54 protein-coding genes, 1 tRNA gene, 1 other RNA gene and 2 pseudogenes (1 of these 58 running past the window's edge) are annotated in these 57,671 nt (G+C 45.6%); 41 read left to right on the forward strand and 17 right to left on the reverse strand.

Translation table 11 applies throughout. The features are described 5' to 3' along the window. Positions 1-82, forward strand: an 82-nt coding sequence (locus AAC854_RS03575) for an IS1 family transposase (RefSeq protein WP_340615970.1), incomplete at its 5' end; no start/stop codon positions are given. Positions 83-94: 12 nt separating this feature from the next. Here the strand turns inward: AAC854_RS03575 and AAC854_RS03580 are convergent. From AAC854_RS03580 to AAC854_RS03595, 4 genes are all read right to left on the reverse strand, one after another. Next, positions 95-508, reverse strand: coding sequence for a hypothetical protein (locus tag AAC854_RS03580; protein WP_340615917.1), 414 nt, complete (start codon positions 506-508; stop codon positions 95-97). 199 nt (positions 509-707) lie between these two features. Next, complete coding sequence (gene hldE, locus AAC854_RS03585) at positions 708-2,132, reverse strand: bifunctional D-glycero-beta-D-manno-heptose-7-phosphate kinase/D-glycero-beta-D-manno-heptose 1-phosphate adenylyltransferase HldE (RefSeq protein WP_340615918.1); 1,425 nt, start codon at positions 2,130-2,132, stop codon at positions 708-710. An 88-nt stretch (positions 2,133-2,220) separates the two neighbouring features. Beyond that, positions 2,221-5,067: a bifunctional [glutamate--ammonia ligase]-adenylyl-L-tyrosine phosphorylase/[glutamate--ammonia-ligase] adenylyltransferase gene (gene glnE / locus AAC854_RS03590; protein WP_340615919.1), complete on the reverse strand. Its 2,847-nt coding sequence runs from the start codon at positions 5,065-5,067 to the stop codon at positions 2,221-2,223. 79 nt (positions 5,068-5,146) lie between these two features. After that, positions 5,147-6,115: a CYTH domain-containing protein gene (locus AAC854_RS03595; protein ID WP_340615920.1), complete on the reverse strand. Its 969-nt coding sequence runs from the start codon at positions 6,113-6,115 to the stop codon at positions 5,147-5,149. Positions 6,116-6,385: 270 nt separating this feature from the next. Between AAC854_RS03595 and AAC854_RS03600 the strand changes: the two genes are divergently transcribed. Next, the gene (locus AAC854_RS03600; protein ID WP_340615921.1) at positions 6,386-7,006 is read left to right on the forward strand and encodes a TIGR04211 family SH3 domain-containing protein; all 621 of its coding nucleotides are present in this window, start codon (positions 6,386-6,388) and stop codon (positions 7,004-7,006) included. A gap of 15 nt (positions 7,007-7,021) precedes the next feature. Beyond that, on the forward strand, positions 7,022-8,212 hold the full coding sequence (locus tag AAC854_RS03605) for a multifunctional CCA addition/repair protein (protein ID WP_340615922.1): 1,191 nt from the start codon (positions 7,022-7,024) through the stop codon (positions 8,210-8,212). Positions 8,213-8,294: 82 nt separating this feature from the next. Here AAC854_RS03605 and folB read toward each other — a convergent pair whose 3' ends face one another. Then, on the reverse strand, positions 8,295-8,648 hold the full coding sequence (gene folB / locus AAC854_RS03610; RefSeq protein ID WP_340615971.1) for a bifunctional dihydroneopterin aldolase/7,8-dihydroneopterin epimerase: 354 nt from the start codon (positions 8,646-8,648) through the stop codon (positions 8,295-8,297). A 107-nt stretch (positions 8,649-8,755) separates the two neighbouring features. Here folB and plsY point away from each other — a divergent pair, with 107 nt between their 5' ends. Then, entirely contained in the window at positions 8,756-9,415 is a 660-nt protein-coding gene (gene plsY / locus AAC854_RS03615) for a glycerol-3-phosphate 1-O-acyltransferase PlsY (protein WP_340615923.1), read from the forward strand. Positions 9,416-9,502: 87 nt separating this feature from the next. On the opposite strand, the gene tsaD is transcribed toward plsY, so the two are convergent. Continuing rightward, positions 9,503-10,540: a tRNA (adenosine(37)-N6)-threonylcarbamoyltransferase complex transferase subunit TsaD gene (gene tsaD / locus AAC854_RS03620; protein WP_340615924.1), complete on the reverse strand. Its 1,038-nt coding sequence runs from the start codon at positions 10,538-10,540 to the stop codon at positions 9,503-9,505. A gap of 349 nt (positions 10,541-10,889) precedes the next feature. Here tsaD and rpsU point away from each other — a divergent pair, with 349 nt between their 5' ends. The 3 genes from rpsU (at position 10,890) to rpoD (ending at position 15,170) form a co-directional block, all read left to right on the forward strand. Beyond that, positions 10,890-11,105, forward strand: coding sequence for a 30S ribosomal protein S21 (gene rpsU, locus AAC854_RS03625; protein ID WP_001144069.1), 216 nt, complete (start codon positions 10,890-10,892; stop codon positions 11,103-11,105). A gap of 114 nt (positions 11,106-11,219) precedes the next feature. Beyond that, positions 11,220-12,968 (forward strand): DNA primase, encoded by a 1,749-nt coding sequence (gene dnaG, locus AAC854_RS03630; protein WP_340615925.1) that lies wholly within the window; start codon positions 11,220-11,222, stop codon positions 12,966-12,968. Positions 12,969-13,319: 351 nt separating this feature from the next. After that, positions 13,320-15,170, forward strand: a complete 1,851-nt coding sequence (gene rpoD / locus AAC854_RS03635) for an RNA polymerase sigma factor RpoD (protein WP_340615926.1) — start codon at positions 13,320-13,322, stop codon at positions 15,168-15,170. Positions 15,171-15,225: 55 nt separating this feature from the next. On the opposite strand, the gene AAC854_RS03640 is transcribed toward rpoD, so the two are convergent. Further along, on the reverse strand, positions 15,226-16,005 hold the full coding sequence (locus AAC854_RS03640) for a GNAT family N-acetyltransferase (RefSeq protein WP_340615927.1): 780 nt from the start codon (positions 16,003-16,005) through the stop codon (positions 15,226-15,228). Between the two features lie 227 nt (positions 16,006-16,232). Between AAC854_RS03640 and AAC854_RS03645 the strand changes: the two genes are divergently transcribed. The 19 genes and pseudogenes from AAC854_RS03645 (at position 16,233) to AAC854_RS03735 (ending at position 31,516) form a co-directional block, all read left to right on the forward strand. Further along, positions 16,233-16,308 (forward strand) — tRNA-Ile (locus AAC854_RS03645). A gap of 504 nt (positions 16,309-16,812) precedes the next feature. Then, positions 16,813-17,208: a hypothetical protein gene (locus AAC854_RS03650; protein ID WP_340615928.1), complete on the forward strand. Its 396-nt coding sequence runs from the start codon at positions 16,813-16,815 to the stop codon at positions 17,206-17,208. 51 nt (positions 17,209-17,259) lie between these two features. After that, a pseudogene (locus tag AAC854_RS03655) lies at positions 17,260-17,856 on the forward strand (methyltransferase); the annotation flags it as partial. Between the two features lie 13 nt (positions 17,857-17,869). Next, a complete protein-coding gene (locus AAC854_RS03660; protein WP_340615929.1) occupies positions 17,870-18,604 on the forward strand; it encodes a beta-ketoacyl synthase chain length factor in 735 nt (244 codons plus the stop codon). Between the two features lies 1 nt (position 18,605). Next, entirely contained in the window at positions 18,606-19,391 is a 786-nt protein-coding gene (locus AAC854_RS03665; protein ID WP_273549322.1) for a lysophospholipid acyltransferase family protein, read from the forward strand. Positions 19,392-19,415: 24 nt separating this feature from the next. Then, complete coding sequence (locus tag AAC854_RS03670) at positions 19,416-19,685, forward strand: phosphopantetheine-binding protein (protein WP_047963953.1); 270 nt, start codon at positions 19,416-19,418, stop codon at positions 19,683-19,685. A gap of 11 nt (positions 19,686-19,696) precedes the next feature. Beyond that, positions 19,697-19,948, forward strand: a complete 252-nt coding sequence (locus tag AAC854_RS03675) for an acyl carrier protein (RefSeq protein WP_074020222.1) — start codon at positions 19,697-19,699, stop codon at positions 19,946-19,948. A gap of 34 nt (positions 19,949-19,982) precedes the next feature. Continuing rightward, positions 19,983-20,561, forward strand: coding sequence for a COG4648 family protein (locus tag AAC854_RS03680; RefSeq protein WP_340615930.1), 579 nt, complete (start codon positions 19,983-19,985; stop codon positions 20,559-20,561). Next, positions 20,558-21,946 (forward strand): AMP-binding protein, encoded by a 1,389-nt coding sequence (locus tag AAC854_RS03685; RefSeq protein ID WP_340615931.1) that lies wholly within the window; start codon positions 20,558-20,560, stop codon positions 21,944-21,946. The genes AAC854_RS03680 and AAC854_RS03685 overlap by 4 nt, the downstream gene beginning before the upstream one ends. Beyond that, positions 21,933-22,292 (forward strand): ApeI family dehydratase, encoded by a 360-nt coding sequence (locus AAC854_RS03690; protein WP_273549312.1) that lies wholly within the window; start codon positions 21,933-21,935, stop codon positions 22,290-22,292. Before AAC854_RS03685 ends, AAC854_RS03690 begins: the two co-directional genes overlap by 14 nt. Beyond that, positions 22,289-23,998, forward strand: a complete 1,710-nt coding sequence (locus AAC854_RS03695) for a glycosyltransferase family 2 protein (RefSeq protein ID WP_340615972.1) — start codon at positions 22,289-22,291, stop codon at positions 23,996-23,998. The genes AAC854_RS03690 and AAC854_RS03695 overlap by 4 nt, the downstream gene beginning before the upstream one ends. A gap of 4 nt (positions 23,999-24,002) precedes the next feature. Further along, positions 24,003-24,425, forward strand: coding sequence for an acyl-CoA thioesterase (locus tag AAC854_RS03700; protein WP_340615932.1), 423 nt, complete (start codon positions 24,003-24,005; stop codon positions 24,423-24,425). 14 nt (positions 24,426-24,439) lie between these two features. Continuing rightward, the gene (locus AAC854_RS03705) at positions 24,440-25,045 is read left to right on the forward strand and encodes a LolA family protein (RefSeq protein ID WP_340615973.1); all 606 of its coding nucleotides are present in this window, start codon (positions 24,440-24,442) and stop codon (positions 25,043-25,045) included. After that, entirely contained in the window at positions 25,017-27,341 is a 2,325-nt protein-coding gene (locus AAC854_RS03710; protein ID WP_340615933.1) for an MMPL family transporter, read from the forward strand. Before AAC854_RS03705 ends, AAC854_RS03710 begins: the two co-directional genes overlap by 29 nt. Further along, positions 27,338-27,901, forward strand: coding sequence for a DUF3261 domain-containing protein (locus tag AAC854_RS03715; RefSeq protein WP_340615934.1), 564 nt, complete (start codon positions 27,338-27,340; stop codon positions 27,899-27,901). The genes AAC854_RS03710 and AAC854_RS03715 overlap by 4 nt, the downstream gene beginning before the upstream one ends. A gap of 3 nt (positions 27,902-27,904) precedes the next feature. Beyond that, a complete protein-coding gene (locus AAC854_RS03720) occupies positions 27,905-29,071 on the forward strand; it encodes a beta-ketoacyl-[acyl-carrier-protein] synthase family protein (protein WP_340615935.1) in 1,167 nt (388 codons plus the stop codon). Continuing rightward, a complete protein-coding gene (locus tag AAC854_RS03725; protein WP_340615936.1) occupies positions 29,071-29,547 on the forward strand; it encodes a hotdog family protein in 477 nt (158 codons plus the stop codon). The genes AAC854_RS03720 and AAC854_RS03725 overlap by 1 nt, the downstream gene beginning before the upstream one ends. Beyond that, a complete protein-coding gene (locus tag AAC854_RS03730) occupies positions 29,544-30,275 on the forward strand; it encodes a 3-ketoacyl-ACP reductase FabG2 (protein WP_340615974.1) in 732 nt (243 codons plus the stop codon). Before AAC854_RS03725 ends, AAC854_RS03730 begins: the two co-directional genes overlap by 4 nt. Continuing rightward, a complete protein-coding gene (locus AAC854_RS03735; protein WP_340615937.1) occupies positions 30,272-31,516 on the forward strand; it encodes a beta-ketoacyl-ACP synthase in 1,245 nt (414 codons plus the stop codon). The genes AAC854_RS03730 and AAC854_RS03735 overlap by 4 nt, the downstream gene beginning before the upstream one ends. Positions 31,517-31,774: 258 nt before the next feature. Here the strand turns inward: AAC854_RS03735 and AAC854_RS03740 are convergent, their stop codons facing one another. Further along, on the reverse strand, positions 31,775-32,038 hold the full coding sequence (locus tag AAC854_RS03740; protein WP_340615938.1) for a hypothetical protein: 264 nt from the start codon (positions 32,036-32,038) through the stop codon (positions 31,775-31,777). 1 nt (position 32,039) lies between these two features. Next, positions 32,040-32,108 (reverse strand): annotated as a pseudogene (locus AAC854_RS24195) (hypothetical protein); the annotation flags it as partial. Positions 32,109-32,280: 172 nt separating this feature from the next. On the opposite strand from AAC854_RS24195, the gene AAC854_RS03745 reads away from it, so the two are divergent. From AAC854_RS03745 to AAC854_RS03755, 3 genes are all read left to right on the forward strand, one after another. Beyond that, complete coding sequence (locus tag AAC854_RS03745; RefSeq protein WP_340615939.1) at positions 32,281-33,477, forward strand: MFS transporter; 1,197 nt, start codon at positions 32,281-32,283, stop codon at positions 33,475-33,477. 283 nt (positions 33,478-33,760) lie between these two features. Continuing rightward, positions 33,761-34,195: an acetyltransferase gene (locus tag AAC854_RS03750; RefSeq protein ID WP_340615940.1), complete on the forward strand. Its 435-nt coding sequence runs from the start codon at positions 33,761-33,763 to the stop codon at positions 34,193-34,195. Positions 34,196-34,588: 393 nt separating this feature from the next. Beyond that, positions 34,589-35,524, forward strand: coding sequence for a VirK/YbjX family protein (locus tag AAC854_RS03755; RefSeq protein ID WP_340615941.1), 936 nt, complete (start codon positions 34,589-34,591; stop codon positions 35,522-35,524). Positions 35,525-35,556: 32 nt separating this feature from the next. Here AAC854_RS03755 and AAC854_RS03760 read toward each other — a convergent pair whose 3' ends face one another. Next, on the reverse strand, positions 35,557-36,153 hold the full coding sequence (locus AAC854_RS03760; protein WP_340615942.1) for a GNAT family N-acetyltransferase: 597 nt from the start codon (positions 36,151-36,153) through the stop codon (positions 35,557-35,559). Positions 36,154-36,458: 305 nt separating this feature from the next. Between AAC854_RS03760 and AAC854_RS03765 the strand changes: the two genes are divergently transcribed. Then, a complete protein-coding gene (locus AAC854_RS03765; protein WP_340615943.1) occupies positions 36,459-38,480 on the forward strand; it encodes an oxidoreductase in 2,022 nt (673 codons plus the stop codon). 106 nt (positions 38,481-38,586) lie between these two features. On the opposite strand, the gene sstT is transcribed toward AAC854_RS03765, so the two are convergent. Next, the gene (gene sstT, locus AAC854_RS03770; protein WP_340615944.1) at positions 38,587-39,831 is read right to left on the reverse strand and encodes a serine/threonine transporter SstT; all 1,245 of its coding nucleotides are present in this window, start codon (positions 39,829-39,831) and stop codon (positions 38,587-38,589) included. Positions 39,832-40,512: 681 nt separating this feature from the next. On the opposite strand from sstT, the gene AAC854_RS03775 reads away from it, so the two are divergent. From AAC854_RS03775 to AAC854_RS03795, 5 genes are all read left to right on the forward strand, one after another. Continuing rightward, positions 40,513-41,181: a DedA family protein gene (locus tag AAC854_RS03775; RefSeq protein ID WP_273548812.1), complete on the forward strand. Its 669-nt coding sequence runs from the start codon at positions 40,513-40,515 to the stop codon at positions 41,179-41,181. Positions 41,182-41,422: 241 nt separating this feature from the next. Next, positions 41,423-41,728, forward strand: a complete 306-nt coding sequence (locus tag AAC854_RS03780; protein WP_273548813.1) for an ElaB/YgaM/YqjD family protein — start codon at positions 41,423-41,425, stop codon at positions 41,726-41,728. Position 41,729: 1 nt separating this feature from the next. After that, on the forward strand, positions 41,730-42,131 hold the full coding sequence (locus tag AAC854_RS03785; protein WP_340615945.1) for a phage holin family protein: 402 nt from the start codon (positions 41,730-41,732) through the stop codon (positions 42,129-42,131). After that, positions 42,124-42,420 carry a YqjK-like family protein gene (locus AAC854_RS03790; protein ID WP_340615946.1) on the forward strand — a complete coding sequence of 99 codons (297 nt, stop codon included), beginning with the start codon at positions 42,124-42,126 and terminating at the stop codon, positions 42,418-42,420. The genes AAC854_RS03785 and AAC854_RS03790 overlap by 8 nt, the downstream gene beginning before the upstream one ends. Positions 42,421-42,634: 214 nt before the next feature. Next, on the forward strand, positions 42,635-43,030 hold the full coding sequence (locus AAC854_RS03795; RefSeq protein ID WP_340615947.1) for a DoxX family protein: 396 nt from the start codon (positions 42,635-42,637) through the stop codon (positions 43,028-43,030). 49 nt (positions 43,031-43,079) lie between these two features. On the opposite strand, the gene AAC854_RS03800 is transcribed toward AAC854_RS03795, so the two are convergent. Further along, a complete protein-coding gene (locus AAC854_RS03800; protein ID WP_340615948.1) occupies positions 43,080-43,976 on the reverse strand; it encodes a LysR family transcriptional regulator in 897 nt (298 codons plus the stop codon). Between the two features lie 114 nt (positions 43,977-44,090). On the opposite strand from AAC854_RS03800, the gene AAC854_RS03805 reads away from it, so the two are divergent. After that, positions 44,091-44,792, forward strand: a complete 702-nt coding sequence (locus tag AAC854_RS03805; protein ID WP_340615975.1) for a pirin family protein — start codon at positions 44,091-44,093, stop codon at positions 44,790-44,792. A 69-nt stretch (positions 44,793-44,861) separates the two neighbouring features. On the opposite strand, the gene rnpB is transcribed toward AAC854_RS03805, so the two are convergent. Together rnpB and rsmI are read right to left on the reverse strand one after the other, a co-directional pair. Further along, positions 44,862-45,265: RNase P RNA component class A (rnpB, locus tag AAC854_RS03810), an RNA gene on the reverse strand. A gap of 43 nt (positions 45,266-45,308) precedes the next feature. Then, entirely contained in the window at positions 45,309-46,181 is an 873-nt protein-coding gene (gene rsmI, locus AAC854_RS03815) for a 16S rRNA (cytidine(1402)-2'-O)-methyltransferase (protein WP_340615949.1), read from the reverse strand. Positions 46,182-46,244: 63 nt separating this feature from the next. On the opposite strand from rsmI, the gene AAC854_RS03820 reads away from it, so the two are divergent. The 4 genes from AAC854_RS03820 to dolP all read left to right on the forward strand — a co-directional run bounded on the left by AAC854_RS03820 (position 46,245) and on the right by dolP (position 49,861). Further along, positions 46,245-48,122: a penicillin-binding protein activator gene (locus AAC854_RS03820; RefSeq protein ID WP_340615950.1), complete on the forward strand. Its 1,878-nt coding sequence runs from the start codon at positions 46,245-46,247 to the stop codon at positions 48,120-48,122. A gap of 126 nt (positions 48,123-48,248) precedes the next feature. Continuing rightward, complete coding sequence (locus AAC854_RS03825; protein ID WP_340615951.1) at positions 48,249-48,632, forward strand: YraN family protein; 384 nt, start codon at positions 48,249-48,251, stop codon at positions 48,630-48,632. A gap of 51 nt (positions 48,633-48,683) precedes the next feature. After that, the gene (gene diaA, locus AAC854_RS03830; RefSeq protein ID WP_047964279.1) at positions 48,684-49,274 is read left to right on the forward strand and encodes a DnaA initiator-associating protein DiaA; all 591 of its coding nucleotides are present in this window, start codon (positions 48,684-48,686) and stop codon (positions 49,272-49,274) included. Between the two features lie 11 nt (positions 49,275-49,285). Further along, positions 49,286-49,861, forward strand: coding sequence for a division/outer membrane stress-associated lipid-binding lipoprotein (dolP, locus tag AAC854_RS03835; RefSeq protein ID WP_340615952.1), 576 nt, complete (start codon positions 49,286-49,288; stop codon positions 49,859-49,861). A gap of 93 nt (positions 49,862-49,954) precedes the next feature. On the opposite strand, the gene mtgA is transcribed toward dolP, so the two are convergent. The 3 genes from mtgA to arcB all read right to left on the reverse strand — a co-directional run bounded on the left by mtgA (position 49,955) and on the right by arcB (position 53,905). Continuing rightward, positions 49,955-50,671, reverse strand: a complete 717-nt coding sequence (gene mtgA, locus AAC854_RS03840; RefSeq protein ID WP_340615953.1) for a monofunctional biosynthetic peptidoglycan transglycosylase — start codon at positions 50,669-50,671, stop codon at positions 49,955-49,957. 4 nt (positions 50,672-50,675) lie between these two features. Next, positions 50,676-51,329: an isoprenoid biosynthesis glyoxalase ElbB gene (gene elbB / locus AAC854_RS03845; protein ID WP_340615954.1), complete on the reverse strand. Its 654-nt coding sequence runs from the start codon at positions 51,327-51,329 to the stop codon at positions 50,676-50,678. A 236-nt stretch (positions 51,330-51,565) separates the two neighbouring features. Beyond that, on the reverse strand, positions 51,566-53,905 hold the full coding sequence (arcB, locus tag AAC854_RS03850) for an aerobic respiration two-component sensor histidine kinase ArcB (RefSeq protein WP_340615955.1): 2,340 nt from the start codon (positions 53,903-53,905) through the stop codon (positions 51,566-51,568). 672 nt (positions 53,906-54,577) lie between these two features. Here arcB and gltB point away from each other — a divergent pair. Beyond that, positions 54,578-57,671, forward strand: the 5' portion of a protein-coding gene (gene gltB / locus AAC854_RS03855) for a glutamate synthase large subunit (RefSeq protein ID WP_340615956.1). It continues 1,364 nt past the right edge of the window; only the first 3,094 of its 4,458 coding nucleotides appear in the window; its start codon is at positions 54,578-54,580; its stop codon lies off the right edge, out of view.

The raw sequence follows: 57,671 nt of genomic DNA on the forward strand, positions 1-57,671 counted from the left end.
AAAGACGATTGGCTATTCCAAATCCGAAGAGATGCATGACAAGGTGATAGGGACGTTCATTGAGCGTGAAAACTACGTTTAATGAATGATCTAACTATTCAATACATGACCCATGTTTTGACCATGATGAAGCCCCTGTTATTTTTCTTCCATTAAATGCCGATGAATTATTATCGCGCATTGAGGCCTGATCATCACCATTATAGTGTTCCACTGGTAATGCCTTATGTATCGGGAAATTGGCTAACAGCAATTCGTTAAAAATATTCTCAACCTGTAGTGAAAATATATCAAGCACCACCATTTCACCCGTACTTTCATTTCCGGAAAGATCAATATATTTGAAATTAACGACATTCAATCGATGGCAGGGAACGGGGTTGTTTTCTGTTATCACACCGGATAATGCCATCTCCTGGCAATCTTTCTGGGAGATTGAAGATACTTTCGCTGAAACATAAACAGGAAATAACATCAAAAATAAGAAAGCAGATTTAAATAGACTCATAAATCCATCACGAATAATAAATCAAACAATTTATTATCATAATTATTATCTTATCCAAGTAAATTATTCATTTTTGTATTATCGAAAGAAAAAATGATATGACCGGGGTGAGTGAGTGCAACCAACAAAGAGGCAACTTGGAAGACCGGGGGATATGCCGCTATGCTCACAAAGAAGCATAACGGACACAATGCCAAACTTACTGGCGTTTAATGGTTTTGATGATATTGGTTGTTGAAATACCATCTTCGAAGTTCAATACCTTAACTTCGCCACCCGCCGCCCAAACCTCTTCGCTACCGGCGATCTCTTCTGGTTTGTAATCACCGCCTTTGACCAAAATATCCGGCAGGATACCCGCAATTAAACGCTGAGGCGTGTCTTCTTCGAATTCTACAACCCAATCCACGGATTCCAGTGCCGATAACACAATCATACGCTGTTCCAGTGGGTTGACCGGGCGAGTTTCCCCTTTCAGTCGCTTGGTGGAAGCATCACTATTGACGGCAACAATCAAACGATCACCTAATTTGCGCGCATTGGACAGGTAAGAAACATGCCCGGCATGAAGGATATCAAAACAGCCGTTAGTCATCACAATACGTTCACCGCGCTGACGAGCCTGTGCTACAACCTCTTTCAGTTGCGCTTCGCTCATTACGCCAAACCCGGTTTCTGCACGTCCACGCACTGCGTTTTCCAGTTCGACAGGCGAAACAGTAGAAGTTCCCAGTTTACCAACCACAACACCTGCCGCCGCATTGGCAAGGTAACAAGCTTCGTTCAGTGGCTTGCCGGCAGCAAGAGCCGTTGCCAATACACCAATTACGGTATCGCCCGCACCCGTGACATCAAAAACTTCCTGTGCCTGAGTTGGCAAATGCAGAGGCGGCTGCCCGACTCGCAGCAAGCTCATGCCACGCTCAGAACGCGTTATCAGCAATGCGTTCAGTTCCAAATCCTGTACCAGTTGCGTGCCTTTCTGTACCAGATCGTCATCGTCTTTACAGTGCCCTACAACCGCTTCAAATTCTGACATATTTGGCGTGAGCAATGTTGCGCCACGATAACGCTCAAAATCGCTGCCTTTTGGATCGATAAGCACAGGAACATCAGCTTCGTTGGCAAGCTTAATCATTGCCTGAACTTGGTTCAGCGCTCCCTTTGCATAATCCGACAGAACCAGCGCCCCAATATGTGGCAAAGATTGTCGAATTTTCTCCAGCATCGGCTGAGCATCAACATTCTGGAAACCTTCTTCAAAATCCAGACGAAGCAATTGCTGGTTACGTGATAAAACACGCAATTTCGTGATCGTTGGATGGGTTGGAACAGGAACAAAATCGCATTGGACTTTCACACTACTGAGTTTTTCGTTCAATGCCCTTGCTGCATCATCAACCCCCGTCAACCCGACCAGACGTGAATTTGCCCCCAGTGACGCAATATTCATGGCGACGTTCGCCGCGCCACCAGGACGCTCTTCAATCGTTTCCACCTTAACCACGGGAACCGGCGCTTCCGGTGAAATGCGGCTGGTAGGGCCGTACCAATAGCGGTCTAACATGACATCACCAACAACTAAAACACCTGCGCAGTGAAAATCAGGGAGTGTTACTTTCATCCCATGCTCCAAATATCAAAATAAACTGTGGTGGATATTACCATAACCCATCTGAATGCCAGTAAGATCAACAGCGAAACCGACAATTTCAGCGATTATCTGCTAACCACTTCTGCCAGCTATCACGCACCAATGTCTGCTGCTGGCTAAAATGGTCAGATGAAACCCGGCTGGGTAGTGTCTGCAAGGCAAGGTGGTGGAGTTCATCACGCATGGTGATATAAGCCTGCGTCAATGCCATCGCTTCCTGCTCATCCATAATATTATGATTCGCCATTAATTCGAAAATTCGCACATTATCAGACCAACGGGTCAATTTGGCATTTTCCGGCGCATAGCGCAGTACCTGATACTGGGCAATAAACTCAATATCTGTGATCCCGCCCGGATCAGCCTTGATATCAAATTGATCCTGTTGCTGACTGCCTAAATGTCGGTGCATTTTTTCGCGCATTTCACGCACTTGCTGGCGCAAAAATTCAGGGTCGCGAGGAATACATAATGTTTCACGGCGAATGTGCTCAAAGTCACTACGCATTTTCTCATCGCCAAACACCATACGCGCCCGAATCAACGCCTGATGTTCCCAAGTCCACGCTTCATTTTTCTGGTAGTCATCAAAAGCCTCAAGCGTGCTGACCAACATTCCTGATTCACCGGATGGACGCAATCGGGCATCAACGTCATATAATATTCCCGACGCTGTTCGAGTACTGAACAGGTGAATGATGCGTTGAGCAAGGCGCAAATAAAACTGACGGGCATCAATGGCGCGGTCACCGTCGGTCACTACCCCCATTGGGCAATCCAACAGGAAAACCAGATCCAAATCGGAACCATAACCCAGCTCCCAGCCCCCTAATTTGCCATAACCGATAATGGCAAACCCCAGCCCCCCTCGCTGGGATAAATGAGCAGGAGTGCCATAGCGTTTGACCATCTGGTTCCACGCCTGCTGCACAACAGCACCAATAATGGCTTCCGCCAGATAAGTCAGATGATCACTCACTTTCATCACCGGCAAAGCACCTACAATATCTTCTGCTGCAATCCGCAATAACTGGGCTTGCTTAAATTGACGTAAGGCTTCCAGCAATTGCTCCTCATCATCTTCAGGGATACGCAGCAAATATTGATAAAGCTCATCGCGATAGGCTTCCATCGGCAACGGCTGATACAACGATTTTGGATCGAGCAACTCATCCAGCAGCAAGGGATGGCGGGTAAGCTGGCTGGCAATCATCGGGGAAGCGGCACACAGGCGAATCACGTGAATCATGACTTGCTCTGATTCCAGCATCAGTTCCAGATAAGTCGTTCGGCTGACGATACTGAGTAACAGCGGGATAATCCGCTCCAAAACGGCATTAGCATCCTCCCGCACACTAATTTTTGCCAACAAGCGAGGCATCAGTTGGTCAAGTACATCTCGTCCCCGTGGGCCGATCGTGCGTTTACTGACGTCCTGACGAAAAAGTGCGATCACATCCAGCATTTTCTGGGCTTCTGCTTCATCAAGATGAGGAACCAATGTGATGAGTTCGTCCCTGTTCAACGCTTCCTGCCATAAACTTTTAAATGGCACATGGTTAGCTTCCTCGCCATTCTCTTCGCTTTCATCGCCAATCAACAGCTGGAAAATACCTCGGACAGCATGCATTTTGCGTTCTGTTTCTGCCATCAACGCATCCCAATCCGGAAAACCCATTCCCCAAGATAAACGAGCACGATCCAATACATTATCTGGCAAGGTTTGTGTTTGCTGATCGCGAATCGATTGCAGCAGGTTTTCAAGCCGACGCAGGAACAAATAACTTTCTTCGAGCTGCCTTACCTGTTCCGGTGGCAGTAAGGCCAGGTTTTCGATGGACTTCAAGGTTGGCAATAATGAGCGGGATTGCAGACTCGGTTCCCTTCCGCCACGAATAAGCTGAAAAACCTGAGTGATAAATTCGATTTCCCGAATCCCGCCCGCGCCTAATTTAATATTGTCTTTTAATCCACGACGGCGAACTTCCCGCTCAATCATGCCCTTCATATTCCGCAAGGACTGGATCACGCTAAAATCGATATAGCGACGGAAGACAAAAGGACGCAACATCTGGCGCAATTCCTGTGAATAAGCCTGCTCGTCATGCCCTAAAATACGCGCTTTCACCAACGCGTAACGCTCCCAGTCACGCCCTTGTTCCTGATAATAGTCTTCCAGAGCAGGGAAACTGAATACCAAAGGCCCACTGTCACCAAACGGACGCAGCCTCATGTCCACACGATAAACAAATCCATCTACGGTTTGTTGATCCAACACCTTAATTAATTTCTGTCCCAAGCGAGTAAAAAACTGGGAGTTATCCATTTCACGGCGCCCGCCTTGGGTGACGCCATTTGCCGGATAAGCAAAAATGAGGTCAATGTCAGAGGAAAAATTGAGTTCTCCGCCGCCCAATTTACCCATTCCCAGAATTAACAACGGTTGTGCCACGCCATCACTGTTGGTCGGCGTTCCCCAATCCTGACAGCAACGCAGGTAAAGCCAATCACGAGCAGAGACGATCAGGGTTTCAGCCAGCATACTTAACTGCTGTAAGGTCTGTTCTGTCGTGCTGCCTTGCAAAGCCTGTGACCATGCAATCCTGACCAACATTCGATGACGGAACAGGCGCAAAACCCGCATCAGTCCATTTTCATCATTTGCTGTAGACAATGCGTGTTCTAACCAGCGGGAATAACATTGCCATTCATCCGATTGCGGCGGATTCCGGCGGATATCCTCCAGCCATGCGGGGTGAGAAAGTAAATTTTCTGCCGCAAAATCACTTAATGACAGGACCGCCTGTTCATGAAGTGAAAAAGGCGCGACAGTTCCCTCTAATGGCTGGAAATTCGCGATGACACGCTGTAATTGCTGAGCTAAAGGTGATGAAAATGGCAACATGACTGGGTTTCCCTTGATTACCGTTTATTACCGCTTATTACTATAAAAATGCTAATCATTAATGGTAATAGCGCTGAACTTATCGAGACTGAGCCATCAAACATTGGGTTAACGCTAGCTTATATTGCAGCCATGCAGCGCTGTAACACAACATTTTAGCTTCTGCATCGGCAGCAGATAAACTCTGCCTTAATCCGGAGAGTAAATCAGGCAATCGCTCCAGTGCTGGTAAATATCCGGCCTGCTTTTCAATTAGCTGTATCACCAAATGTATAACCCGAATCAATCCCGTTTTACCTTCGTTCAATCCCGCCAACCATCCTTCTTCCTGTTCCTGCCATTGCATCAAAATTTCAGGCAGAAGCACAGACAATGGCTGCTGCCATTCCAATTCATCAGGGACACATGATAGCGCCTTATGCGACAAACCATGAGCAAGTGCATATCCCCGTGCTGCTTTGCTTTTATTCGCCAAACGCAGCCCATCCTGTGATGCCAGTTTATCCGCCAGTAACAGAATATCGGTGACATTGCCGTTTATCAGCTCCAACTCAAACTCACAAATGGGTGACGTCTGCTTTCCAGAACCTGTCTTTCCAGAGAAAATACTGCCTTGATCCAACACCACTTCAATTTCACTTTGCCCATAAGCCACAAGCCATTTTTCACGAGTGAAATCGGTACTGAATAATGCGGTTAATTCAGCTTGCAGATGTGCAAGATCAGTATCTTCAGGCCAGATATGCGGGGGAAACTGTGCTAAATCCAGCTCAGGATGATGCAGAGGTACATTGAATTCGGGACGCTGATGTAACCCACCAATCACTTTACCTGCGGTTTTGATTGTCATCTCATAGTGCCCGTCAAAACCACGGATACGCAATCCCATATCCCAGCGCCGCAACTTATTATCCGGCGTCTCAAAATAAATATTTGTCAGATGCTTTGGTGAAGTGTGTTGATGAGGAAGCTGAAATAACTGCTGGCGGACTGCTGATATCGCATCAGGCTTTACAGACAGTTTCAACTCTATCTCTACAGAACTCATATTTTTTTATTCCTCAATTCATATAACAGAATTTTTTATATACTGTTCACACTTGCGTTAACAAAAGAGAAAAATAAACCACAATAGGGTGTTATCTCAACAATCATCATGCTCACCTTGTTAAAAAACCCTTAACAAGGTCTGTATTCGGTCAGTTGAGAGAGGATTGATTCTGGTTTACTGATTGCACCCACAAACTTAACTCTTTACTATCATTTAAGTAGTTTGAATCACGATTGGCCCATACACAAAGAGACAGTTGAATACAGAATGAAAAAACTACATCGATTATTTATCTTATTATTGGGTTTCACGCTGCCATTATCCGTACATGCTGAAGAAACACGTTATGTTTCTGATGAATTATCAGCCTACATTCGTAGCGGCCCAAGCATTCAAAACCGTATCATTGGCTCACTGAATTCCGGTGAGGAAGTCATCCTGCTCAGCGCAAAATCAGAAAATGGTTTCTTTCAGGTAAAAGACCATAAAGGACGTACAAGCTGGATCCTCGCAAGTGAACTCAGTGCCATTCCAAGCCTGCGTGAACGTCTGCCGGCTATGGAGCAAAAAATCAGAACGCTGACCGAGAATTTGGCAAATATTGATGATACGTGGAATAAACGCACCGCAGAGTTACAAAACAAGGTAGCGACCAGCGATAAGATCATCAATGATCTGAAAAAAGAAAATGCACAGATCCAGAGTAAATTAACCATCGCTGAGAAAAAGGTAGAAGCTGCTAATTTACAACTGGATGATAAACAAAGAGAAATTATCTTACAGTGGTTTACCTATGGCGGTGGCGTGGCCGGAGTCGGCCTGATTTTGGGGTTGGTATTGCCGCACATTATTCCACGCCGCAAAAAGAAAGATCGCTGGATGAGCTGATTTAAGGAAGCAAGAGTGAAAGTCTATTTGGTTGGCGGCGCAGTTCGCGATCAATTATTGGGGCTGCCCGTTACTGAAAGGGACTGGGTGATCGTTGGCGGGAATCCAGAGACACTTCTATCAGAAGGATATCAACAGGTTGGGAAAGACTTCCCCGTCTTCCTGCACCCTAAAACCTATGAAGAGTATGCTCTGGCACGCACAGAAAGAAAATCTGGTCAGGGGTATACCGGTTTTACCTGTTATGCCGCTCCCGATGTGACACTGGAAGAAGATCTGCTGCGCCGTGATTTAACAATTAACGCCATGGCCCAAACACCTGAAGGTGAATTGTTCGATCCTTATCATGGTGCCGATGATCTCAAAAACCGTATTTTGCGGCATGTTTCCGCCGCGTTTTCAGAAGATCCCTTACGTGTACTGCGCTTGGCTCGTTTTGCCGCCCGCTTTGCCCATTTAGGCTTTTCGATTGCACCGGAAACCCAATCACTGATTGCAGAGATGGTCGCAAGCGGTGAATTGTCATCATTGACCGCTGAACGAGTTTGGCGGGAAACTGAAAAAGCACTTACCTCACAATCACCGCAGGTCTATTTTCAGGTGTTACGCGATTGTGGCGCATTAGCCGTTCTTTTTCCTGAGATTGATAACTTGTTTGGCGTTCTTCTGCCATTACGGGATGAAATACAGGAAAAAACGCCTCTCAGACTTGATGCCGGGCTTCACTCACTGCAAGTTTTGCGCATGTCTACCCAATTGAGCGAAGAGGCAGATATTCGTTTCGCTTCACTATGCAGCCATATCGGCATTATGTCAGTGAAGCAAATGTGCGAACGGCTTCGCATTCCCAACTCAGCACGCGATTTAGCCGCAATTGTGACGCAATATCACGGTTGGGTACATACCGCAGGGCAATTACTCCCCGAAACCCTGTTGGCCTTGTTTAATGCCATAGACGCCTGGCGTAAACCACAACGAATCGAACAATTGATTATCTGTAGTGAAGCAGACAATCGTGGATACACAGGATCGGAAACCTTGTCCTATCCACAAGGTAATTATTTGCGCGAAGTGTTTGCAATTGCCAGCCAAGTCAACGTTCAGGAGGTTATTGCCCGTGGATTCCAAGGCGCTGAAATTCGCACAGAATTAGAACGTCAGCGACGCATTGCCATTGAAAACTGGAAGCTACGTTCAGGGGATTAATTTTCAATAATCAGTAAAAGCGTCCCTGCTTATTCATCAAATTGGGACGCTTTTTTAACATAACGAGCGCAGATCCCGTCAATTAACCCGCATTCCGTTCAATGACCACACCGACACTTTTTGCCTGTGCAACCGCCCCCGGTTTACTGACTTTGATCCTTACCCAAGGTGAATGAAATTGGGTCAATAAAATATCAGCGACTTCTTCCGCCACCCGCTCAACCAAAGCAAAACGTTGGTTTTCCACATGGTTAATCACAGCTTGGCTGACCTTGGCATAATCCAGACAGTACTCAACATTATCACTGGAAGAAGCTCGTTTGTTATCCCATCCCATTTCGATATCGAACACTAATTTTTGCTTAATTGTTTGTTCCCAGTCATAAACACCGATCGTGGTAATGACTGTTAATTCTTCAATAAATACGATATCCATCACGCCCTTTCCCCGTTTTTTGGTTCGCCAGATACCACTTCCGACGAAATATGCGTATTATCCACTGTTAGACTTAAGAAAACGACTCTTATCATTGGAGATATCTTATGAGTGCAATCGCGCTTGGCATGATCATCTTCGCGTACTTATGTGGCTCTATATCCAGCGCGATATTGATTTGCCGTTTGGCAAGGCTTCCAGATCCCCGTCAGCATGGTTCAGGCAATCCCGGGGCAACGAATGTACTGCGCATCGGCGGTAAATGGGCCGCATTAGCAGTGTTGATTTGTGACGTCCTCAAAGGGATGGTTCCGGTTTGGCTGGCGTACAAACTGAATATTCCCCCATTTTATTTAGGTGTTATCGCCATTGCCGCCTGTCTGGGACATATCTACCCTATCTTCTTCCATTTCAAGGGAGGAAAAGGCGTTGCAACCGCTTTCGGGGCCATTGCCGCCATTGGGTGGGATCTGATGGGATTAATCGCCGGCACGTGGCTGATGACTGTGCTGTTAAGCGGCTACTCCTCATTGGGTGCCATCGTCAGCGCATTAATCGCTCCTTTCTATGTTTGGTGGTTCAAACCTGAGCTTACCTTTCCCGTTGCAATGTTGTCATGCCTGGTTCTGGTGCGTCATCACGATAATATTCAGCGCCTTTGGCGAGGGCAGGAAAGCCGTATCTGGCAGAAGTTGAAAAAGAAAAAAGAAATGACGGATAAAGAGAAAATTCAAGCCACTAAAGAACAGGAACAGCAAGACGATTGAAGCGGATAGCCTCAGCAAGGGTAATAAGACATTTAAAAGGCTGAACGCCAAATGACGTTCAGCCCATATCAAACTACGTGTTTTTTATCATTTTTGCAGAGCAGGAAGATCTGCCAACGGCCAACGTGCTTTCACCGTTACGCCCAATTCCCCCGCAGTTCCGCCTTGCAGACGGATCATGCCAGCCAATGCGATCATTGCGCCATTATCAGTACAGAATTCAGGACGGGCATAGAAAACTTCTCCCCCCAATTTTCCCATTAATTCCTGCATTTTGGTACGCAATGTCTGGTTTGCGCTCACCCCGCCCGCCATCACCAGACGTTTAAATCCCGTCTGCTCCAGCGCTCGTTTACATTTAATCGCCAGCGTATCCACAACCGCATCTTCAAATGCGCGGGCAATATCCGCTTTGGTTTGTTCATCCTCAACCGTATCATGGCCGTGAATATTATTGCGGATTGTATTGGCAGCGAATGTTTTCAGACCGGAGAAGCTAAAATCCAATCCCGGACGATCCGTCATTGGACGCGGGAAGACAAAACGCCCTGCTTTGCCCTGTTGCGCCATACGGGAAAGTACAGGGCCGCCCGGATAATCTAATCCGAGCAGTTTTGCGGTCTTATCGAACGCTTCACCGGCGGCATCATCAATGGATTCCCCCAACAGTTTGTACTCACCAATACCCGTGACACTGATAAGTTGGGTATGTCCGCCAGAAACCAGTAAAGCGACAAAAGGGAACTCCGGGCTATTTTCTTCCAGCATCGGTGCCAATAAATGGCCTTCCATATGATGCACCGGAATAGCAGGCACATCCCACGCAAATGCCAATGAACGACCAATGGTTGCCCCAACCAGCAACGCACCAACCAAACCCGGCCCGGCGGTGTAAGCAACGGCATCAATATCTTTATTTGTCAGGCCCGCTTCCTGCAAAGCCGCCTGAATCAAGGGAACCGTTTTACGAATGTGGTCACGGGACGCCAGTTCAGGCACAACACCGCCATAATCAGCATGCAGCTTGACCTGACTGTACAATTGATTGGCTAGCAGACCGGCTTTGTCATCATAAATTGCGATTCCGGTTTCATCGCAGGACGTTTCTATACCTAAAACTCGCATTGCACTATTCGTCTCGTTGTTTTCGTCTCGTCACTATACATTCGTATTCCTCTGAACGGGCGTCAGTGTAACATTATCTATGAACCATTACATGCTGGCTATTTTTCCTGTTTAGTCTATAATCAGTACCCTACTTGAATACCCTGTGTGGTTAATGTTAATAACGCCAACGTCAGACTGCTTGTTTTATAGATAAAAAAGCATCCTGTAACCCGTAGCGTTATAGGTTTCAATTTTCCTCGGCACTTTACAAAGCCGTGTTCATTGAAGTAAAATTCCGCACCATTTTAGAGACGGCTGGCACTATCACGCCAGCGACAAACCCGATTTCCATTGAGGTGAGAGGCACATGCCAGTAATTAAAGTACGTGAAAACGAGCCATTTGACGTAGCACTGCGTCGCTTTAAGCGTTCTTGCGAGAAAGCAGGCGTATTAGCAGAAGTTCGTCGTCGTGAATTCTATGAAAAACCAACGACTGAGCGCAAACGCGCTAAAGCTTCTGCTGTTAAGCGTCATGCTAAGAAGCTGGCTCGTGAAAACGCACGCCGCACTCGTTTGTACTAATCCTTGCGGTCAATCCGCTTAGTGGTTGTATTAACAAACTACTGCAGTTAAAGGCCGTGCTTTCCAATAGGAAGCGCGGCTTATTCTCGTTCATCAACAGGCGTAAAAGGGCTTATGGCTGGACGAATTCCACGCGCATTTATCAATGACTTATTAGCAAGAACCGATATCATTGATTTGATCGATGTAAGGGTGCCTCTCAAAAAGAAAGGCAAAAACCATCAGGCGTGCTGTCCTTTTCATAACGAAAAAACCCCTTCATTCACCGTTAATGGCGATAAACAGTTTTACCATTGTTTTGGTTGTGGTGCACATGGCAATGCCATTGATTTTCTGATGAATTATGACAGGTTAGATTTTGTCGAATCCATCGAAGAACTGGCTGCGATGCACGGGCTGGAAGTTCCCTACGAAGCAGGCTCCGGCGGTGGTCATATTGAACGCCACCAAAGACAAAATCTTTATCAACTGATGGATAAGCTCAGCGGTTTCTATCAGCATTCACTGACAACCCCCGGTGCTCAGCCTGCCCGGCAGTATCTGGCTCAACGCGGGCTCAGTGAAGAGATAACTCACCGCTTTGCCATTGGCTTTGCACCGGCTGGGTGGGACAACGCGCTAAAACGCTTTGCCCATAATGTGGAAGATCGCAAACAGCTAAACGACGCGGGAATGCTGGTCACTAACGACAATGGCCGCACTTATGATCGTTTCCGCGAACGTGTGATGTTCCCGATTCGCGATCGTCGTGGTCGTGTCATTGCATTCGGTGGCCGAGTGCTGGGAGATGCACTTCCCAAGTACCTGAACTCACCGGAAACAGAAATATTTCATAAAGGCCGCCAATTATATGGTCTTTATGAAGCGCAACAGAGCCACAATACGCTTTCAAAGCTATTGGTGGTTGAAGGTTATATGGATGTGGTCGCGCTGGCCCAATTTGGTATTGATTATGCCGTGGCTTCGTTGGGAACATCGACGACAGCCGAACACATTCAGTTACTTTTCCGCACCACGGATACTGTTATCTGTTGTTACGACGGTGACCGTGCAGGCCGTGATGCTGCCTGGCGGGCACTGGAGACAGCGTTACCCTATCTGAATGATGGTCGGCAGTTACGTTTTATGTTCTTGCCTGATGGCGAAGATCCAGATTCACTGGTTCGTAAAGAAGGACGGGCAACATTCGAACAAAGAATGCAGAAAGCATTAACCTTATCTGAATTCTTGTTTGAATCGCTATTGCCACAGGTAGATTTGAGTACCCCAGAAGGTGCGACCAAACTCAGTTCGCTTGCCATGCCGCTGATTAGTCAGGTTCCTGGGGAAGCACTGCGGCTCTACTTGCTTCTGGAAATTGGAAAACTGCTTGGCATACCTGATACAACACAATTGGAACGATCTTTGGCAAAACTTGTCAAAAAAGATACCAATACATATCAGGCGCTAAAACTGAAACCAACAACAATGCGTATTCTTATCGCATTGCTGGTGCAGAATCCGCATTTAGCGACATTAGTTCCTTCATTACAGGGAATGTTTTCTGCTCAGATAGCGGGGTTACCGTTATTTATAGAGCTTGTCGACACATGCCTTGCCCAACCGGGTTTAACAACCGGGCAACTTTTGGAGCAGTATCGCGATAATAAATATGCAACACAGCTTGAAAAACTCGCTGCATGGAACGATATACAGATAGAAGAAATTGCTGAGAAAACTTTCAGCGATGCGCTGAATCATCTTTTCGCGTCAGCCCTTGATGAACGTTTTAACTTTCTGATAGCCAAAGAGAGGACAGAAGGACTGACACCAGAAGAACGTGAAGAAGTCCGCTTAATTACGGAATCCGGTGCTAGGAAATAAGAATCTGTCTCAACAAGCTATATTATATGAAGACTATATTACTTGGCTGACTTACTCAATACGTTTATGTTCGTAACATCACTGGATGAAAATATATTTTAAAAAAACATAAATTTTTGAAAATATATTTTTTTAAAGAAATATAGCTTGATGAAACAGATTCTATACCAAGTGTAAAATCACTGATACAGAATTCACGGCTTAAATGCCGCATTAGGTAGGGAGACAGCCCTACGATTGCCGCTATTGAGGGCAGCGGCAATACAATGAAAACGCCCCCAAATGTTATTGTTGGCATATTTGTTTCGCCGACCGACACCAACCAATACTCTGAAGTGTGGATACCGTCTTATGGAGCAAAACCCGCAGTCACAGCTAAAGCTACTTGTCACCCGAGGTAAGGAGCAAGGCTATCTGACCTATGCTGAGGTCAATGACCATCTGCCGGAAGATATCGTCGATTCTGATCAGATAGAAGATATCATCCAAATGATCAATGACATGGGCATCCAGGTAATGGAAGAAGCACCTGATGCTGATGATCTCATGTTGGCAGAAAACACAAACGACACCGATGAAGACGCGGCGGAAGCGGCTGCGCAAGTGTTATCCAGTGTCGAGTCAGAAATCGGTCGTACCACCGATCCTGTTCGCATGTATATGCGCGAAATGGGTACGGTGGAGTTACTGACTCGCGAAGGTGAGATTGACATTGCAAAGCGCATTGAAGATGGCATCAACCAAGTGCAGTGCTCCGTTGCCGAATACCCTGAAGCGATTACTTATCTGCTGGAGCAGTATGATCGCGTTGAAGCCGGCGAAAGCCGTCTGTCTGATTTAATCACGGGTTTCGTCGATCCTAATGCAGAAGAAGATCTCGCACCAACCGCGACTCACGTTGGCTCAGAACTTCCTCAGGAAGAGCTTGACGACGACGAAGAGGATGACGATGAAGAGCGCGAGGATGATACTGACAGCGAAGATGATAACAGCATTGATCCAGAACTGGCGCGCCAGAAGTTTCTGGAACTACGTGAACAATATGAACTGACCCGTCAGTCAATCAAGAAGCACGGGCGCAGTCATCCAAGTACCGCAGCAGAAATATTGACCTTATCTGAGGTATTCAAACAGTTCCGTCTGGTACCGAAACAGTTTGATTATCTGGTCAGCAACATGCGTTCCATGATGGATCGTGTTCGTCTTCAAGAACGTCAAATCATGAAGATGTGTGTTGAACAGTGCAAAATGCCGAAGAAAAACTTCATCACGCTGTTCTCTGGCAATGAAACCACTGACACATGGTTCACCGCTGCAAAAGCAATGAACAAACCATGGTCTGATAAATTGCTGGAAGTTGAAGAAGAAATCATGCGTAGCCTGCAAAAGTTACGCCAAATCGAAGAAGAAACCGGCCTGACCATTGAGCAGGTCAAAGATATCAACCGTCGTATGTCCATCGGTGAAGCGAAAGCCCGCCGTGCGAAAAAAGAGATGGTTGAAGCTAACTTGCGTCTGGTTATTTCGATTGCGAAGAAATATACCAACCGCGGTCTGCAATTCCTCGATTTGATTCAGGAAGGTAATATCGGCCTGATGAAAGCAGTTGATAAATTTGAATACCGTCGTGGTTACAAATTCTCAACTTACGCGACATGGTGGATCCGTCAGGCAATCACGCGTTCTATCGCTGATCAGGCGCGTACCATCCGTATCCCGGTACATATGATTGAGACCATCAACAAACTTAATCGTATTTCCCGCCAGATGTTGCAGGAAATGGGTCGTGAGCCTTCACCAGAAGAGCTGGCGGAACGCATGTTGATGCCTGAAGACAAGATCCGCAAGGTACTGAAAATTGCCAAAGAGCCAATCTCCATGGAAACACCTGTAGGTGATGATGAAGATTCACATCTGGGCGATTTCATCGAGGATACTACCCTTGAACTGCCTCTGGATTCTGCCACTTCAGAAAGTCTGCGCTCTGCAACTCACGATGTGCTGGCTGGCCTGACTGCACGTGAAGCGAAAGTTCTGCGTATGCGTTTTGGTATTGATATGAACACTGACCATACACTGGAAGAAGTGGGTAAACAATTTGATGTAACCCGCGAACGTATTCGTCAGATCGAAGCCAAGGCCTTGCGTAAACTGCGCCACCCAAGCCGTTCTGAAGTACTGCGCAGCTTCCTTGATGACTAATCAACGAATTTGCTGATCAATCTGAAAAGCGTCTGTTCCGGCAGACGCTTTTTTATTATTCACGGATAAATCCCTGATATTCAAATAATGGCTTAAACCCGACACGTCGATACAACCCATTACCATCACGAGAAGCCTCTAAATAGCACTCAGTCACGCCTTGCTGTTTGGCTTCGTGCAATACCTGATTAATCAAGACAGAAGCATATCTCCTGCCCTGCATTTCCACCACTGTGCCGATATCATCAAAACGAGCAATATCGCCTTGCCTTGATAAAGTTAAAGCGCATACCGGTTGCCCTTCAACATATAACGCATAATGTTGCAAATCTTTTCCTGCCTCCAATGCCGCCTGATGGCATTTTCGATATTGCCCGGAAGTAGGGCCTTCTGTCTCAAATGCGCTTTCTACCGGAATTGCCCAATCATCCAGGCAGTGGTCAACACGCCTTATTTCATATTCCATCGCTGATGCGTCACTCATCTGCCAACCCATCAAATCAAGCTGCATGGCTGTAGTGGCACTATCAGGATCGGAGGAAAATCCTGCCTGCTGGATAACTGCCAGAATCTGACTATCTGGATCGATGGCAGCAATCATAAAAGGCACGCTAACGTGTTCATCCAGTAGCCTAATAGCCGTTTTAAGCTCTTCTGCGATTTTGACAGAGCTGCCTGTTACCAGTAGCAAATTTAATGCTAGGGTTTCAACGCCTGTCACATAAATCCGGACATCTTCGCTGATATGTTGATACATCTGGCTGATAGATGAGAAAAAGTGATCTTCTATTTGATGATAAGCCAGGATAGATGCAGATAAAGGATGTTTTTTCATATTAATTTACAAAGGTATTTTTTGTTGACTAAAGTCTAAACAAAGAACAGAAAATAATCAGAAAGACTTATTAAAAAAGCAATCAACATCACTAAGAATGATTTTGAACCACTCCCAGTGACTGTAAACATGTTAAAAAATACTAATTATTGTATATAAAACACGCATATGAATTTTGGGGACTAGACCTAATACCAAAGTGTGCCGTATAATCGTCTCACTTCAACGGCCCCTTAGCTCAGTGGTTAGAGCAGGCGACTCATAATCGCTTGGTCGCTGGTTCAAGTCCAGCAGGGGCCACCAGAATTATCAAGGGGTTGCATCAAAAATGCGACCCCTTAGTTTTTTTCAGGATACCTTCTGGCAGTAGCGTAAGGGATATAACCGATTAACGTCGCTACAGTAATGAACTGTTGTCGTATTTTTCTTTGTGATATTTATCACAAAAAATAATTGAAATACTAACTATAGTAATTAGTTGATTATAAATAGTCACTATTCGGGATTAGTCGGAAAATTATCAGGTTCAGCTATAGGCATTCCTTTCTGTTTGGTTAGGCAAGAATAAGCAAACTCATTAATATATTCTTCTTACCTTCTTTGACGTGATTTTTGCCAATTAACTAAGTTATATAAAATATAATTATTTATATGTTCAGCATGGATAAAATATAGCTGAAAATATCTTGATTGATTCCATTAATTTCAATCTCCCAATCATCACTATACCTTGCAACTTGCCTTAGCTATTCTGCACAACGTAACTATTTCACAATCTATTTTGTCTTATTTAACACGAGAGAAATAATGAAAACTTCACATAAGCTATTAATCAGTCTGGCTTGCGTCGTCGCCCTTGCAGGTTGCGCGCGTACCGCCCCCATATTAACGCCACAAACCACCTTCATGACGCAGAATTCACTGCCTTTGACTTCCGTAAAAAAAGCCATTTTGGAAGCAGGTAGGGAACACAAATGGGTAATGACCGTAGTTTCTCCTGGGCTTATTGATGGTTTCCTGAAGAATCGTAAGTATGACGTGCAAATACGCATCAACTATACCGCCAAAAACTACGTAATCAATTATGTTAATAGTCATAAATTAAGAGAGAGTGATGGAAAAATTCACCGTAACTATAATCGTTGGGTCGATGACCTGGATAAAGACATTCAGTTCAACTTAGCTCTGCTGGATAATCAATAAACACCGACTTTAAAGCCTATCCCAATTGATGTAATTATCTGATGCGATAGGTTTTCATTTAACCATTTTTATTCTGATTCCGCCTTTAATGCAGCGTTGAAAACAGTTTTCTCCTTGGCTCCTAAAGTGATTTATGATGTCGGTGGCAATACAGGAAAATGGGCATTGCGCTGCTGCCGATATGACAGTAAAGTCAGCGTCACTATTCTGGATTTACCCCAGCAAATAAAACTGGCTGAAGAAAATATACGCAGCCAAGGCATGGCTGACCGTATTTTCGGCTATCCTGTTGACATGTTATCGGATAACAACTTACCCACAGAAGCAGATATCTGGTGGATGAGCCAATTCTTGGATTGTTTTTCCGAAACACAAATTATAGGCATCTTACGCAAGATCTCAGCAGCAATGAAACCTGATGCACGAATCTGCATTATGGAGCTGTTCTGGGACTGCCAGCCTTTTGAAGCAGCGGCTTATAGTCTTAATGCGACCTCGCTTTATTTTACTTGTATGGCAAATGGCAATAGTCGTTTTTACAGCATTGATGACTTTACCCAATTCCTGAATAAAGCAGGGTTGGTAATAGAAAGCCAAATTGATCAGTTAGGGCTTGGACACACATTACTGATCTGCAAAAAGCAGTAACGAACGGTATTTCATGAAATTGACATTGGATATTACAGATTGGCAAGCCATCGCACCGGGACTTTCCATGGATGAAGAATGGAAAGAATGGTCTGCGGCATCACCCGCCGTTATTGATGGTTCATGCCCATTAGCAAAATGCTCCCAGTTACCCATGATGACGGCTCGTCGTCTCAGTTCAGGTAGCCGCCTTGCCGTAGACTGTGGTTTGACTATCCTTCGTCGCAATCAAGTCGATGCTATTGTTTATAGCAGTCGTCATGGTGAGTTGGAGCGCAATTACCAGATATTGCAGAATCTGGCACAGACAGAGAGCGTTTCGCCAACCAATTTTGCCATGTCAGTTCATAACTCTTCAGTCGGCAATCTGACCATTGTGGCTAAAGCGCCTCTGGTTTCCTCTTCCATTTCGGCAGGCATTGACAGTTTTCAGCAAGGTCTGTTTGAAGCCCTGACACTGCTCCATGCCGGTCATCGTAAAATCCTGCTCGTTGATTTTGATGGCGAGATCCCGGGCTTTTATCACAATGTTATTGATGCCAATACCCCAACCTATCCGTTTGCGGTAGCGCTGCTACTGGAGCAAGGCACTGGCCTGCGCTGTACAAAACGGTCTTCCACAAGGCCATCTTCTTCGGAAACCGAACCTAATCTTCCCCAAAGCTTACAGTTTCTCCATGGCTGGCTGCGAGGTGAGCAAAGTTTCACGGTTACCGGAGATCGTTGTCAATGGAATTGGAACCGATAAGATGGTGAAAAGAATTACAGTCAATATCGCTGAACGAATTAACTGGCTCTGGCGTCTGCTCATGACAGGGTTCTGTTTCGTCCTGTTTGGCGTAGGCGGGCTACTGCTTTCCCTTATCTGGTTTAATTTATTGCTGTTTTTTCAACGCAATGAAGACAAGCGATGCCGTCTTGCGCGCCACAGCATTTCGTTCAGCTTCCGTCTGTTCCTCTTTTTAACCAGAAAATTGGGCGTACTGGATTACCATTTTAGTGGTCTGGAAAAAATTCGCACAGACAAAGGCTGTTTGATCGTTGCAAATCATCCTACTTTGCTGGATTACGTCATACTGGCCTCAACTTTGCCGGATGTGGATTGCATCGTAAAATCAGCGCTGCTGCGCAATCCGTTTGTCAGTGGTGCAATCCGTTCTGCCCGTTATCTCATCAACAGCGATGCAGAAACTTTGCTTCCTGTTTGCCGCGAACGGTTAGCTTCCGGGCACAATATTCTGATTTTCCCGGAAGGAACGCGCACGACGCCGGGGCACCCTATTTCGCTTCAACGTGGGGCGGCCAATATCGCCGTGCGATGTGAGTGCGATTTACGGATCATACATATTACTTGCAGCCAGAAAATGTTAGATAAGAAAAGCAAGTGGTATCAAATTCCACCCCAAAAACCCATTTATACGATCACCATTGGTGAACAACTCACCAATGAAAATTTTGCTGTCGATACAGAGAACGGACACGCCATCGCTGCCCGTCAGCTCAATCGCCAGCTTACTCATTTATTAACACCATAAAATTAATCGATATCGGATACGATGATGCAAGAACTACACCCAAAACTACACAATGAAATAAAACAATTAATCATAGATACCCTGAATCTGGAAGAGCTCACACCTGCTGATATTGAAACCGATGCTCCCTTATTTGGTGATGGTTTAGGGCTAGACTCTATTGATGCGTTGGAACTGGGTTTGGCAGTCAAAAACCGTTATGGCATCGTCTTATCTTCCGAAAGTGAAGAGATGCGCCAGCACTTTTCTTCTGTCGCCGCACTGGCAACTTATATCCAGTCACAACAAGTATAAGAACAGGTGCCATCATGGAAAAACAAGCTATTTTTCAGGAAGTGTCACAACTCTTGGTTCAATTGTTTGAACTGTCCCCTGAAGACATTACGCCTGAATCACGTCTTTACGAAGATCTGGAACTCGACAGCATTGATGCGGTTGATATGGTCGTCCATTTGCAGAAAAAAACCGGCCGCAAGATCAAACCAGAAGCATTCAAATCTGTCCGCACGGTTCAGGACGTTGTGGATGCCGTGGAACAATTACTGAAAGAACAATAATCAGTACAACAGCAACAAGTATCTGGGTAGTTAATTGAAGCCATTGATTTTATTGTTCCGTATTGCCAATACCGTGATGTTGATCGCCTGGCCTTTTCTGGTGTGGGCGATGGTCAACTACGGGCAATTTCATGCAATATTAGTTGTCATTATTCTGTTTTTTGTTTTGCGATTACTGTTAAGCAAACACCAAACGCAAAATCAGCAAAAAGCGGGTTGGAATGCCGGATGGATATTATCCATAGCCGGAATAATTCTGGGGCTAGCCAGTTTATTCCTGCGCAACCATCAATTGCTGATGTACTACCCAGTGGTCGTTAATACCGTTCTGCTGATCCTGTTCGGTGGTTCATTGCATTATGGGCCTCCCATCATTGAAAGAATGGCCCGTTACAAAGAGCCGGATTTACCTCCAGAGGGCGTTATCTATACACGTAAAGTCACTTATATCTGGTGCCTGTTCTTTATGTTCAATGGCGCTGTAGCACTTGGGACTTGCCTGTATAACGATATGGCTTTATGGACATTGTGGAACGGAATGGTGAGTTATCTATTAATCGGGTTACTCATCACCGTTGAATGGCTGATACGCCAACGGGTAAAGAAAAGATGAAAGTACAACCCATATCCCAATGGCTATCAGAAGATAATTGCCCCAATAGAATCATCAGTTGGGGCAATCATGCTATCAGCCTGAATACACTCCGGCAGGATGTCATCGCCCTGTATTGGCGTCTCAAAGAGCGGAGTTTGCAAGACCAAGAACAGAAAACTCTCCGCTGGGCGCTGTGTTTTGAAGATAGTTACCATTTCTGTGTCGCACTACTGGCAACACTTCATGCCGGCCAGACTCCCGTTATTCCGGGGCACTGCCGTGAGGCTCAGTTGCAGGAACAACTGCCTCTGTTTGATGGTGTATTAACCGATTTGCCTCTGACTTTATCCTGTCCTTGCTGGCAAATCCTGCTGTCTAACCCAGAAGTTGATGTTATGGAAAAAGCCTCACCTGACATCACATTACCGGCTATCCCGGCTGATGCCGCTTTGGTGATGTTCACTTCCGGTTCAACGGGTAAACCTCAGCAAGTGATCAAACCTGTCGCAGTCATGGATCTTGAATCCCAATGGCTGGCGGCTTTATGGGGAAATCAACTGCAATCTTGTATTGTCAGAGCGTCGGTCAGTCATCAACATCTGTATGGTTTGACCTTCCGCATCTGGTTGCCTATGTCATTGGGTCTGCCATTCGACCGCAAAATGGTGGAGTTTCCCGAGCAACTCATCGGTAGCCCACGTTGCGTTCTGATCAGTAGCCCCGCCTTTTTACAAAGGCTTGATGACAAGCTTCCCGCACCAGAATGCGCTTTTGTGGTTTCGGCGGGCGGCCCTTTGCATTTTGCCCGTGCAGAACGGGTGCAACAATGGCTCAATATTCTCCCCAATGAAATTTATGGCTGTACCGAAACGGGCATCATGGCCTGGCGCGAGCGTAAAACAGACAATGCCGTTTGGACAACATTTGAGGATGTTTCATTCCGCGAGGATGAGGAAGGAAATCTACGCGTCTATTCTCCGCTGGTGACTGAACCCAAGGGCTTAATTTTGGATGATCGGTTTGCCTTCGATGACCGGGGCAATTTCACTTTATTGGGACGTCGTGACCGGCTGGTAAAAATTGAAGAAAAGCGCATTTCACTGTCTGAAATTGAGCGCCGTTTGTGTGACATTCATGGCATCGCTGATGCTGCGGCACTGCTCATCAATCGGGGAAAACGCAACTACATTGGCGCAGTCGTGGTGTTAGAGCATGAAGACTACGAACGCTATCAGCAACAAGGTGTTAATCAGTTTTCCCGACATTGGCGTTGCCAATTGAAGCCTTGGCTGGAACCCGTCGCATTACCCCGTTACTGGCGAGTGATCGAATCCATCCCCTTGAATGCCCAAAGCAAACGCTCATGGCCTGCGTTACAGGAGCTATTTAATGAAACCCATTGAAATTCACCGCGAGCGACCTGCTCAAAATGAGGCCATTATACAACTGTATTTAGATCCAGATTTGGCTTGGTTTCGTGGGCATTTTCCCATTCAACCGCTCTTGCCGGGTGTGGCCCAAATCGATTGGGTTATGCACTATGCTGAGACTTTACTCGCGCCAGACTGGTCTTTCTCTTCGATTGAAATGGTGAAATTCCAGTTTCCCCTGCAACCCCGTGACAAACTTCTGTTAAAAATGACGTGGGCAGAAGAAAAACAGCTTCTGGCCTTCAGCTATGAAGTGGAAGTTTCAAACGGCAGCGAACATCAGACTGCAAGCCAAGGAAAGATAAAGTTATGTCGCTGAGCGTGAACACCATTACGCCCTGCGTGGTTATTCCTTGTTATAACCACGGCGCAACCATGCCTGCTGTATTGGAAAGGTTATCGCCTTATCAACTTCACTGCTTTATCGTCGATGACGGAAGTGAAGCTGATACTCAACGTCGCCTTGAAGATTTGGCAAAATCGGTTCCCAGTGTGACGCTTATCCGCCTTGCACATAATCAGGGCAAAGGGGGGGCTGTTATGGCAGGAATGCGGGCTGCCGCAGATTCAGGATATAGCCACTCCCTACAGGTTGATGCAGATGGGCAACACTGTCTTGACGATATTCCCGCGTTTTTGGCAAAGGCGCAGCAGCATCCTAATAGCTTAATTTCCGGCAACCCGATATATGATGTTTCCGTGCCAAAATCCCGCCTTTATGGACGCTATATCACTCATTTCTGGGTTTGGGTGGAGACGCTTTCTTTTTCCATCAAAGACAGCATGTGTGGCTTCCGGGTTTATCCGTTGGCGCCTACACTGCAACTGTTGGCTAAAAAAGACATTGGCCGCAGGATGGATTTTGATATCGAAATCATGGTGCGGCTTTACTGGCAAGGAACAGAAAGTGAGTTTTTGCCGACAAAAGTGATTTATCCTGAAAATGGCTTGTCCCATTTCGATGCACTGCGGGATAACCTCAGCATTTCATGGATGCATACCCGTCTGTTTTTCAGCATGTTACCACGCATTCCCTCGCTGTTATGGCGTAAACGATTATGGCGCAACCACCGTCACTGGTCTGATATTAAAGAGCGCAAGGGGCTGCTGGGCATGAAGTTTATGCTGGCGGTTTATCGATGGCTCGGACGCAAACCCTTTGAGTGGCTGCTTTATCCTGTTGTTGGTTATTTCTGGGCCACTGGCGGCTCACAACGTCAGGCATCCCGCCAGTATCTTGCGCGTCTGAAACAGACCATGCAACGCAAAGGGGTCCCCATTCCACAACGCCTTGATAGTTACCGTCATTACCTGCGTTTCGGCGGAGCCATGTTGGATAAAATCGCAAGCTGGCGCGGTGATTTAAAATGGGGAAAAGATATCGAATTTGCACCAGACGCAGAACAGACGCTTTTGGATGGAAATTCAGGTGGCAAGCTGCTTCTGGTTTCGCATCTGGGCGACATTGAAGTTTGTCGGGCACTGGCACAAAAGGCAGGGAAACAAACCATCAATGCACTGGTGTTTACTGAACATGCCCAACGTTTCAAACAAATTATTGAAGAAGTCTCACCACAGGCAGGCATCAATTTATTGCCGGTGACGGATGTGGGAGCCGATACCGCCATCATGCTGAAAGAAAAAATTGATGCCGGTGAATGGGTCGCTATTGTCGGTGATCGGATTGCTGTTAATCCTTCCCGAGCCAATACCCAGCGTGTGGTTTGGAGCCAATTCCTTGGTCATCCTGCTCCCTTTCCGCAAGGGCCGTTTATCCTTGCATCGGTGTTGCGCTGCCCAGTACTGTTAATGTTCGCTCTCCGACAAAATAACCAATTCAGAATTTATTGTGAGCACTTCGCCAATCCGCTGGAACTGCCGCGTAAACAAAGAGAACAGGCATTGCAGCAGGCAGTGGATCACTACGCTTCCCGTCTGGAACATTACGCTCTGCAATCTCCCCTTGATTGGTTCAATTTTTTCGATTTCTGGCAATTGCCGGCTGATCGGACAAATAAGGAATAAAAAAATGCTGACTGATCCCCGTTTTACCGCCGAGGTCGAATTGACCGTGCCATTTCATGACGCAGATCCCATGGGCGTCGTTTGGCACGGAAATTACTTCCGCTATTTTGAAATTGCCCGTGAAGCGCTGATGAACCAATTCAATTATGGTTATAGCGAAATGCGCGAATCCGGCTATGTCTGGCCCGTCGTTGATGCCCGAATCAAATACCGTGCATCAGTGCGCTTCGAACAAAAAATACGCGTCAGGGCTACCATTGAAGAATTTGAAAACCGCCTGAAAATTGCTTACCAGATTTTTGATGCAGCAAGCGGCCAAAAAACAACAATGGGCTACACCATTCAGGTTGCCGTTTCCGAAGAAAAACAGGAGATGAGTTTTGTCAGCCCGGATATTCTATTCGAACGCATGGGAGTTAGACCGTGAAAAAATGGCGCTGGATGCTGCTATTCCTGACAGCGAATTTCCTGATAATCAATAACGTGGCACATGCCGTTACCCTTGAAGAGTTACAACAGCGCTTTACACACCAGCCTGTTGTTCGGGCGCACTTTACACAGGAGCGTCAAATTCAGGGTATGCCTCAACCTCTGCGTTCCAGCGGTGATATGTTGGTTTCACAGCATAAGGGGCTGTGGTGGCATCAGCAGAAACCTTTCCCGCTGACACTGGTATTGGATGACAGCCATATGGTGCAAATCATGCCGGATCAAGCGCCTCAGGTGATTACCGCTGACTCCAATCCACAACTGTTTCAGTTCAATCATTTGATGCGGGCCTTATTTCAGGCCGATCGTGCCGTGCTGGAAGAAAATTTCAAAATCGAGTTCAGTGACTTAGGGCAGGAACAGTGGCGTTTGGTACTAACTCCAAAGACGTCTCCTTTAGACAAACTGTTCACGGCAATTACCCTGAACGGTCAAACTAATCTTGATGCTATTTTACTCACCGATCGCCAGGGTGATCGCACAGAATTATCGTTTACTCAACACCGACTGACTCCTGAGACGCTAAGCCATGAAGAAGAGCAACACTTCAAATTCTGAGCCGCGTCTGCTGGCATTATTCTGGCTGCTCATGTGCACTATCTTACTGATATCACTGACAGCCTTGTTACCTCAATCCCGCTTGTCCACCAGCGTACTGGCTTTACTGCCTGCACAAAGTGCCGGAGAGATGCCGCCCGCGTTGCAAGAAGAGTTCATACAACGTCTTGATCGCCAATTGGTCTGGATGGTCAGTCCGGGGAAGAAAGAAGATTCTGCACCTGCGCAATATTGGCTGGAACATCTGCAAAAAAACTCATTTCTGACCCATGTTAAAGGGCCAATGACCGCAGAACAGCAACAAGCATGGGGACGCTTTTACTATGAGCACCGTAATGCGATGCTCGATCCTGTTACCCGTGACAGGCTGAAAGACGATGGCAGTCAGCAGGCAAACTGGATACTGTCTCAGGTTTACTCCGCCTTTTCCGGTGTCAGTGGGCAAGAGCTCAGCAATGATCCCTTGATGCTGGTCAGGGGTTCACAACTGGCGCTTCAACAAACATCCAGCCAATTACGCCTTCAGAATGGCTGGCTGGTTGCTAAAGATGAGTCAGGAAGAAACTGGTATCTGCTCCACGGAGAGCTGAACAGTTCCTCTTTTGATATGCAGCAAGGGCATCATGCTGTCACTGAACTTGATAAATTGCAGCAAACCTTGAAAACGCAATTTCCTGATGCCGAAGTCATTTCACGGGGAACCCTGTTTTACAGCGATTACGCGACACAACAGGCAAAACACGATATTTCGACATTAGGCAGCGCTACTGTGCTTGGTGTACTGCTACTCATTTATGGAGTGTTCCGCTCTTTAAAGCCATTGTTGTTGTGTGTTCTGTCCATCAGTATCGGCGCTCTGGCCGGAACCGTGGCAACTTTGGGTGTTTTTGGCGAATTGCATTTTATGACGCTGGTGATGAGCATCAGCATCATCGGTATTTCTGCTGACTACGCCATTTATTATCTGACAGAGCGCATGGTGCACGGGCAGGAAGTCACACCGTGGCAAAGCATGCGAAAAGTGTTGCCTGCTTTATTAATGGCGTTGGCGACCACTGTTATTGCTTATCTCATCATGATGTTTGCCCCCTTCCCCGGCCTGCGCCAATTGGCTGTATTTGCCGCTGCGGGGCTGACCGCTTCCTGCTTAACCGTCGTCTGCTGGTATCCCCGACTGGCTAAAAATCTGCCTGTTCGCCCAATTCCTGCCATGATTATGCTAATGCGCTGGCTGGCTTTATGGAGACGTAATCGTCTGTTTTATACCGGGTTGCCCGCTATGCTGGCAGTTTTTGCTTTATTGGGGATCTCTCGTTTGCACGTCAATGATGACATTGCCCAATTGCAGGCTCTGCCACAGGATATCCATCAACAGGAAAAACACATTGCCGCACTGACCGGGCAGCGAAGTGACCAAAAATGGTTCGTGGTTTACGGCGATAATGCAGAACAAACATTACAGCGACTGGAGTCTTTTATCCCCAAACTGGATGCAGAAAAACAGCAAGGTAATATCAGTCAGTACCAGCGTCTGCCCCTTTCCTCTCTGGCACAACAGCAGCGGGATCTTGGGCTTATCAAGGCCGCCATTCCCAATATCATGGCCCGTTTGGCAGACGCGGGACTGACAATCAAACAGCCAGATATCCACCCTATGACGGTCATGCCGAATGACTGGCTCGACAGTGTGGTCAGTGAAGGCTGGCGCCTGATGTGGATAACCCTGCCAAACGGTCAAAGCGGCGTCCTGCTACCCGTCAACGGTGTTAAGGACAGTGTGCTGATGCGCCAATTAGCGGAGAAACAGGCAGGTGTCAGTTGGATCGACCGCAAACTGGCTTTTGATGAAATGTTTCAGTTTTACCGCACCATGCTTGGCTGGTTGCTGGTGGGTTCAATCATCTTGATCGCCGTCAGTTATATTATCCGGCTGGGCCTGCGCCGGGGTGTCATCAGTATATTGCCATCATTGCTGTCATTAGGGTGTGGATTGGCTGTTCTCGGTTTTAGCGGCTATAGCCTTAACTTATTCTCAATCTTGGCGCTGGTTTTGGTGCTGGGTATTGGTATCAACTACACCCTGTTTTTCAGCAATCCCCGTGGTACACCACTCACCTCGTTGCTGGCAATCAGTGTAGCAATGTGTACTTCATTGCTCACGCTGGGCATGTTGGTATTCAGTAGTACCCAAGCAATCAGTAGCTTTGGCATTGTGTTATGCAGCGGGATCTTTAGCGCATTCCTGCTCTCTCCACTGGCAATGCCTGAGCGCCCAAAAAGGAAAAAGACATCATGATACGGATAGTTATTTTATCTCTGGTTTGCCTGTTGGCAGCATGTACGAATTTCCCACAGGATAGCTCGCCCAGTGCGTGGCTAAAGCCGGGTATACGTGTTTCTCTGCCAGAACCGAGTATTACGCCTGCGATTAATGAACAACAATTGTTAACAGCCACAGTCAAAGGCAAACAACAATCACTGATTGTGTTGCTTAGTGCCAATGAACAGCACTTGTCACTTGCCGGGTTATCTTCGTTAGGCATTCGGTTATTCAAACTGGATTACGACAAAAACGGCATCCAGGCCGAGCAATCTATTGTTTTGCCGGAACTTCCACCAGCCAATCAAGTATTGGCTGATATCATGCTGAGTTATTGGCCTGTTTCCGCCTGGCAGACCCGGCTTCCTTCTGGCTGGACACTCAAGGACAGCGGCAATTTCCGCCAACTACACGACAAAGATGGGAAATTAATCACAGAAATTCAATATGATACTGCGAATGGCAAACGATACCCGATTCGCGTCCAGCAGTTCATTTTTGGCTATAACATCGCCATTCAGCATCTGGAAGAGTAAAACATGATTTATATTTCTGCCGTGGGTATGCTCAATGCCTTGGGTAATAATATGGATGAAATCGCCCAGAACCTCGTGCTCGGCCAAGCCCCCGGCATGTATAAGCGTTCTGGCTGGTTGCAGCCTGATAAAACCTGCTGTCTGGGCAGTGTTGACGGTGAATTACCCACCATTCCTGATGCTCTGTATAAGCACAACAGCCGTAATAACCGCTTACTACTGGCTGCCTTGATGCAAATAAAACCACAAGTGGATGAAGCTATCGCCCGTTTCGGACGGGAACGTATCGCAATCATCATGGGAACCAGTACATCTGGCCTTGACGAAGGTGATCAGCATGTTAGCCGAACAGTTAACCAACAACCTGATGAAGAGTACCATTATTATCAGCAGGAACTGGGCGACCCTTCCCGCTTCCTTGCCAATTACCTTGATACTGACGGGCCGGCATTCACCATCTCCACGGCCTGTTCATCCAGTTCACGGGCGGTTATCACGGGTCAGCGCCTGATTGAAATGGGAATGGTCGATGTGGCAATTGTCGGTGGCGCAGACACACTAAGCCGCATGCCAATCAATGGCTTCGATAGCCTTGAATCCCTCTCTTCAACACGGTGTGAACCATTCTGTGAAAACCGTGAAGGCATTACCATTGGGGAAGCCTCAACATTACTGCTGCTGACACGGGAACCCCAGCCTATTGCACTGCTCGGTGCTGGAGAATCCAGTGATGCATGGCATATGTCAGCCCCTCATCCTGAAGGAAAAGGGGCGATTGAAGCTATCAACATGGCATTGGACAGCGCAGGGTTATCTCCCGCCGAAATAGGTTATATCAACCTGCATGGCACTGGCACAAAATTAAATGACCAAATGGAATCCCTCGTCATCAATCAGATTTTCGGCGAAAACACCCCGTGCAGTTCAACCAAATATTTAACCGGTCATACTCTGGGTGCGGCTGGCGCATGTGAAGCCGGTCTTTGCTGGTTATTGCTTACCCGCAACTTACCTCTGCCTGTACAAGATTTTTCGCGTTCAGGTATTGATACTTCACTGGTTGCCTGTGGCCTTCTGACTCAGCCCGAACCACTGGAAAAACCGATCATCATGTCGAACTCTTTTGCCTTTGGTGGAAACAATACCAGCCTGATATTGGGAGCCGTATAATGCCTGACTATTTACCGGTAGATTGTTACCTCCCCCATGAAGCACCGATGGTGTTACTGGAAAAAGTGATCAACGTTTCCAGTGACCATGTCCATTGCCAAGTTACCGTCAGCAAAGAAGGTGTTCTGTCTCCTTTTCTTAACGAGGAAGGCCACCTGCCGGGATGGTTTGCCATTGAAATCATGGCGCAAACCATTGGCGTTTGGTCTGGCTGGCATCGCAGGGAAGGAAAAGAAGAAGATTCCGCATTGGGCATGTTACTCGGTGGGCGTGCAGTACGATGTCATGTCCCTGCTTTCACACAGGGCAGTGTGCTGGATATCCAGATGAATCTATTACTGCAAGATGGAAAAGTTGGCAGCTTTGAAGGTTCGATCAGTTGTAACGGCACGGTGCTGGCAACTGGCCGCCTGAATACCTACCAACCAGATAAAACAGAACTTAAACAATTATTTCAAAGGGATGGAGTAGCATAATGCGTTCAGTTCTAGTGACCGGTGCCAGCAAAGGGATCGGCAGAGCAATTGCCTGCCGACTGGCAGCAGACGGATTCAACGTCATCGTTCATTATCACAGTGATGCTAAAGGCGCAGAAAAAACACTGGAACACATTCAGGCAAACGGCGGCCACGGCCGTGTACTGAAATTTGATGTTTCAGATCGCACCATTTGCCGTGAAGTACTGGAAAAAGATATCGAAAACCACGGTGCTTATTATGGCATTGTCTGCAACGCCGGCATCGCCAAAGACGGGGCTTTTCCTGCTTTAGAAGGCAGTGACTGGGATAGCGTCATTCATACCAATTTGGATGGTTTCTACAATGTTATTCATCCCTGTGTAATGCCAATGATCGGTTTACGTCAGGGAGGACGCATCATCACTTTGTCATCCGTGTCTGGCTTGATGGGCAACCGCGGACAGGTCAATTACAGTGCAGCCAAAGCGGGCATTATCGGGGCCACCAAAGCGCTGGCAATCGAACTGGCGAAAAGAAAAATCACGGTGAACTGCATTGCGCCGGGATTAATTGGCACGGATATGATCCAAATGGAAGAAGCAGCCTTGAAAGAGGCCATGAATATGATCCCGATGAAACGCATGGGGCAAGCCGATGAAGTCGCCGGCCTCGCCAGCTATCTGATGTCTGATATCGCAGGCTATGTGACCCGTCAGGTCATTTCAATCAACGGAGGAATGCTATGAGCCATAATGGAACAACACGCCGGGTAGTTATTACGGGAATGGGCGGCATTACCGCTCTGGGACACGACTGGCAATCCGTTTCCGCAGGCTTGAAAGCGGGTATCAACACCGTCCGACAAATGCCGGCATGGGCAGAATATGACGGGCTTAATACCCACCTCGGTGCGCCGGTCACGGACTTCATTTTGCCCGAACACTATACCCGTAAACGCATTCGCTCCATGGGGCGTGTTTCTCTGATGTCTACGCGCGCTACAGAGCTGGCTTTAGGGATGGCAGGTTTATTGGATGATCCCATCCTGACCAATGGGGAAACAGGCATTGCTTATGGTTCTTCGACGGGCAGTACCAAGCCGGTCAGTGAATTTGCGACCATGCTGACGGAAAAGCACACCAATAACATCACAGGTACAACTTATGTACAGATGATGCCACATACCACTGCCGTCAACACCGGGCTGTTCTTTGGCCTGCGTGGCAGAGTGATCCCAACCTCAAGTGCCTGCACATCAGGTAGTCAGGCGATCGGTTATGCGTGGGAAGCTATCCGTCATGGCTATCAAACCGTAATGGTCGCGGGTGGCGCGGAAGAGCTGTGTCCATCCGAAGCAGCGGTATTTGATACCCTGTTCGCCACCAGCCAGAAAAATGAAGCCCCAAAAACCACACCTTCCCCATTTGATGTTAACCGCGACGGGCTGGTGATTGGTGAAGGCGCTGGCACGCTGATCCTTGAAGAATTGGAACACGCCAAAGCACGTGGTGCCAAAATTTATGGTGAAATCATCGGATTTGCGACTAACTGTGATGCTTCCCATATCACTCAGCCAAAATCCGAAACCATGCAGATATGTATTGAAATGGCGCTGAAATCAGCAGGCTTACAGCCAGCCGATATCGGTTACCTCAGCGCTCACGGAACGGCAACCGATCGGGGAGATGTGGCAGAGAGTCAAGCCACTGCCAATATCTTTGGCAACCAAACGGCTATCTCTTCACTGAAAAGCTATTTCGGCCATACACTGGGGGCCTGTGGCGCGCTTGAAGCCTGGTTAGCGCTGGAAATGATGAATGAAGGCTGGTTTGCACCCACCATCAATCTCAACGAGGTTGACCCCGCTTGTGGTGAGTTGGATTACATCATGCACCAACCGCGTCAAATCCAGACCGAGTTTATCCAAAGTAATAACTTTGCCTTCGGTGGTATTAATACTTCAATAGTGATCCAACGCTGGGCATAAACATTAAAGGCCATCGGATGGTTAACCCGATGGCATTTAATCTCTTCCGTTCAACTCAGATACATTATTACGAATCTAATCTATCACTGCGGATAGTTTAATTCTGCTAAATTCGGATAGCATTCCATAACCGAATCAGTCCGAAATTTAGATTATTTATCAATGCCAAGGATTTAATTTTTAGGATTAAATATAATCAAATAGAAATACACTTGATAAATTCATCAGAGAAATAGAATAAGTGTTTTGATTACAAAACTATTCCCAATAACCACCACCGAAGATTGTGGCAGATATCGTTCCTATTCCAGTTCCTTCAAATTGTGCGATTTTATTTAAAGGTGAATCTGTAAAAGCCGTAGCCGCAGTAATAGGTGTCATAACTGCAACAAAAGCTGTTCCTTTCTCATAAAGGTTATTAATATCATCATCATAAACGAACAAATGGCCGGAAAACTCTCCTTTTCCCGGTGATCCTAATCCCCCCAGCTTTTCCGTAAAAAGTTTTCGCACCTTCAACATATAGAGTACATGTATAGTAAAAAAAGTAACTTGTTAAGACAAATTTACCTTCATAAATCTTTTCACTCATGAGTATCAGTTTTTCTCGTTGTATCTCTGTGTAAGAAACAGCTATAGTCCGCACCACTCAAGGTCATTGGGTGACTTACCTACTGCTTAAATCACCAAGATATATCCCAGTCCTTGGCATATATCGTGATCGCCATTCGGCAAAATCTTGATGAGAAGCAGCGCATTTCTGGATGATTTTTTATGTGGAGACGACAGTAGTGAAACTGCTGCGCAACAATGACAGTGCATTTGTACCTGTTACGGGTTTGACTGTTTTTGCAATTGCTTCTGGTTACCTAATGAGCTTAATTCCATTGTCGATGGCAAGTTTCAACATCGATACGATTTATGCCAGTTGGTTAGCCAGTGCTTATTATACCGGTCTATTAATAGGCTCAATGATGATTGAACCTGTTATTGCGAAAATAGGTCACCGTCTTTCCTTTATTGTTTTTTTGTTGCTTCTGGCTGCAACAGTGGTTGTATTGCCTTTTTTTCCAAATAAAGAAATCTGGTTGCTTATTCGTTGTATGGCCGGCATCGCTGTTGCCGGGGTTTTTGTCGTGGTCGAATCCTGGCTATTGATTGGAGATAATCCCAAAGAGCGTGCAAAACGCTTAAGCTTCTACATGACATCACTCTACGGCGGAACAACTTTGGGTCAGTTGTTGATTGGGCCTATCGGGACTCAGGGAATGCTCCCTTTTATGATCGTTTCCGCTCTACTTCTGCTAGCGATTTTGCCGCCATTATTCGTGCGTCATGGGCAACCGCCTCCGCTTCACCATCAGAGTTTTTCACTGAAAAAAATCACCCAATTCAGTAAGCCAGCTATCGTTGGTTGTATAACATCCGGCATTGTCATGGGCACTATCTACGGGTTGATGCCTTTGTCATTAAGCCAAAGTCATTTTAATGCCGATCAGGTTGGTGTGTTGATGGCCGCAGTTATTCTGGGTGGAATGGTTATACAGCCAATTATCAGTAAGCTATCTGTTATCATGAGCAAAACTTTCCTACTGGCCCTGGTTTCATTACTGGGTGTGTTTGCCGTAGGAGTGACGTATCTTTTTGAACATTATATTGTGACGATAGTGGCGCTGGCTCTGTTGGGAATGTCTTCTTTTGCCCTGTATCCCGTTGCTATCACCCTGGCCTGTGACAAGCTGGATTCATCCTATATCGTAGCTGCAAGTCAGGTCATGCTGTTAAGTTACAGCATCGGTTCTGCTATCGGGCCTCTGGGCGCGGGGCATCTTATGCTGCAACACTATTTCAATGGTCAGCATAACGGGTTAATGAGCTTCTTTTTTATTGTTTTGTTAGCTACAGCAATTTATATGCTACTGGCAAGTTTGCGTCGCAAAGACCGCGTATTGGCAAGCTAATACAAAATAATCCTGAATCTGATGAAAGCGTCGCAAACTGTGGCGCTTTTTTATTTTTAGCCCTCAAATAGCTTCTTCAAGATCAGAGCTTGTTTGTTCAGCGCTGGATTTTCACACCCTAAGCGTTAATATTTCAAATAGAGCAAACAAATGTGTTTACTGTGATGATCAAATCAAGAGTGTAAAAATGTCATCAAGGATAAATTACATTACATCATTTTTACTTTAAGATAGCCGAAAAAACATTCAACCAAAAAACGATAAAAATATGTGGAGGTATTAAATGCAAATACAACAAGCTACCGAAGCTGATTTCACAACACTTATTCAGATTTGGGAAGCCTCCGTACTTGCTACTCATGATTTTCTTCCTAAGGCCATGATTGAGACTTTGCGTCCACTAATCCTTAATGATTATTTGCCCAATCTCACTGTCTATAAGGCGTTGGATGAGCAACATAATATCGTCGGATTTATCAGTACCGCTCAACATCGCGTGGAAATGTTGTTTATTACACCACAAGCCCGGGGGACAGGGGTTGGCAAGATGTTGCTAAAATTTGCCATTGATAAGTTAAAAGTCAGTGAGTTAGATGTCAATGAGCAAAATACACAAGGTGTTGGCTTCTACCAACATATGGGATTTCAGGTTTTTTCCCGCTCAGAACTTGATGGGCAAGGAAACCCATTTCCGCTATTGCATATGAAACTGGCCTGAACGCTCAATATCCCAATAAAACCCAATAAAAATAGAATCATTCCCTGAAAACCTCAAAATATTAAACCTCGTTCTGAGGTTTTCTGGATAATCGATAATAACCATCCTGTAGAAAAACCATGACTTATCCAATACTTATACATAGAACACAAAAAGAATAATCATTAACTAAATTAAACAAACAGCAATTAATTCATTAATCGAATGATTATTATAAATTAATCTGTATTAGAATAAGATTTAAAAATGACAACAAAGAAAATAGTCCTTTATATAAAATAAATAAAACTAAAGTAATGGAATATTTTGTAAATATTTAAGTAAAGTTTAAAAAATCAATGATATAATGAGGGGCGTATACGTATTTTTTATTTCTATTGAGTTTGAGTATTAATGAATTATCTACAACAACCTGCATCTTCAGGAGTGAAGCTATTTGCTGATCTCGTCGGAAAACGTGTTACTCCAGGGGAACACTGGTATTCTTCCAGTAACCGCACTAAATTTGCACTTCGCAGCATCCTGACACCGGTGTCTACGTTGAAGCTCTTGGATAGTCTTGCCAAGACACCACGCTATTTGGATATTTTAAAAAAACAACCCAGTTTGCCTTGCAAATTACATCGCCCGTATTTAAGTATTAATTTTAAACGCAAACAGATTGTCTGCGCGCTGAATGAACATTATAAGTTACTGTTCCAACAATTAGAGCCAACTGTTATCAGTAGTATATTTGATATTCATGCTTATCTGTTGGCAACTATTCACGGAAAGAATGAATCATTTATGATTTACATTGATTCATTGGATAATTTGAATAAAGAAGGGGAGCTTTCTTTATATATTACCACCGCAGAAAATGTCATTCTGGCAAAGTGTGCATTTACTTTATTAATGGTGGATGGCAAACAAACGCTGTTTATTGGTGTATTACAAGGGCCTGCCAAAGGGGATAATTCTCTGGAGATTATCCGCCATGCAACGAAAGAGTGTTATGGATTATTTCCTAAGCGCCTATTGATTGAAGCTATCTGCTGTTTTGCCGCACATGTGGATTGCGAGCAAATTTTGGCGGTCAGTAATGAGACTCATATCTACCGCAGCATTCGTTATTGGCATAAAAAGAAAAACCAGATGGTAGCCGATTATAACTCCTTCTGGGAATCATTAAGTGGGGTCAGAAAGGAAAATAATGATTTCCATTTACCCTCAATCATAGAAAGAAAATCGCTGGATGATATCCCCAGTAAAAAGCGCGCCGAATATCGTCGTCGCTATCAATTACTGGATGAATTGGAAAACAGCATCAAAGCATCCCTTACGGCCTGATCCCGATCAGAAAGGAATACTTTGGCTGACATTTAACGCGGCTGCGCCATTAACCATGTAAGATGAGTCTTAATGGCGGGCCACTCATTCAGAAGAATACTATAAACGCAAGTGTCTCGTATCGAACCATCCTTAGCTCTCAAGTGACTGCGCAGAATACCATCCAGTTTTGCTCCCAACCGTTCAATCGCTCTGCGGCTCTGTTGATTCAGAAAATGAGTTCGAAGCTCCACCGCTACACACCCCAATTCTTCAAACGCATACTGCAATAGCAAAAACTTTGCTTCCGTATTAATTGCAGTACGTTGAACAGAACGTGCATACCACGTAGAACCTATTTCCAATCTGGGGGTATTGGCATCAATATTCATATAGGTTGTCATCCCAACGGCGGCTCCCGTTGCATTATCGATGACAGTGAAAGGCAGCATACTTCCCTTGGCATGCAGGGCTAGACGACGTTCAATATCCGCCGCGACATTTGTCGGATAAGGCACGCTGGTATACCACAATTTATGTAATTGCCCATCGTCTATGGCCCGGACGAATTCACCATGTTTATCATGTGACAACGGCTCTAAGGTTACACTTTTTCCTGCCAATGTGACCCAGTCAGTGATTTTTTTCATGCTTATCTACCATTGTTGAAGAATACATTGGCAGTATGCATAGTTAAAAAATACACGACAATCATAAATAAAAGCCATTTCTTGCCTAATGGACTCTTATTCAAATGCTGTTGATATTTTTTCTATACCTAATAGATTTCATGATACTTGTCACAATCAATTAACAAAGAGATTCCAATCAAGCTGGAACTGTCTAAATTTGATAACTATCTCATCCGACCACTTAGCCATAACCAAGTGAAGAACTTAAGTCATACGAAAAAAATAATACTTTTTGAGTAACCAAATATTTGATGGAGAATGCAATGAGCAATTACCCTCACCTGCTTGCACCGCTGGATTTGGGCTTTACCACGTTAAAAAATCGTGTATTGATGGGATCAATGCATACGGGGCTTGAGGAACATCCCAATGGTGCTCAACGGTTGGCCCAGTTCTATGCAGAACGGGCGGCCGGCGGTGTCGCATTAATTGTGACGGGCGGTATCGCGCCAAATCCACAGGGCGTTGTTACTGCCGGGGCAAGCTTCCTGAATAGTGAAGACTCCCTGCCCCACCATAAGATTGTCACGGATGCCGTTCATCAGGCTGGTGGGAAAATTGCCCTGCAAATCCTGCATGCGGGACGTTACAGCTACCAAAAAAATCTCGTCGCGCCCTCCGCCATTCAGGCACCCATTAATCCCTTTACGCCCCGGGAAATGTCCGGGGAAGATATCCAGCAAACCATCAGGGATTTCGCCCGCTGCGCCCAGCTTGCCCAACAGGCAGGCTATGATGGTGTTGAGGTCATGGGTTCAGAAGGCTATCTCATCAATCAGTTTCTGGTTTCCCGCACTAATCATCGGCAAGATAAATGGGGTGGATCTTTCGAAAACCGGATGCGCTTTGCGCTGGAAATTGTCAAAGCTGTCCGAGCCATTGCGGGAGAGCACTTTATCATTATCTATCGCCTTTCTATGCTGGATTTAGTGGAAGATGGTTCTAACTGGCAGGAAATAGAGCAACTGGCGTTAGAGATTGAAAAAGCAGGCGCATCCATCATCAACACCGGCATCGGCTGGCATGAAGCCCGTATTCCAACGATTGCAACTATGGTGCCCAGAGCCGGATTCAGTTGGGTGACTCAAAAATTAATGGGGAAAGTCAGCATCCCTTTAATTACGACCAACCGTATCAACGATCCTCAGGTTGCCGAACAAATTCTCAGTGAAGGTTGTGCCGATATGGTTTCCATGGCCCGCCCTTTCCTTGCTGATGCTGAATTTGTGTTGAAGGCGGAGCAGAACCGGGCGGACGAAATCAATACTTGCATCGGCTGCAACCAAGCTTGTCTGGATAGAATATTTGTCGGCAAGCTGACCTCGTGTTTGGTTAATCCACGCGCCTGCCACGAAACTGAATTCATTGCCGAGCCAGCAAAAGCCCCCAAAACAATTGCCGTTATCGGCGCAGGGCCTGCGGGTTTATCCTTTGCAGTCACAGCTGCCAGCCGTGGGCATCATGTCACGCTATTTGAACGTGAGAACAGAATTGGCGGACAATTTAATATCGCCAAACAAATTCCCGGCAAAGAAGAATTTCATGAAACTTTGCGTTATTTTGATCGCCAATTGGCATTGAATGGCGTCGATGTGCGGCTCAACCAGACCGCAACTGCCGATCAACTTTCCTCATTTGATGAGGTCGTCATCGCAACAGGTATTACGCCACGCACTCCCAATATTGACGGCATTGACCATGAAAAAGTGCTGACTTATCTGGATGTATTGAAACATAAACGGCAAGTCGGAAAATATGTCGCCATTATCGGTGCTGGCGGCATTGGTTTTGATACCGCAGAATATCTGAGCCAAAACGGGCAAAGCTCCAGCTTGAGCAGCCATGCGTTTAGCCATGAATGGGGGATTGATCAGTCAATTATGCATCGGGGCGGATTATGCCCAGAAGGAGCAAAAGCAGAGCATTCCCCACGGAAAATTTACCTGCTGCAACGCAAGGACTCGAAAGTTGGTGATGGCTTAGGAAAAACCACGGGGTGGGTACATAGAGCCAGCCTGTTAATGCGGGGCGTAACGATGCTAAACAGCGTTCAATACCTGAAAATTGATGATCAAGGGCTGCATATTCGTCGTGGTGATGAGCAACAATGCCTTGAAGTGGATAACGTCATTATTTGTGCGGGACAGGAGCCACAGAAAGAACTCTATCAACCTTTACAAGCAATGGGAAAAAGCGTGCATGTGATTGGTGGTGCGGATGTCGCTGCTGAATTAGATGCCCGCCGAGCAATCGATCAAGGGACCCGTTTAGCGTTTAAGATTTAATGAACAGATGCTGAATAAATAGAATTTTAATACAAAAAACGGTGATAATCAGTGGCATACAGATTATCACCGTCTGACTCTGGCTAATGATTAATCCAGCTAACAATTAACGTTGTGCCAATTTATCTGACGTTAACCGAGTATCTTCCGCCTGACAAGCCGCGGCGGTAAACAATACATCAGTAGAAGAGTTCAGCCCTGTTTCAGCAGAGTCCTGTAATACGCCAATGATAAAGCCTACCGCAACGACCTGCATGGCAACTTCATTAGAAATACCAAACATACTGCACGCCAACGGAATCAACAATAATGATCCTCCCGCAACGCCTGAAGAGCCACATGCGCCAATAACTGAAACAACACTTAACAATATTGCCGTAGGAATATCTACTGTTATTCCCAGCGTATTTACCGCCGCCAGTGTCAATACAGTGATAGTCACTGCCGCTCCAGCCATATTGATGGTCGCTCCCAAAGGGATAGAAACGGAATAAGTATCTTGATCCAAATTCATCCGACGACACATGGCCATATTGACGGGAATATTCGCTGCCGAGCTACGCGTAAAGAACGCCGTGACGCCGCTTTCACGCAAGCATTCAAAAACCAAAGGATAAGGGTTACGACGAATTTTCCAATAAACAATCAAAGGATTAACGATCAGCGCAACGATAATCATGCAGCTAATTAGTACCGTTAGCAGGTGAGCATAACCCAATAGAGTATCAAAACCCGTTGTAGCAATGGTTGAAGATACCAGACCGAAAATACCGACAGGGGCCAGACGGATAACAACACGAACGAGTTTTGTCACAGCTTCTGATAAGTCTTGAACCAGTAACTTAGTTGACTCATTAGCGTGACGTAAAGCTATCCCCAAGGCAATTGACCATGCCAGAATCCCGACATAATTTCCCTTTAAGATTGCATCAATCGGATTGGCAACGATGTTGAGCAACACTCCTCTCAGCACTTCAATAATATTTTCTGGTGGTGATATCTGAGCATCATTTGCCACCAATGCCAGCGTCGATGGAAACAGCATACTGCCAATGACGGCCACAACCGCAGCTAAGAAAGTGCCAATCAGATACAAGAACAGTATGGGGCGAATGTTACTTTTCTGACCTGCCTTATGATTTGCGATCGAAGACATGACCAAAACCCATACTAAAACAGGCGCTACCGCTTTTAGTGCCCCGACAAAGAGATTTCCTAACAGTTCAACTGACTTGGCCGCAGAAGGCGCCAACCATGCCAGTAATACCCCCAGAATTAATCCAAGTAAGATTTGTTTTACTAGGCTTCCTTGTGCAATATATTGCACAAAGCCTTTTTGTTGTTTTTCCATAGTCTATCCATTTGGTATTTTTGCTCGATGAGCCTGATGTTTTTGTGTTTGCTTTCCCGAGGATAAGGAAATTAAGAAAACCGCAAAGAATAACTAGTTGCAATATACAGAGTACGCAACATTTGATAACAAGTTGATTACATTTGTGTGATCAAAACATCAATTTTCCCATTAAAATAGCCTCATGGAGTAAAAACCATTACGATCAAAATCATTATTTTTCTTTATATTCATAAAGTTAAAAAATAACACTCTCAATAATGATCACAGATTATTTTTCTGTTACCAAAAGTGCGGATAGATTACTTTTCGGCGCAAGGCGCTCAACAGGAATGGATTTAACTGGCAAAAAACATAAATTCAACCCATCCGCAGGTAAAATGGGGTATTCATGTTATTTTATAAAACTTTAATAAATAATTAATCAAACGATATATCCGGGTGAATTTAATTTCACATTTTGACTAATGTTCAATTGATCACCAAAATTTTCTGTTTCGCCAGTGCTGATTTTGTTAAAGTGTCGTAGTCAATCTTTATGCCACCTTGAAGGGATTTTGAGAGCATTTTATGACAGCGGATATTTAATGCTTTGTGTTTACTCAGCATCCAATAGAAATTCACCATAAATGCACCATAAAAGTAAGATGAAGTCCTTAACCGGCGTTTTAGGAACATTTGATGGAAATTGTAACAGACCTTATTTATGCACTTTGGCACCAGGATTACGAAACACTGGCTAATCCATCGTTAGTATGGGCAATCTACATTCTGCTATTTATCATCCTGTTTCTGGAAAATGGGATATTACCTGCCGCATTTTTACCGGGCGATAGCCTATTGATATTAGTCGGCGTCTTAATCGCCAAAGACACCATGAGTTTTCCAGTGACATTAGTCATTCTGACCACCGGTGCAGGCCTTGGCTGCTGGGTTGGATATCTTCAGGGGCGGTGGCTTGGCAATACCAAATTAGTTCAGGGCTGGCTATCACATCTCCCCGCCCATTATCATCAACGCGCACATAATTTATTCCACCGTCATGGCTTATCCGCCTTGCTGGTAGGACGCTTCCTTGCTTTTATCAGAACTTTACTGCCAACACTGGCGGGCCTTGCGGGGCTGAAGAGCGGACGCTTTCAGCTATTTAACTGGCTCAGTGGGTTCTTGTGGGTGGTTATTCTTACAACATTGGGCTATATACTGGGTAAAAGCCCTCTGTTCCGTCAGTACGAAGAGTATCTGATGAACTTTCTGGTACTGTTACCTGTGTGTCTGTTACTTATCGGCTTAATTGGCAGTCTGACAATCATTTGGCGCAAGAAACGCTCCAATAATACCCTTTCATAATCCTTCATTTTTCCTGTGGTATTTTTCCTGTGATTGGTATTGCGGAGAAATATACCGCAGGACATCCTGCTTGGTTACCCACTGCATCTTGTCCATTAAACTGCTACGTTTATCCACTTAAACAGTATTTAAGATTAATTTGCGATATATTGTGACAATTTTTCATCTATTCTCACTTTAAACTCCTTATAAAAGCGACTATGGTAGAAATTCAACCATCGTATATTTAAGGAGACAGGTCATGCCACAGAAAAAAAATTCTGAAGATCTACGTGCTGAATTGCAATCCCTTGCGGATACTCTGGAAGAAGTGCTCAATAATTCTGGTGATAAATCAAAAGCGGAACTGGAAAAACTGCGTAGCAAAGCAGAAAAAACGCTGAAAGATGCGCGTGTTACGCTCAATGATGCCAGTGATAAACTGATTGATCAAACGAAAGAACTTGCAGGTCATGCGGATAATTATGTCCGTGAAAACCCATGGACAGGCGTTGGTATTGGTGCAGCCGTTGGCATTGTCTTAGGTGTATTGCTATCAAGGCGCTGAGATGACTCCACCATCCCATTCACAAGGCCCGGGAAAAGGGCTATTTGATACTTTACGGCGGGTAGCAGCGATTATTGTTCGCATGGTTGAAACGCGTATCCAACTCGTTGCAGTTGAGTTGGAGGAAGGTGCAGCGATGCTGGCACAACTCCTGCTAATGGTAGGGTTCACATTGTTATTTGCAGGTTTTGGCCTGATGTGTTTACTCATGCTGATATTCTGGGCCATCGATCCTGCTTATCGGGTAACGGCAATGGTTATTGCTGCCGGAACACTACTGATTCTCGCCGTATTTAGTGCAATCTGGACGGTCAGAAAAGCCCGAAAATTCACTTTTTTTAATACAACCCGCGAACAACTGCAAATTGATCGCAAAATGCTGGAGGATGATCATCATGAATAAATCGTGGCATCATCAACGAAAATTACGAAAGCAACAGTTATTAAAAGAGATCCAGCAGCAACGTCAGTCACTTTCTGCTTACAGCCGGCATTGGCTTGATATCACACAGCCCTATGATAAAGGCTGGCAGGCTCTCCTTGTCTTCAGACCCTATGTCGCCATCGGTGCTGGCATTACCTTGTTTTATGGGTTATGTCGCCATCCGCAAAAATTTTATCGTTGGTCACGCCGAATGATCAGTATTTTTGGTGTCATAAAAACGATACGAAACACGCTGAATAAATATTAGCCAACAAGCCTCAATAACTAAACCTCAATAGCTCACCTTCAAAAAAACTGCATTAAATTGTTAGTATTCTTTACTATCAACAAATAACGCCTCTCCTTAGAATGCCACCATCAGATAATGATTAACAAATTGTGCTTTTTTGTCCATTTTTTGGTCATTTTAATCTAGGCAGACAACTTATTTATCGTTACCCGCAGTATTCTTGGAGACAATAATGAAAAAATTTGAAGATAGTGGCTTGCTGATCGCTCGTATTTTAATATCCGTTCTTTTCATCATCGCAGGATATGGAAAATTGGGTGATGCCTATGCGGGGACGCAAGAATTTATGGAAGCCATGAAAGTGCCAGGAATTTTACTGCCATTAACAATTTTGCTTGAACTCGGTGGCGGGCTTGCTGTGATGTTCGGCCTGTTAACGCGTACCATATCAGTATTTATATTTATTTTCTGTATCCTGACAGCAGTACTGTTCCACAATGATTTTTCAGATGGAATGAACCTGACGATGTTCCTGAAAAACTTCTCCATTGGTGCAGGCTATCTGATGCTGGCAATGATGGGACCGGGTAAATTTAGTCTTGATGGTGCACTGAAGAAAAACTGGTAATAAATAATACAAAAGCCCCTTGCTGATTATTCAAAGCAAGGGGCTTTTTTTATTTCTTCATAAATAGTTTGGGAATTTCACGCAAGCACCAAGATTTGGCTTCTCCCATACTATCTCGCCGCCATGCCATGATGATGTTGGTTTCATGGCTATATTCTGAACCAATCACACGTAACCGACCTTCAGCAATATCCTGTTCTACCATCGGATATGGCATCGTCGCCACTCCCAATCCCTCCAAAAGCGCCCGGCGCTTGTCTTCCAGTGAACTGACCGTCAGACGCCGTTGTTTATCCAATAACTGAACCGTCAATACAGGACGCTCCCGGGCTGTATCAGCTACCGCGATCCCACGGTATTTCACCCGTGTGGCATCAGACAATGGTTCAGGTTCATGATGGATAGGATGATCCACACTGGCAACATAGACGTTGTTAATAGAATAAAGTGCACGTGAATTTATTTCAGCCGAGGCTCGGTAATGGAGGTCCGGTGCAATCACAATGTCAGCATGTCCCGTTTCCAGGCGTTCCCAAGCCCCTGCCAGCACTTCCGTTATTAACGAAAGCTGAGTGTTCGATTTTTTTGCCAATCGATCCACAAGAGGAAAAAGCGATGAAGTCGGAAACAAAGCTTCACATACGATAGTCAGATGCGTTTCCCAACCACGAGCAAGTGCTTCCGCATCTGCTGTCAATTTATCCGCCGCCTCAAGCAATAACCGCCCCCGCTCCAGCAGCATCCGGCCAACATTGGTAAATTTCGTGCGATGACCGGAACGATCAAACAGCACCACGTCCAGCTCTTCTTCCAACTTCTGCATGGTATAACTCAATGCAGAGGGAACCCGCCCCAATTCATCCGCTGCCGCCGCAAAACTTCCCCGTCGATCTATCGCATCCATGACTCGCAGGGATTCCAATGTAAGCGCACGTTCTTTGCCCATATTTTTCTCAATCAGGAATTTTGAATATAGCCACCAGATTAACTGGCTAACATTTCAACGTCCAGATAATTAAGATCGGGACTAATAGGTTTATTGGTTAACGAGATGACAGCTATGATGATAACGAGAACAACAAAGCAATGCGGTAAAGCCGATTATGGCTGGTTACAAGCTCGCTATACTTTTTCATTCGGCCATTATTTTGACCCAAAATTTTTGAACTATCGGGCGCTGCGAGTCCTTAATCAGGAGGTTTTAGCGCCTAACGCCGAATTCCAGCCCAAGTCTTACCCCAATGTTGATATTCTGAATATTATCCTGCAAGGAGAAGCTCAATACCGTGACAGCGAAGGAAACCATTTCCACGCAAAGCAGGGGGATTGTCTGCTGTTTTCTGCCCGTCAGGGCATTAGTTACAGTGAACGCAATTCCAGTGCCAAAATCCCCCTTACACGATTGCAGCTCTGGCTTAATGCCTGCCCCCAGCAAGAACCCCTGCCATTACAACATAAAGTTCTGCCAAATGTACCATTAACATTGCTGGCTTCTCCTGCATCAGAAAACAACAGCATGTATCTGCGCCAACAGGTATGGATAAGCTATCTTGCGGTGAAAAGCCATGATAGACAAACTCTGGCTTTGCGGGGCAAACATGCCTACCTGCAATCAATCAGTGGCAATGCCCGTATTCACGGCAATAAAAATAATAATCTTGAGATTAAATGTGGTGATGGCGTTTTTATTCAGGAAGAACAGGAAGTCACATTGCTGGCAGATACCCCATTCCGGGGGCTGTTGATTGATTTGGCTGACTGATTCAGCACAATTTTCTTTCTTCCCGGAAATAAATTAGCCCTATAAAGCATTTGCTCTATAGGGCTGAATTTGTGAAGTTGACCGATAAGCCGGGTTCTGTCTTGGACAGCCATTCATCTAGGCCAGCACTTGCGCACTGGCTCAAGCAACCTACCCGGGTTCGGTACGGGCCGTACCATATGAACCCCTATTTGGTCTTGCTCCGGGTGGAGTTTACCGTGCCACGAACTGTTACCAGTCGCGCGGTGCGCTCTTACCGCACCCTTTCACCCTTACCTGATCCCAACTTTCTTTTTGCAAAAAAAGCCGGGCCATCGGCGGTTTGCTCTCTGTTGCACTGGTCGTAGGCTTTCACCTCCCAGACGTTATCTGGCACCCTGCCCTGTGGAGCCCGGACTTTCCTCCCCTCTATCTTCTCCCGAAAGAAAGTTCTCCCGAAAGAAAGATAAAGCGGCGACTGTCTGGTCAACTCCGGCGCGGATTATAAGAGGTTTGCTATCCAATGTATAGGGGTTTTCACGCGTCTTCTTCAATTTGATCAAGCGCATGACGATACAGAGCATTTTTCTTCACACCGTGGATTTCCGCAGCCAATGCCGCTGCCTTTTTCAATGGCAGCTCTTTTTGCAACAATGCCAGTGTCCGCAGAGCTTCCAACGGTAAACTATCTTCTGCCGGTTTACGATACCCTTCCACAATCAGCACCATTTCACCCCGACGGCGAGTTTCATCTTCTTTGACCCATTCCAGAAGCTCACCCACAGGCATCCCCTGAATGGATTCCCACGTTTTAGTCAATTCCCGTGCCAGTACAATATAGCGATCTGAACCCCACACTTTCACAATATCTTCTAAACTGTCCAGCAACCGATGTGTCGATTCGTAGAAGATCAACGTGCGTGTTTCTTGCGCCAATTCACGCAAGGTATCTTGACGCCCTTTACTTTTTGCAGGAAGGAAGCCTTCATAGCAGAAACGATCGGACGGCAGGCCGGCAGCAGACAGTGCCGTAATCGCTGCACAGGGACCCGGCAATGGGACTACCTTGATGCCTGCTTCACGACAACGACGAACAAGATGATAGCCGGGATCGTTGATTAAAGGTGTGCCTGCATCAGAGACTAATGCGATGCTCGTTCCTTGTTCCAGCTTCGCAATTAATTGATCTGCTTTTTGCTGTTCATTATGATCATGAAGTGCGAACATGCGCGCATTAATGGCAAAATGTTGAAGCAACAGGCCAGTGTGTCGCGTATCTTCGGCTGCAATCAAATCGACATGTTTAAGAACTTCAAGAGCACGCTGAGTTATATCCCCCAGATTTCCAATAGGGGTTGGCACAACATACAGCGTGGATGTCGTAACCGCTGCTCGATTGGTTTGATTCATTGTTTCATCCGAATGACCGATTTAAAATTGAGCATCTTTGAAAAAAACATCACTGGATACAGTATGCTTCCCTCAATTTTTGTGCGTTTCAAAACTGTTTTAGTCTACACAGCCCTGCTGTCGACTATGATTATTGCAGGGTGTACCATGCCCGAACGACAAGGGCAACCAACTTCTCAGCCTCAAGACAAGATCAGCGCAGAGATTAACCGCTATCAGGCCATTATTGACGCAGCCCATAACCAACCATCACTTGATGTTATCCGTGCTTACATCGCACTGGAGCTTCATGCGACAGATGAAGCCGTCCGCCAGAAGAATATCGATGAGACATGGCAAGTTCTGACGCATCTTTCTCCACAACAACTCAGTGAGTTGGTGATTAACGCCAATGAATATACGTTGCAGGGCTGGCTTGATTTACTCAATGCTTACCAGACTAATAAACAGGATCTCGATAAATTGCGTTCTGCCATCCACGATTGGCAAATCCGCTATTCAAATAATCCTGCCGCACATAGCTTACCTACTGAACTGCAACAAATGCTGCAAAAATCAAAAGATGGTCATGCAACCATTGGGCTGTTCCTGCCTTTGAGCGGTCAGGCAAAAGTGTTTGGTGAAGCTATTCGTCAGGGTTTCCTTGATGCACAAAAAGGGTTGCCAAAGCCGTCATTGCCAGCCAATGTGACAGATTCAGGCAGTAACGATACAACCAACGCGGCACGTCCCCAGAATGCAGACGTCACTGCGGCGGTATCAACACCAGAAGGAGAATCAGTTACTGGTACTGCACCGCTTGCGGATGAAACGAACCCATCATCTTCAACCGAAATTTCAGCAACCACAGCCTCTTCCACAATCAATGATGCCCCGGTTAATGATCAGGCCGTAAAAATCTATGATACCAACAGCCAGCCACTCGCAAATCTACTCGCGCAAGCTGAGCAAGATGGCGTGACATTGGTTGTAGGGCCATTATTGAAACCTAATGTGGAACAATTGGTACAGGTTGAGACGCCATTGAATATTCTGGCCCTCAATGAATTGGATGTGCCACAAGTACGGCCGAATATCTGTTATTTCTCACTGTCTCCTGAAGATGAAGCGAAAAGTTCTGCCATGCACATCTGGCAGCAACAGAAGCGTAAGCCCCTGATCTTAATACCTCGTGCCGATTTAGGCAGCAGAGTTGCAAAAGCCTTTGCAAAAGAGTGGCAGGAACTGGGTGGCCAAACGGTATTACAGCAAACTTTCGGGACTACGGGAGAAATGAGGCAATCCATGAACCGTGGCGTTGGCATTCGCATGTCTGGCACACCGGTTCCGGCCAGTGCTTCTGTGACAGAGACTGCTCAGGACAATACCAATGCACAGGTTATTTCCCCAGGTTCTGCCAATGGCCCTGTGGATGCGGTTTACATTGTTGCAACAGCGGATGAACTGTCAATTATTAAGCCAATGATCGATATGGCGATCAGTTCCCGCAAAAAACCCGCTCTTTATGCCAATTCACGCAGTAATAAATCAGGTTCAGGCCCGGATTTCCGATTAGAAATGGATGGCATGCAGTTCAGCGATATCCCATTGCTGACAGGTACGAACGTTCCGCTGATACAGCAAGCCGCCAAAAAATTTACCAATGATTACAGCCTTATGCGCCTTTACGCAATGGGGATAGATGCATGGTCACTGGCAAATCAGTTTACGCAGATGCAACAGGAGAGCGGTTTCCGTTTGAATGGCGCATCAGGGGAACTTTCTGTCACAGATAATTGCATTATTTCGCGACAGCTACCCTGGATGCAGTTCAGCAATGGCCGTATCACACCTGAAAATTCCAATCGTGTGGGAAATAGCACTGACAGCATAAATAACCCCGACAATGTGAACGATTCAGATAATGTGAATAATTCAGGTCAAAGTAATGCGGTACAATAAGCACCGTACTGACGTAATAAATAACGCGAATACATGACGTGAGTACAGGCGCGCTCAACTGTTGGCGCGCCTTCAGCTTCACTGACTGTAAATCAATAGATATCATGTTTTATTGGTTATTTCAGGATGAAAAAACTAACAACTAATAGCTATGCGCTGGGACGCCATTACGAACATCAGGCTAAACAGTTTTTGCAGAAACAAGGGCTTGCCTTTATTGCAGAGAATGTGAAAATTCGTGGTGGGGAAATCGATCTGATCATGCGTGATAAACACACATGGGTATTCGTTGAAGTCCGTTTCCGTCAGAACTCACAATACGGTGATGCCATTGCTACAATTACCAAAAACAAGCGTAAGAAGCTGTTGCATACAGCCGCTGTTTGGTTGTATCAACGCAATGAATGTCTGGAAACGGCCTCGTGCCGCTTTGATGTTTGTGCGATAACAGGTCAGAAATTTGAATGGCTGAAAAATGCTTTCACCCTGAATGAGAATCTATTCCTGTAGATTCTCAGTTTTCTCGCTAAATAAATATACCCAATATACATAGGTCATAACGTGCTGGATAGAATTAAAGTCTGCTTCACAGAAAGTATTCAAACTCAGATCGCAGCAGCAGAAGCATTACCCGACGCAATATCACGCGCCGCAATGATGCTGGTTCAATCACTGCTGAACGGCAACAAAATTCTTTGCTGTGGTAACGGCGGATCTGCCGCAACCGCACAACGTTTTGCCGCCAGCATGATAAATCGCTTTGAAACAGAGCGCCCAAGTCTGCCAGCGTTGTCACTGAATACTGATAATGTGGTGATCACTGCCATCACCAGTAGTAAACAGCCTGACGAAATCTACGCCAAACAAGTCAGAGCATTAGGGCATGCCGGCGATGTCCTGCTCGCCATTTCTACGCATGGAAACAGCCGGGATATCATCAAGGCAGTGGAAGCGGCTGTTACGCGTGATATGACGATTGTTGCGCTGACTGGTTACGATGGTGGAGAAGTGGCGGGATTACTGGGGCCGCAGGATGTTGAAATCCGGATCCCTTCACACCATAGCATCAGGATCCAAGAGGTTCATATGTTGACAATCAATTGTCTGTGCGACTTAATCGACAATACGTTATTTCCTCATCAGGATGAATAAGGAGCCGACTAATGCGATTATTTTCTCTATTATTGGTATGTTTCAGTGCAATGTTATTACAAGGATGTATTGGCGCCGCTGTCGTGGGTTCTGCCGCGATTGCGACAAAAGCAGGTTCAGATCCACGGACTATCGGGCAGCAAGTTGACGATACAACTTTGGAAGCCCGGATCAGCAATGCGATTAGCAAGGACCCGCAAATTAAGGCACAAGCCCGAGTAGTCGTCACTGTATATCAGGGTAAAGTTCTTTTGACCGGGCAAAGCCCCGATATGGCTCTGGCTGATCGGGCAAAGCAGATTGCTTCAAAAGTTGAAGGCACCGACGTGGTATATAACGAGATCCGCCAAGGCAACCCGGTTGCTCTGGGTACTGCCTCCGCAGACACTTGGCTGACAACCAAAGTTCGTTCGAAAATTTTAACCAGTGATGCAGTCAAATCTTCCAGTATCAAAATAGTGACTGAAAACGGTGAGGTCTTCTTGTTCGGCATTGTGACTAAACAAGAAGGGGCCGCCGCAGCGAAAATAGCCAGCGAAACCAGTGGCGTCAGACGCGTGACAACAGCCTTTACTGACCTCAACTAAAGAACTCTATTCAAACGCTCAACGACAGCCTATAAGCGGCACAAATCAGTGCCGCTTTTTTATTGGTTTCCAACTTTTACCTTCGTTTATTTTCTATCTCAAATTATGTTGCTTTAGGAAATGCTCTCCCCCCATTAACTGCATTTGCCGTAAAACCCATCGCTGACGTTGCAATATATAGGCAGAAGGGGCATTGACCTTATAACGGTGAGGATTTGGCAATACAGACGCGAGCAAGGCAGCTTCAGATGCGGTCAATCGGCTGGCGGGTTTACCGAAGTAATGCTGAGCCGCTTCTTCCACACCAAAAATGCCATTGCCAAAATCAGCAATATTGAGATAGACCGTCAGGATACGCTTCTTTGACCACAATAATTCCAGTACTGCCGTCATTCCCGCTTCCAATCCTTTTCTTACCCAACTGCGTCCTTCCCACAAAAATAAATTCTTGGCGGTTTGCTGAGAAATCGTCGATGCTCCCCGCATGCGCGACTGATATTTTTTGTTATGCTCCATAGCAGTTTCGATAGCATCAAAATCAAATCCCCAATGTTTTGGGAATTTTTGATCTTCGGCGGCAATAACGGCTAATGTCATATAAGGCGAAATTTGATTCTGATCTACCCATGAAGAACGAGAAACATAAGATAAATTAATTGACATTAAGGCACTCATTTGTCGCTCTATCATCACCATAGAAAACGGCACCGGCAGAAATGAAAACGCGATTACAGCAACAAACCATAGAACTGTGATCCATACTGCAATTCTTTTCAGCCAGCACCACAATATTGAAAAAGGATTTTTCATCCGCTTACTCAATCATTTCCAATATTTTCCTAACCAATTTATCAATACCTTTTTCTGCCTGGGACAAAGACTCTGCGAGCATATAGGCCGGGGTTGTTACAATTTTGTTTTCAAAATCAACGACAATGCCGTCAACAGGACATTCAACGTGTATGCCGCCCATTTTCTCTATTTGTGCAGCCGTTTCAGGATCATTACCTATGGTGACTTTTATCGGTTTGCCTAATATTTTAGGTACCATAACAGGCGAAATGCACATAAACCCCATAGGTTTGCCTTGTTGATGCATTCCCTGTATAATACTTAACAATTCTTTATTTATTTCGCAATCTGACCCTTTAAATGCGAAATTACATAAATTCTTGGCTGCGCCAAATCCTCCCGGAATAATTAAAGCATCCAACTCATTAATATCAACTTGCGATAAAGGTTGTATATTTCCCCGTGTTATACGGGCGGATTCTTCCATTACATGGCGGCTTTCTTTTTTCTCCTCTCCATTTAGATGATTAATAACATGATGTTGTACCTCATCAGGTGAAAAAAAAGACACTTCAGCGCCAAGACGGCTTAAAGAGAGCATAGTCAGGACTGATTCGTGAATTTCACTTCCATCGTACACTCCGCAACCACTCAATATAACGGCAATAGATTTCATATTTCTCTCCATTTGTAGTAGATTAATGCTTAACCCCTTAGAGGGTTAAACACCAATCTTCATCACAGATTTTAATGAATCTTGTAACAAAAAATCTTATCTTTGCTATGTTGGTACCTGTGTTCTGTGTAGAAGAATTCTTTCATTACTCGCATCGAAAATAAATCTTAGATAAGCGGGTAAACAAGTTTCCCTGGTGTTGGCGCAGTATTAGCGCACCCCAACTTCGGTTGGGGTTATTTTTTTGTAGCGTCCGACAACCAATTTCTCAATATTTCTATATCATTCTTCCACTCCAGCTTTAACTCATCCACCCATTCCTGCACATTATTCCACCATGCCGGTAAATCAGGTGATTGAATCTGCTGGGCCAACTGCTGCAAATGACGCAATCCAACAGAACCCGCCGCGCCCTTGATCTTATGCGCCTCTTCCGTAATGCCTTTTTGATCTCTGGCAGTCATGTTCGAATCCAGTAAAGCAAGGTAACCGGGCATCATGGTTTCGAAAATAACCAGATTGTCAGCAATCATCTTTGGCCCAACCAATTCGATATACTGGTTAAGCAATTCCATATCGAGCCGTTCTTCATCTTTCTTCACAATATCAGCCTCTGGTAATTTGCTTTCAGAATCAGATGTCTTACCCCAATATCTTTCCATCGTGGCAATCAGCTCCTTGACAGAAAGCGGCTTATTGAGAACGTCATCCATACCGGCATCAAGATATTCTTTCTTATCCTTTAACACATTGGCTGTCAGGGCGATTAATGGAGGTAAGGATTGAGAGGAATAACGCTGGTGTAACTGACGCGCAATATCAAGCCCTGTCATATCCGGCAATTGGATATCCAGCAACACCAAGTCATATTCATCAGGATCAAACATCGCCAGCGCATCATGCCCGTTCATAGCAACATCGACACTATTTCCCAATTTCTCCAATACAGAGCGGGCAACGATGACGTTCAGTTCAATATCTTCCACCAGTAAAATATTGAGGGCAGGCAATGGCAAGGCATCTTGCTCTTCTTTTCCTTCAGGATGTTCATCAATGGCCGGGGCAACCACAGACAAAGTAAAGCAAGAGCCTTGATTTGGCGCACTTGTCACGACAATGTCTCCTCCCATGCTTTGAGCAAGGCGTTTCGAGACAGCCAGACCAATCCCTGTTCCTGTCGCGGGGCGGCCGCCAGCACTGTCTGTCACCTGATAGTACATGGCAAAGATCTTTTCCAGCTCATCAGAAGGAATACCGATGCCTGAATCCGTAACTTCAAATAACAACCGCTCTCCTTCTTCACGCCAGATACGCACCCGAATTTCCCCTTTAGGCGTAAATTTCACGGCATTGCTAATCAGGTTCCATAAAATTTGCCGCAGGCGAGTTCCATCGGTCAAAACCTTAGCAGGCAGTGACGATGCAGGTTCCAGTACGAATTTAATGCCTTTCGGCTGTGCCAGTAATCCCGAGATATTCTCCAAATCCACCATAAAGCCAGTGAAATCGATCGGTTGATTGTCCAACTGGATTTTACGCCGCTCAATTTTATCCAACTCGATAATATCATTGAATATATTCCCAAGAGTAATGGCACTAACATGGATAGTTTCCAAATATTTACTCTGCTCTGGTGTCAAGTCGGTATCCATCAGGATCCGGCTCAAGCCAACGATGCCATTTAAAGGCGTACGAAGCTCATGGCTAATCGTAGAGATAAAAGTGGTCTTATCCCTGCTGGCATTCTCCAAAGCGTCCTGATAGCGCTTACGCTCCGTTATATCCCGTCCGAATCCCATTAATCCATGCCGCTTTCCAACGCGATCATAAAAAGGGACTTTTCTGAGTTCAAAACAGGCTTTGCGCCCATCGGGATAAACCAGCCATTGTTCGTAAGTCAGGGAGACATTGTGGCGAAATACTTTTTCGTCAGTTTCCATCACCTTACTGGCAATTTCTTTATCGTAAACTTCCGTCGGAGTCAGGCCAATAAGCTGTTTTTCACTTCTGCCAGTCAGCAGTTCCATCGCTCGATTACAGCCGGAAAATTCATTATCTTCATTGCGGTAATAAACCAAATCCGGAGAAGCATCTAAAAATGAACGCAATAGTACGGATTGCTGTTCAAGCTCAATTTGCGTTTTTTCGCGATGCTCCATTTCCAATTTAAGTTTATCCAGCAATATCAGATGCGCTTTTTCCGCTTTTTCCCTGTCGCTGATCTCCTGATTCAATTGAGCAATATTTTCTTTGAGTTGCAGGTTCAAAATAGCATCACGCTGACGCATCTCTTCCAGCTTATCGACCAGACTGGATAAACGCTGGCGGGACTCTTCAAGTTGCTCCACAACGATAGAAAGAAAGTAAACGGCCCAAGGGGTAATCACCAAACCAAAAAAGATAGAGCGAATTAAATCAATACGCTGTACTTCCCCATGCAATACAAATGTCACTGCCATTTGCATAACCATCGCAAGAATAACCAGAGCAGATGCAAGCAGTATCGAAAAACGCACCAATCCCAGCTTCATCATCAAATCTACATAATATCGGGCAAGCCCTCGAATCAGCTTCATAACCATTCCCAGTAAAATAATTTCCAGTAAAGTCACCGGATTGAATCATAACGTAAAAAAGGCTCAACTTCGTTGAGGGATATCACTCCTAATCCGCAAGGGAATAAAAGCACACAAAAATAGAATAATTATTCATTTGATTTTTCCGCCTCTTTTTTAGCTCAAAAAACAATCAATCATTTATTCTTATCAAACATAAAATACACAATAAAATTTTCATAAAATGAAAAAATCCAGATTAAAACACTGGTAACGTCGTATTTTAGAGCATATCTAAAATAGATAATGCGACAATTTTAGTGATATAGCTCACACCACCTTAGACTCATGATCTTGGTCACAAAACACAAAACAACATTATTTATTATTTAAATTCAATTATATAAACAAATCATCATTGCAATAAACGTCATTTGACACTATTTGACCTGCTCTCTTTTTACCGTTAAGTTGGGAATTCACTGAAAATCACCAGCCGGATAATCACTCGGCTCATATTTATGCAGTAACACAACATCATTTTGATTTACCGCTTGTTATTGCCAATAAAGTTATTGTTAATAAAACAAGTGGCGATTGACTGAGGGCGCAAATCAGACGCCTGTAGAAATAATATATCTATATCATCTCGCGAGTGATGTGAGAGCTGGACAGAACTTGGGGAGCTTTACAATGTTGTATGATAATTTGCAGGAAAAAGACAACTGTGGTTTTGGATTAATCGCGCATATTGAAGGAGAGCCAAGCCACAAAGTGGTGCGCACTGCCATACATGCACTGGCTCGGATGCAGCACCGGGGCGCGATTTTAGCAGATGGAAAAACTGGCGATGGTTGTGGCTTATTAATGCAAAAGCCCGATCGTTTTTTTCAGATGATTGCCAACGAGCATTCATGGCGGCTAGCCAAGAACTATGCAGTCGGTATGCTGTTTCTGAGTCAGGATGCCAAAATAGCTCAATCATGCCGTGACATCATTGAACAAGAATTACAAAACGAAACCTTATCTATTGTGGGTTGGCGGGACGTTCCCATCAATCGCGATATTTTGGGGAATATTGCCCTATCAAGCCTGCCCCGCATTGAACAGATTTTTGTCAATGCACCTGCCGGATGGCGCTCGCAGGATTTAGAACGCCGGTTATTCGTTGCCCGACGTCGTATAGAAAAACGCATCACTGACAATGATTTTTATATTTGCAGCCTGTCTAATCTGGTCACAATTTACAAAGGGCTGTGCATGGCTGCGGATTTACCCCGTTTCTATCCAGATTTGGCCGACTTGCGGATGGAATCTTCCATCTGTTTATTCCACCAGCGTTTTTCGACCAATACGGTTCCCCGCTGGCCTCTGGCACAACCGTTTCGTTATCTGGCGCATAATGGGGAAATCAATACCATTACAGGCAACCGCGAATGGGCTAAAGCGAGAGCCTATAAATTTCGCACGCCATTAATCCCTGATTTGCATACTGCGGCACCTTTCGTGAATGAGACAGGCTCAGACTCCAGTTCATTGGATAATATGCTGGAGCTGTTCCTCAATGGCGGTATGGATTTAATTCGCGCGATGCGACTGCTGGTTCCGCCTGCATGGCAGAATAACCCTGATATGGATGATGACCTGCGCGCATTCTTCGATTTCAATTCCATGCACATGGAACCGTGGGATGGCCCTGCCGGCATCGTTATTTCCGATGGACGCTATGCGGCCTGTAATCTGGATCGCAATGGCTTGCGCCCTGCCCGTTATGTGATTACCAAAGATAAGCTGATTACCTGTGCTTCTGAAGTAGGTATTTGGGATTACCAGCCCGATGAAGTCGTAGAGAAAGGCCGCGTTGGGCCGGGTGAGTTAATGGTCATTGATACCTATGCAGGCCGCATTCTTCATTCCGCTGAAACGGATAATGATTTGAAACTCAGGCATCCTTATAAAGAGTGGTTAGAGAAGAATGTTAAGCGTTTGACCCCATTTGAGGAATTGCAGGAAGATCAAGTGGGCCAAAGGAGTTTGGATGATCGGCTGTTGGCAACTTATCACAAGCAATTTGCCTACAGTAATGAGGAACTGGATCAGATTATCCGTACCCTTGGTGAAAATGCCCAGGAAGCTACCGGTTCAATGGGAGATGATACGCCGTTTGCCGTACTATCCAGCCGTCCGCGCATTATCTATGATTATTTCCGCCAACAATTTGCCCAAGTCACCAACCCCCCCATCGATCCACTGCGTGAAGCCCATGTGATGTCATTGGCTACCCGCATTGGGCGAGAAATGAATGTTTTTTGTGAAGCAGAAGGGCAAGCGCATCGACTGAGTTTTGAATCTCCGGTTCTGCTCTATTCTGATTTCGTGCAGCTCACTACGCAGCAAGAGTCCTATTATCGTGCTGATACGCTGGATTTAACCTTCAACCCACAGGAAACCAGCCTTCAAAGTGCAGTTGCAGCCTTATGTGAAAGTGCGGAAAAACTCGCCCGTAATGGCGCAGTATTACTGGTGCTATCCGATCGTAATATTTCACCGGAAAAGCTGCCAATCCCTGCACCAATGGCTGTAGGCGCTATTCAGCACTGTTTGGTTGAGAAAAACCTGCGCTGCGATGCCAACTTGATCGTAGAAACGGCCAGCGCGCGTGATCCACATCATTTTGCTGTATTGCTGGGCTTTGGTGCTACTGCTGTTTACCCTTATCTGGCCTATGAGTCACTGGGAAAAATGGTGGATGATGGCACAATCAACACGCCATATGCCCGCGTTATGCTGAATTATCGCAACGGGGTTAATAAAGGGCTGTATAAGATTATGTCCAAAATGGGCATCTCCACTATCTCTTCTTATCGCTGCTCTAAATTGTTCGAAGCTGTCGGCCTGCATCCTGAGGTGACAGATGTCTGTTTCAATGGGGTCGTCAGCCGTATTGGAGGGGCGGATTTCAGCGATTTTGAACAAGACCTGCGGAACCTTTCCAAACGCGCATGGCTACATCGTCACACCATCGATCAGGGCGGGCTGCTGAAATATGTCCATAATGGGGAATACCACGCTTATAACCCTGATGTCGTCAATACCTTGCAGGCTGCGGTTCACAGCGGCAAGTACAGCGATTACCAAAAATATTCTGCATTGGTGAATGGACGCCCTGTCACAACACTGCGGGATTTACTGGCTATTGCACCGAAAGGCGAGCCGATAGCCATTGAAGAGGTTGAACCCGCAGAAGCCCTGTTCAAACGTTTTGACACGGCTGCCATGTCGATTGGGGCGCTAAGCCCTGAAGCTCATGAATCGCTGGCAGAGGCGATGAATACTTTGGGTGGTTTCTCCAATTCTGGCGAAGGCGGGGAAGATCCCGCTCGTTACGGCACAAAGAAAGTTTCCCGCATTAAACAGGTCGCATCGGGTCGATTTGGCGTAACACCCGCGTATCTGGCGAGTGCCGATGTGATTCAGATAAAAATCGCACAGGGCGCAAAACCGGGGGAAGGCGGTCAGTTACCGGGAGATAAAGTAACGCCTTATATCGCCAAATTGCGTTATTCCGTACCGGGAGTCACACTGATTTCGCCACCACCACATCATGATATTTATTCTATCGAAGATCTGGCTCAACTGATTTTCGATCTTAAGCAAGTGAATCCGAAGGCGCTGATTTCAGTGAAACTGGTTTCAGAGCCGGGAGTAGGCACGATTGCCACCGGTGTCGCCAAAGCCTACGCCGATCTGATTACTATTGCCGGTTATGACGGAGGAACCGGTGCGA

It is taken from the genome of Xenorhabdus entomophaga, assembly GCF_037996725.1.
Classification (GTDB): Bacteria; Pseudomonadota; Gammaproteobacteria; order Enterobacterales; family Enterobacteriaceae; genus Xenorhabdus; species Xenorhabdus khoisanae.

Coding starts and splice junctions, on each gene's coding strand:
- AAC854_RS03720 (WP_340615935.1), top strand. CDS start 27,905: ATGATTTATATTTCTGCCGTGGGTATGCTCAATGCCTTGGGTAATAAT.
- AAC854_RS03735 (WP_340615937.1), top strand. CDS start 30,272: ATGAGCCATAATGGAACAACACGCCGGGTAGTTATTACGGGAATGGGC.
- AAC854_RS03685 (WP_340615931.1), top strand. CDS start 20,558: ATGAAAGTACAACCCATATCCCAATGGCTATCAGAAGATAATTGCCCC.
- AAC854_RS03710 (WP_340615933.1), top strand. CDS start 25,017: ATGAAGAAGAGCAACACTTCAAATTCTGAGCCGCGTCTGCTGGCATTA.
- AAC854_RS03725 (WP_340615936.1), top strand. CDS start 29,071: ATGCCTGACTATTTACCGGTAGATTGTTACCTCCCCCATGAAGCACCG.
- AAC854_RS03780 (WP_273548813.1), top strand. CDS start 41,423: ATGCCACAGAAAAAAAATTCTGAAGATCTACGTGCTGAATTGCAATCC.
- AAC854_RS03660 (WP_340615929.1), top strand. CDS start 17,870: ATGAAATTGACATTGGATATTACAGATTGGCAAGCCATCGCACCGGGA.
- AAC854_RS03595 (WP_340615920.1), bottom strand. CDS start 6,115: ATGAGTTCTGTAGAGATAGAGTTGAAACTGTCTGTAAAGCCTGATGCG.
- AAC854_RS03765 (WP_340615943.1), top strand. CDS start 36,459: ATGAGCAATTACCCTCACCTGCTTGCACCGCTGGATTTGGGCTTTACC.
- AAC854_RS03580 (WP_340615917.1), bottom strand. CDS start 508: ATGAGTCTATTTAAATCTGCTTTCTTATTTTTGATGTTATTTCCTGTT.
- AAC854_RS03825 (WP_340615951.1), top strand. CDS start 48,249: ATGAAAAAACTAACAACTAATAGCTATGCGCTGGGACGCCATTACGAA.
- dnaG (WP_340615925.1), top strand. CDS start 11,220: ATGGCTGGACGAATTCCACGCGCATTTATCAATGACTTATTAGCAAGA.
- glnE (WP_340615919.1), bottom strand. CDS start 5,067: ATGTTGCCATTTTCATCACCTTTAGCTCAGCAATTACAGCGTGTCATC.
- AAC854_RS03820 (WP_340615950.1), top strand. CDS start 46,245: ATGCTTCCCTCAATTTTTGTGCGTTTCAAAACTGTTTTAGTCTACACA.
- AAC854_RS03690 (WP_273549312.1), top strand. CDS start 21,933: ATGAAACCCATTGAAATTCACCGCGAGCGACCTGCTCAAAATGAGGCC.
- sstT (WP_340615944.1), bottom strand. CDS start 39,831: ATGGAAAAACAACAAAAAGGCTTTGTGCAATATATTGCACAAGGAAGC.
- elbB (WP_340615954.1), bottom strand. CDS start 51,329: ATGAAATCTATTGCCGTTATATTGAGTGGTTGCGGAGTGTACGATGGA.
- rsmI (WP_340615949.1), bottom strand. CDS start 46,181: ATGAATCAAACCAATCGAGCAGCGGTTACGACATCCACGCTGTATGTT.
- AAC854_RS03670 (WP_047963953.1), top strand. CDS start 19,416: ATGCAAGAACTACACCCAAAACTACACAATGAAATAAAACAATTAATC.
- arcB (WP_340615955.1), bottom strand. CDS start 53,905: ATGAAGCTGATTCGAGGGCTTGCCCGATATTATGTAGATTTGATGATG.
- AAC854_RS03715 (WP_340615934.1), top strand. CDS start 27,338: ATGATACGGATAGTTATTTTATCTCTGGTTTGCCTGTTGGCAGCATGT.
- AAC854_RS03785 (WP_340615945.1), top strand. CDS start 41,730: ATGACTCCACCATCCCATTCACAAGGCCCGGGAAAAGGGCTATTTGAT.
- AAC854_RS03800 (WP_340615948.1), bottom strand. CDS start 43,976: ATGGGCAAAGAACGTGCGCTTACATTGGAATCCCTGCGAGTCATGGAT.
- dolP (WP_340615952.1), top strand. CDS start 49,286: ATGCGATTATTTTCTCTATTATTGGTATGTTTCAGTGCAATGTTATTA.
- AAC854_RS03805 (WP_340615975.1), top strand. CDS start 44,091: ATGATGATAACGAGAACAACAAAGCAATGCGGTAAAGCCGATTATGGC.
- AAC854_RS03795 (WP_340615947.1), top strand. CDS start 42,635: ATGAAAAAATTTGAAGATAGTGGCTTGCTGATCGCTCGTATTTTAATA.
- AAC854_RS03665 (WP_273549322.1), top strand. CDS start 18,606: ATGGTGAAAAGAATTACAGTCAATATCGCTGAACGAATTAACTGGCTC.
- AAC854_RS03700 (WP_340615932.1), top strand. CDS start 24,003: ATGCTGACTGATCCCCGTTTTACCGCCGAGGTCGAATTGACCGTGCCA.
- AAC854_RS03760 (WP_340615942.1), bottom strand. CDS start 36,153: ATGAAAAAAATCACTGACTGGGTCACATTGGCAGGAAAAAGTGTAACC.
- plsY (WP_340615923.1), top strand. CDS start 8,756: ATGAGTGCAATCGCGCTTGGCATGATCATCTTCGCGTACTTATGTGGC.
- AAC854_RS03600 (WP_340615921.1), top strand. CDS start 6,386: ATGAAAAAACTACATCGATTATTTATCTTATTATTGGGTTTCACGCTG.
- folB (WP_340615971.1), bottom strand. CDS start 8,648: ATGGATATCGTATTTATTGAAGAATTAACAGTCATTACCACGATCGGT.
- AAC854_RS03650 (WP_340615928.1), top strand. CDS start 16,813: ATGAAAACTTCACATAAGCTATTAATCAGTCTGGCTTGCGTCGTCGCC.
- AAC854_RS03750 (WP_340615940.1), top strand. CDS start 33,761: ATGCAAATACAACAAGCTACCGAAGCTGATTTCACAACACTTATTCAG.
- AAC854_RS03640 (WP_340615927.1), bottom strand. CDS start 16,005: ATGAAAAAACATCCTTTATCTGCATCTATCCTGGCTTATCATCAAATA.
- tsaD (WP_340615924.1), bottom strand. CDS start 10,540: ATGCGAGTTTTAGGTATAGAAACGTCCTGCGATGAAACCGGAATCGCA.
- rpoD (WP_340615926.1), top strand. CDS start 13,320: ATGGAGCAAAACCCGCAGTCACAGCTAAAGCTACTTGTCACCCGAGGT.
- AAC854_RS03745 (WP_340615939.1), top strand. CDS start 32,281: ATGATTTTTTATGTGGAGACGACAGTAGTGAAACTGCTGCGCAACAAT.
- AAC854_RS03740 (WP_340615938.1), bottom strand. CDS start 32,038: ATGTTGAAGGTGCGAAAACTTTTTACGGAAAAGCTGGGGGGATTAGGA.
- AAC854_RS03755 (WP_340615941.1), top strand. CDS start 34,589: ATGAATTATCTACAACAACCTGCATCTTCAGGAGTGAAGCTATTTGCT.
- hldE (WP_340615918.1), bottom strand. CDS start 2,132: ATGAAAGTAACACTCCCTGATTTTCACTGCGCAGGTGTTTTAGTTGTT.
- rpsU (WP_001144069.1), top strand. CDS start 10,890: ATGCCAGTAATTAAAGTACGTGAAAACGAGCCATTTGACGTAGCACTG.
- AAC854_RS03705 (WP_340615973.1), top strand. CDS start 24,440: ATGCTGCTATTCCTGACAGCGAATTTCCTGATAATCAATAACGTGGCA.
- mtgA (WP_340615953.1), bottom strand. CDS start 50,671: ATGAAAAATCCTTTTTCAATATTGTGGTGCTGGCTGAAAAGAATTGCA.
- AAC854_RS03790 (WP_340615946.1), top strand. CDS start 42,124: ATGAATAAATCGTGGCATCATCAACGAAAATTACGAAAGCAACAGTTA.
- AAC854_RS03775 (WP_273548812.1), top strand. CDS start 40,513: ATGGAAATTGTAACAGACCTTATTTATGCACTTTGGCACCAGGATTAC.